The organism is Streptomyces sp. NPDC096152 (assembly GCF_044763235.1).
Taxonomy (GTDB): domain Bacteria; phylum Actinomycetota; class Actinomycetes; order Streptomycetales; family Streptomycetaceae; genus Streptomyces.
In genome coordinates, this window is record NZ_JBIWFW010000010.1 from 228,056 (window position 1) to 278,244 (window position 50,189).

Sequence of the window (50,189 nt, forward strand, 5' to 3'; positions counted from 1 at the left end):
CAACGTCATCTGCGGCGACCGCGACACCGGCCGTCTGATGGTCGAGCACCCGACCCCGGCGATGGCGTCCATCACCGGCTCCGTGCGCGCAGGCATGTCGGTCGCCGAGTCCGCCTCCAAGGACCTCAAGCGCGTCCACCTGGAGCTGGGCGGCAAGGCCCCGGTCGTGGTGTTCGAGGACACCGACATCCCCAAGGCGGTCGAGGACATCTCGGTCGCGGGCTTCTTCAACGCCGGCCAGGACTGCACGGCGGCCACCCGCGTGCTCGTCCACGAGTCCATCCACGACGAGTTCGTCTCCGCGCTGGCCAAGGCCGCCGCGGAGACCAGGACGGGGCAGCCGGACGACGAGGACGTCCTCTTCGGCCCGCTCAACAACCCCAACCAGCTCAAGCAGGTCGCGGGCTTCATCGAGCGCCTCCCCGCGCACGCCAAGGTCGAGGCCGGCGGCCACCAGGTCGGCGACAAGGGCTACTTCTTCGCCCCGACCGTCGTCTCGGGCCTGAACCAGGACGACGAGATCGTCCAGAAGGAGGTCTTCGGCCCGGTCATCACCGTGCAGTCCTTCACCGACGAGGACCAGGCCGTCGAGTACGCCAACGGCGTCGAGTACGCGCTGGCCTCCTCGGTGTGGACCAAGGACCACGCCCGCGCCATGCGGATGTCCAAGAAGCTCGACTTCGGCTGTGTGTGGATCAACACCCACATCCCGCTTGTCGCCGAGATGCCGCACGGCGGGTTCAAGAAGTCCGGTTACGGCAAGGACCTGTCGGGCTACGGCTTCGAGGACTACACCCGCATCAAGCACGTGATGACGTCACTGGACGCGTGACCGGCCCGGCGGGCACCGCCCGCCGGACGACGTGGCCCCGGACGGAGGACGGACCGTCCGGGGCCGTGTAGTGTCCCGAAAAACATTGCCCACGAGGTAACTAGTAGTGACGTGGGAGGCAGTTCCCTGTAACGTGCCTCGCACACTTTCGGCCTGCTGGCCGATATGCGACCAGGGACCGTGATGCAGGAACCTTTCACTCTGCCCGCACATGCCCCGCAGGAGGCGGCGGCCGTCGATGCTCCGGCATGGCATGTCCCGGACATGAACGCGGCCGGGTACGGCAGGGCGTTCGCACGCCATCTGGTGCTGCTGGCGATGCTGCCCGCCGGGCTGGTCACCGCCACCGGAGCCGTGGCCGCCGCTCTCCTGTACACCGCGGGCGTGGGCCACGTCGACCGGGCCGCCTTCTGGGGGCTGGTCACGGGCACGCTGGTGATCGTGTGCGCGATCCTCCTCGGCGCCGGGCTCTCCGCCGCCGCGAAGGCCCGCACCCTGGAACGCCGTTACACCGAGGTGAGCGGCTTCGCGGCCCGCGGCCAGGCCGAGCTGGCGCGGTTGCGCACGGAACTCCGGCGCGGCCAGGAGCTGCTGGAGCGGCGGCGGCTCCAGGGCGCCCCGGTGCCGGACCGGGCGGCGGACGCGCTGGACCGGGCCGGCGAGGCGCTGGACCGGCTCGGCGGAGAGGCCGCGTCCGGACGGGTGCTGGACCGGCTCGGCGAAGGGGCCGCGTCCGGCCCGCGCGCCGCGGAGACGGCCGCGCGGGAGGCGGCACAACGGCCGGACGGCGGCGAGCACTTCGAGGTCTTCGCCAACATGGCCCGCCGGCTCGAGTCGCTGGTGCACCGCGAGATCGGGCTGCTGGACGACCTGGAGAACGAGGTCGAGGACCCGGCCCTGCTGAAGGGCCTGTTCCGGGTGGACCACCTGGCCACCCGCATCCGCCGCTACGCCGAGAACCTGGCCGTGCTCGGCGGGGCCGTCTCCCACCGCCTGTGGACCCAGCCGGTCGGCATGGCCGACGTGATGCGCTCCGCGGCCGCCGAGATCGAGCAGTACGCGCGGGTCAAGATGGTCCCCCCGGTGGAGGGGACGGTGCGCGGGCACGCCGTGGTGGACGTGGTCCACCTGCTGGCCGAACTGGTCGAGAACGCCACGGTGTTCTCCCCTCCCCACACCCAGGTGCTGCTGCGCGCCGAGCACGTCACCGCCGGGCTCGCGATCGAGGTCGAGGACCGCGGCCTGGGCATGGACTCCGCCGAGCGCAATCGCATGAACTCCCTGCTCGGCTCGCCCGACGCGGTCACGCTCGGCGAACTGCTCACCGACGGCCGGATCGGCCTCTACGTGGTCTCCGCGCTCGCCCGGCGGCACGGCATCGCCGTACGGCTGCAGAACAACGTCTACGGCGGTACTCAGGCGGTCGTCGTGCTGCCGCACGAGCTGCTGGGCGGACCGGAGGAGACGCCGGAACCGGAGCGGCAGCCGTCGGAGGCCGGCACCCCGGACCCGCACGGCCGGACGCCCCCACCCGCCCACGGCCGCGCGGCGGACGCGGCGGGTGCGGCGGAGCGGGTACGGGAGACCGTCGCGCTCGCCGCACGGACCTCGTCCTCCGCACCGCGGGCGGGATCCCCGCAGTCCGCCGCCGATCCCGCCGTTACCGACGGCCATGAGGCCCCCGACTCCGAGATGCCCGCGCCGGAGGCCGCACGTCCGTCGCTGCCCAGGCGCCGCCGTCAGGAGCACCTCGCCCCCGAACTGCGGCACGCCCCGCCCACGGACGCGGCGGCCGAGGAGGCCGACCACGACCCGGGTCTGATGGCCGCCTTCCGGACCGGCGTCCGCCGGGCCGAGGAAACCGAGCAGGCCGAGGAAGCCGGGCCGGCGAAAGCGCCGGTGGCAGCCCCGGACCCGGCCGGCTAGCAGTTACACGTCACTGAGGAGAAGTACGCGATCGTGGTGAGCGAAGACCTTTCCTGGCTGTTGACCGGCCTTCTGCAGCGTGTCCCGCACACGCGCAGCGCACTGCTGTTGTCCTCGGACGGTCTGGTGATGGCCCAGGACGGACTGGACAAGGACGCGGCGGACCACCTGGCGGCCCTGTCCAGCGGGCTCTACTCGCTGGCCCGCAGCGCCGGCAAACGTTTCGACGACGGCGGCGACGTCCGGCAGATCGTCACCGAACTCAGCAACTCGCTGCTCTTCGTCTCCGCCGCCGGGCAGGGCGCCCTGCTGGCGGTGCTGGCCGGGCACGAGGCGGACGTGGCGGTGCTGGGCTACGAGATGACCATGATGGTCAAGGGTGTCCGCCGCCACCTGGGAGCCTCCCCGCGCCAGTCGGTGGGGCAGTGAGGGATGCCGGACGACCCGGGTGGAGCCCACCGGCCGCTGCTGGACGACGCCGTCGGACGGATGGTCCGGCCGTACACCGTCAGCGAGGGACGCACCCGGCCCACCTGTCACTTCGACCTGATGACCATGGTGGTGGCCACCGGCGCGACGCTCCGCGGCACCCTGGGACTGGATCACGCCCGGGTGCTGGAGCTGTGCCGGGCGCCGGTGGCGGTCGCTGAGATCGCGGGGCGCACCCGGATGCCGGCGACGGTGATCAAAGTGCTGCTGTCCGACCTGGTCGAGCGGGGCGCGGTCGTCGCACGGCCCTTCAACCTGGCAACCGACGGGTCGACTTCGGCCCCCGATCTGGATCTATTGGAGGCCTTGCGGGATGGGCTCCTCAAACTACTCTGAGGCACCCGGCGCCGACTCCCTTCCGACGGGGATCAAAATCCTGGTCGCCGGCGGCTTCGGGGTGGGCAAGACCACGTTCGTGGGAGCGGTGAGCGAGATCGAGCCGCTGAACACGGAGGAGCTGCTGACCGAGATCAGCGCCGCCACGGACCGGCTCGACGGGGTGGAGAGGAAGGCCACCACCACGGTGGCCATGGACTTCGGCCGGATCACCCTCGGCCCCGAGCACGTGCTCTATCTGTTCGGCACGCCCGGTCAGGAGCGCTTCTGGTTCCTGTGGAACGAGCTGTCGGCCGGTGCGCTCGGCGCGGTCGTCCTCGCCGACACCCGCCGTCTGGAGCACTGCTTCCCGGCGGTCGACTTCTTCGAGTCACGGGGTATCCCCTTCGTCGTCGCGGTCAACGAGTTCGACGGGGCGCACCCCTACGAGCCGGAAGAGGTGCGGGCGGCGCTCGACCTCAAGCCCGAGGTGCCGGTGGTGCTGTGCGACGCCCGCCTGTCCAGCTCGGGCGTCCGGGTCCTGCTTTCACTCGTGCAGCATCTGATCACTTCAAGGAGTTCCCATGGCATCGAGGGCGCCCCACACCCCCTTCGGCGCGGAGACCGGGATCGCCGTGCGTCACCTGCTCCTGCCCCCGCAGGATCCTGAGGCGGCGGCCCGGTCCGCCCGGCTTCGGGAACTGGGCATCGGGGACAGACCGGTCCCGGAGTTCGACGAGTTCGCGCGGGAACTGGCCCGGCGCACCGGGGGGTGCTACGCGGGGGTCAACTTCTTCCTCGACGAGAACCGCCAGTACTTCGCGGGCCTGTACAGCGCGGCCTCGGACACCACCGTCGAGCTGGAGTCCCCGCTGCTGGAGGAGCCCGTCCCGGGCCGGGTGATGCCGCGCGACTTCGACATCGGCTTCTGCCCGCACGTGGTCCGGCGGCGCAAGGCCCTGGTGCTGGACGACGTCCGCGACTTCCCGCGCTTCGCCGGGAACCACGTCGTCGACGCCATCGGGATCCACTCCTACCTGGGCGCCCCGCTGATCGACAACACGGGCATGGTGCTGGGCACGGTCTGCGTGGTCGACCAGGACCCGCGTGCCTGGGGGCAGCAGGGCCTGGAGACCATCAAGTCGATGGCGGCCGAACTCGTGGAGCGCATCGAACGGCCGGGGCCGGGCCGCTGACAGCCGCGGGCACCGCCCGGTGCCCGCGGACGCACCGCGCCGGCGTCACCCGCACCCCGAGGCACCCCCACCGTCGGGACGTCCGTGCGGCCAGGCACCTCGCAGAGCGGCTTCGGCGGTGGTGGAGGTCATGGCGACTCCCACTGCTGTCGTGCCCCCTCCACTTGCCCTCTCACCCTCCGGTACGGGCGGCTGCTCCCGCCGGATCGCGCCTGCGGGCACCCGGGCCCCGGCGCGTTCCCGTGGTGGCTGAATTCGGTCTCTCCGGGCCGGCGGCCGTCGCTATCCTCGGCCCGTGTGACACACGCATCGAGTGGTGAACGACCGGGCCCCGCCGTCACGTTGGGGCTGCTGGCGGCCTGGGCCCTGCACGACGCCGAGGAGTTGGCCCTGCTGCCGGGGTGGCTGCGCCGGAACGCGCCCGTGCTGCGGGAGCGGTTCCCGAGAGTGCCGGACGCGGTGTGGCGGCGGGCCGAGTCGCTCGACGCACGCGAATTCACCGTGGCCGTAGGCGTGATGGCCGCGATCGTCGCCGCCGCCTCGGCCGCGGGCCACGCGACCGGCGGACGCTCGGCCGGTTACCAGGCCGCGCTGAACGGCTTCGGACTGCACGGCCTGGTGCACCTGGCCCAGGCGGCCGCCGTACGCGGCTACACCCCGGGGTCGGCGACCTCCTTCGTCCTGGTCGTCCCCTTCACCCTCTGGGCGCGCGGCCGGCTGCGCCGTGCCGGCGTCCTGCGCCCCACCCGCCCGAGGGACCTGGCCGTCGGCCTGGGCCTGGCGGCCGCGGCCACGGTCGCGTCGCACGCGGCGGCGCGCAGGCTTCCGGCCCGTCGGCTCCCGGGTGGGCGGGGCAACTTTTGAACGTGTTCAATCGAGGAGTACGCTCCTGCCATGAGCGACAGAGCCGCCCTCCTCAAGGGCATCCGCGCCTGGCTGGTTGTCTTCGTCGTGTGCCTGGTACTGAGCGGAGCCACCGCCTTCCCGTTGGTCCACGAACTGCGCGGGGTCGAGAGCCTGTTGCGGTCCCTGTCCGTGCCGGAGCACCTGCCGGGGCTCATGGAGTGGATCGAGCGCGTACGGCGCGGACTCGACGCCACCGACGCCGAGTACCCCTTCGTGCTGTACGGCACGGACTGGCTGGCCTTCGCGCACCTCGTCATCGCGGTCGCCTTCTACGGCCCCTACCGTGACCCGGTCCGCAACATCTGGGTCGTCGAGTTCGGGATGATCGCCTGTGCCGGAATCGTCCCGCTCGCGCTGATCTGCGGGCCGATTCGCGGCATCCCCTTCTGGTGGTCGGTCGTCGACATGTCGTTCGGGGTCTTCGGGATCGTCCCGCTGCACGTCGTGCGGAAGAAGATCAAGCGGTTGGAGGCACTGACCGCCCCTCCGGCGACCGCCGCGGTGGCCGTCAGCGGTTGAAGGCCGGGTAGGCGAAGCGCTGGGCGACGGCCAGGCCGTCGCCTTTGGCGTCGGTGGAGTTGACGTCGTAGACCAGCGTGCGGGACAGGTCCCGGGTCGCGGCGATCGCCGTGGCGTACCCGGGGCGCGACCCCGTCTTTCCCCAGATCACGCGGCCGTTCAGCTCGAACCGCTCCAGCGCCGCGGCATAGCGCGCCCCAGGGATGTCGGGGAGGGTGAACATCTCCCGCAGTTGCGGCGCGGGCACCACACGGCCGCGGAACAGGGCCACCAGCAGGCGTTCGAGGTCGGCTGTGGTCGAGATCAGGTCGCCGGCCGCCCACCGGTCCGACATGTTCCAGTCGGTGACGTCGACCAGCCGGCCGTCGATCCAGTCGTACCCCCGGTTGTGCGGACCGTGGACGCGGGGGTCGGTGCCGGCGGGAAACGAGGTGGCGCGCATCCCGAGTGGCCGGAAGATCCGCACCTGGGCCTGGTGCGCGTAGGAGTCGCCGGTCACCTTCTCGATCAGCATCCCGAGGACGGTGTAGTGGATGTTGTCGTACGTCTGCCGCGTTCCGGGCGCGTACGCCGGGCCCTTGGCGACGGCGCCCGCCACGACCTGGCGGGGTGTCAGCGTCTCGAAGCGGTGCGGGTACCCCTCCTCGACCGTCTCGCCGAGGGACGGCCCCGACTGCAGACCGCTGGTGTAGTTCAGCAACTGCCGTACGGTGACGGGCCGGAACTCCTCGGTGAGCAGGCCGGGCAGATACCGCTGCACCGTGCCGTCGAGGTCGACGCGCTTCTCCGCGGCCAGTTGCAGCACGATCGCCGCGGTCACCACCTTCGTCACTGAACCTGCCCGGAACCGCCCGTTCTCGAGGGCGGGCGCGCCGGTGCGCACGTCCCGCACCCCGGCGGTCCCGCGCCAGCGGCCGTCGCCGCCGACGCGGATGAGGGCGGCGGTGGCGTCCTGGTCGGGCAGCCCGGCGATCGCTGCGGAGAGGGCCTCGGTGTCCGGTCCGGTCGCCGTGCCGCTCACGGGAGTCCTGGCCGTCCCGTGCGGGGAGGCCGCCGCACCTGCCTCCGTGGCGGGTGCGGCGAAGGCCGGGGCGGAGGCCAGAGGCCCGGCGGCGGTCAGGGCGAGGACGAGGGCGGCGGCGGTCAGGGCCGTGGTACGGGCGCGCATCGGCTGCTCCTTGGGAGGTCCGAGTGGTCCGAATGGCTGTCGATGATCATCCTCGGCGTCTGCGCGTCCCCGCGGATCGTCGGCGAGGAGGGCGCCGGTCCCCGAGACAGCCCCCATGAACCCCCTTACACGGCATGGGTGTTGTCGGGGGCCGCCCCCTACGGGCCCCCGCCCGTCGCCGTTCCCACGGCCGTCCCCACGGCCGCCGCCGTCGGCGGGCCGCCGGCGGGCGCCCCGCTACTCCCGCTCCCGCCCGGCGTCGCCCTCGCGCAGGGTGCACAGCAGGTCGATGCGGTTCGTCGTGATCGAGTCGACGCCGGCGTCGAGGAGGCGGCGCAGGGAGCGGCGGGTGTCGGGGGTCCAGGCCGACAGCAGGTAGCCGTCGCGGTGGACCCGGGCCGCGAGGGCCCGGGTCACCAGGGCGAAGCGGTAGTTCAGCCAGCGCGGCCGGACCGCGTCCAGCAGCCCGGCCCGCGGCGGGGCGAGGGTCGTCCAGGTGAGGGCGATCTCCGCCGACCGGTCGGCCGCGCGGACCGCGAGCATCGCCTCGGCGCCCGCGCAGTAGTACACCCGGTCCCCCGCTCCGCACGCGTGGACCATGTCGACGATCCGCCGCACCGCCCGCGGGCCCGGCGCGCCGGGCAGGTCGATCATGACGCGGCTGCCGTCCGTCGCGCCGAGCGCGTCCTCCAGCGTCGGCACCCGGGTGGCGGTCAGCCCGCGCACCTCGTCCGCCGACAGCGCCCGCAGCGGCCGGTTGTGCTCCCACAGCCGCTTCAGCGTCTCGTCGTGCAGCAGCACGGGCACGCCGTCCCGGGTGAGCCGTACGTCGATCTCCACCGCGTCCGCACCTTGGTCGAGCGCGGAACGCAGCGAGTCGATCGTGTTCTCACGGAAGCGGTAGGGGTCGCCGCGGTGGCCCACGGCTGTCACGGTCTGCATGACCCCATTGTGGCCGGGGTCAGGTGGCGGCCGGGGTCAGGGCGCGAGCCAGGCCGAGGTGTAGGTGTCGATCTCCTGCTCGATACGGGCCTTGCCGGGCTGGTCGAGGAAGGACGCGCGCACGGCGTTCTTGGCGAGCTCGGCCAGGCCCCGCTCGTCGAGGTCGAGCAGGCGGGCGGCCACCGCGTACTCGTTGTTGAGGTCGGTGCCGAACATCGGCGGGTCGTCGGAGTTGACGGTCACCAGCACCCCGGCGCGCGCGAACTCCTTGATCGGGTGCTCGTCGAGGGTGCGGACCGCGCGGGTGGCGATGTTGGAGGTGGGGCACACCTCCAGCGCGATCCCGTGCTCGGCGAGGTGCGCCAGCAGCTTCGGGTCCCGCGCGGAGCTGGTGCCGTGGCCGATGCGTTCGGCGCGCAGCTCGGTGAGGGCGTCCCACACGGTCTCCGGGCCGGTGGTCTCGCCCGCGTGCGGGACGGACCGCAGCCCGGCGGCGATCGCCCGGTCGAAGTACGGCTTGAACTGCGGCCGCGGTACGCCGATCTCCGGGCCGCCGAGGCCGAAGGAGACCAGTCCCTCGGGGCGCAGCCGGTCGTCGGTGGCGAGCCGGGTGGTCTCCTCGGCCGCCTCCGAGCCGGCCTCGCCCGGGATGTCGAAGCACCAGCGCAGCACGGTCCCCAGCTCGGACTCGGCCGCCTTGCGGGCGTCCTCGATCGCCTCCATGAAGGCCGTCTCGTCGATGCCGCGGCGGGTGGACGAGAACGGCGTGATCGTCAGCTCGGCGTAGCGCACCTGCTGACGGGCCAGCTCGCGGGCCACCTCGTACGTCAGCAGCCGCACGTCCTCCGGGGTGCGGACGAGGTCGACGACGGACAGGTACACCTCGATGAAGTGGGCGAAGTCCGTGAACGTGAAGTAGTCGGCCAGGGCCTCGGGGTCGGTGGGCACCCTGGAGTCGGGGTGGCGGGCGGCCAGCTCGGAGACGATCCGGGGAGAGGCGGAGCCGACGTGGTGCACGTGCAGCTCGGCCTTGGGCAGTCCGGCGATGAAGGCGTGCAGGTCGCGGGGTGTGCGCTGGTCGGTCAAGGGATCCCTCCCCGGGAAGGCGCCGCGGGCCACCGGGGCGCGGCGCGGGTGATCGGCTGATCAAACGGCACCGCACATCGTAGGCGCCCACCGCCGGGGGAGCGGGGGCCGGTCACCGGGCAGGCATGGGGTGAGCGATCGATGAGCGATCGGTGAGCGATCGAGTGCGCCCGCGTGCGGCGGGCAAAGACCTCGTCCGGGGGCCCTCGTCCGGGGGTCTTCGTCCGGGTGCGGGGCCTTCGTCCCGGGGAGACGGAGCCTGCCTCCGGGAGGCGCTGCCCCGTCCCTCCCGGGAGGCGTGGCCCGTCCGTTCTGGGTGTCGTGGCGAGGCCGTAGCATGGCGGGACGATCGAGCGAGGGGGACGGCGGGACATGACGGACGGAACGCGGCCGGGCGGGGGCGCCGGGGCCGACCACAACCCCTGGGCCCCGCCGGAGAACGGACCCTCGCTGGAGAAACGGCCACAGCCGCAGCCGCCCGCGGCCGGGCCGTGGGCCCCGCACCAGCAGGCTTCCGTGCCCGCGCAGGGCCAGCAGCCCCCGGCGCAGGTCGGGACGCCGCCCGCGTGGCCTCCGGCGTCCGGGCAGCCGCCCCAGTCCGGGCAGCCTTCCTACCCGCCGCCGTCCGTGCACGACCAGGCCACGATGGTCTCGATGCCGGCCGCCGGGACCACCCCGCCCGCCCCGTCCGCCTTCGCGGCCCCCGGTGGCGAGTCCCCGATACCGCCGCCGCCCCTCGCGCCCTCCGGCCCCGCCGCCCCCGGCGGCTACGGCTACCCCGCCTATCCCGGCTACGGCTGGCCCGGCGTGCCCATGGCCCCGCAGAACGGGATCGGCACCGCGGCCATGGTGCTCGGCATCCTGTCCTGCTGCCTCTTCTGCCTGTACGGCGTGGTCTCGGTCGTGCTCGGCATCCTCGCCATCGTCTTCGGCGTCAAGGGCCGCCGAAAGGCCGACCGGGGCGAGGCCACCAACCCCGGCCAGGCCCAGGCCGGCCTGATCACGGGCATCATCGGCATCCTGCTCGGCATCGCGATGATCGTCCTCATCGCCGTCGGCATCACCAAGGCCATCAACGAAAGGAACGCGGACTCGGACCCGTCCTACGGCGCGCAGCGCCCGGCCGCCACCGCCTTGGCCGACCGCTGAGCCCAGTACCACGGCTGAGCCCAGTACCACGGCTGAGCCCAGCACCACGGCTGAGCCCGGCGCCCGGGAACCCCGCCGGAACGAGGGGAACCAGGAGTACGGCGCGTCAGCCGACGCAGCCGGGCACAGCGCCGGCCGGGGCGCAGTTGTCGGGAGTGTTGTCGCGCACGACGGACCGCAGCAGGTCCACGCTGCCGTCGGCGAGGTAGATGCCGCCCCCGCTGCCCGGGCCGCCGTTCGCGGTGTTGCGCTCGACCCGCGACCCCTCCAGCGTCACCGTGCCGCTGGAGACGTAGAGGCCACCGCCCTGGACGCCGGCGGTGTTGTCCGCCACCCAGGTGCGGGTGAGACGGGTCGTGCCGTCCGCGTCGTTCCGGATGCCTCCGCCGTAAGGGGCTGCGTTGCCGTACACGGCGGACTCGGAGACGGTCAGGGTGCCGTTGTAGTTCGTGAGGCCGCCGCCCCCGTAGGTCGTGGTCGCCGTGTTGTCGTGAACCGACGAGCGGCTCACCGTCGCGGCGTTGCCCACGTAGTTGAAGATGCCGCCGCCGCTGCTGCCGGAGTTGCCGTACGCCGAGGAGTTGCGGACTGTCACCGTGCCGTTGTTGTTGATGCCGCCGCCGGCGTTCCTCGCCGAGTTGTCGCGCAGCACGGAGGTGCTGATCGTCAGGGTGCCCTGGTTGTGGATGCCGCCGCCGTTGCCGTGGTCGGGTTCCGACGGGTTCTAAGCGGCGCTGAGCCGTTCCCGTGCCTGCATCAGTGCGAAGCCCAGCAGGTTGGGGCCCCGCCACTGCTCCGGATCGGCAGCCCGCTCGTCGTCCGCGGCCAGCCCGATGCCCCACACCCGGTCCACGGGGCTGGCCTCGACGAGCACGCGGTCGCCGGTGTCCAGCAGGAACGCCCGCAGTTCGGGGTGCGCGGCGAACTTGTGCACGCTGCCCTCGGCCACGACCCGGAACCGCTCGCGCTCCCATGTCGACTCGTCGAAGCCGCGCACCAGCCGGCCCGCCCTCTTGGCGAGCGCGGGGTTCGGCGCCCCGAGGGCCTCCCGCTCCGCCTCCGCGTCGCCGAAGAGCCGTGCCTTGGACGCCATCATCCAGTGCTCCGCCGTCGCGTACTCCACGCCGTCCACCGTGAACGGCGCCGGCCACCACTGGCTCAGACAGCTCGCGCCCACCCGGCCGTCGTGCCGCGGCCGGTGTCCCCAGAAGTGCAGGTACCTGACCCTCGTCCCCGCCCGGACCGCCCTGATCAGGGCGTCCCTGGAATCGATCCTCCCCATGCACGGGAGTGTGGCACGCGCCACTGACAGTCCGTCCCGCCTTGTCCGGCTCGACTCGACACCTGGTCGACAGATTCCGTCGCGTAACCAAAAGGCAACAACGGAATCACTTGTTGAGGTCCCATGGCTCTGTCAGGATCGGCACTCAAATCGAGCTGGAGCTACGCCAGCCGCCCCCGTGGACTGCGGGGCGACGGCGGAGGAGAGCGACATGCACAACCCGGGCAACGCCACCCCGGACCGATTCCCGGCACAGGAACGATTCGCGGAGGGCGCGCAGTACATCGCGGGCCGCTTGACCAAGGGCACCTCGGGCCGCACCCACGCGGTGGTCGACCCGGCCACCGGTGCGGAGGTCCTCAGGTACGAGCTGGCCGGGACGGCGGACGTGGACGCCGCCGTCGCCGCCGCCCGCGCGGCGTTCCCCGGCTGGTCGGGCGCCACGCCGGGCGAGCGCTCGGACGCGCTGCACCGCTTCGCCGCCGTGCTCGCCGAGCGCGGGGAGGACCTCGCCCGCGCCGAGTCCCTCCAGTGCGGCAAGCCGCTGAAGCTGACCCGGGAGTTCGACGTCCCGGGCACGGTCGACAACACGGCCTTCTTCGCGGGCGCGGCCCGGCATCTGGCGGGCCAGTCCGCCGGTGAGTACTCCGGCGACCACACCTCCTACGTCCGCCGCGAGCCCGTCGGCGTCGTCGGTTCCATCGCCCCCTGGAACTACCCCCTCCAGATGGCCGCCTGGAAGATCCTCCCGGCGATCGCCGCGGGCAACACCATCGTCCTGAAGCCCGCCGAGCTGACCCCGCTGACCTCGCTGATGTTCGCCCAGGCCGCCACCGAGGCCGGGATCCCGGACGGCGTCGTCAACATCGTCACCGGCACCGGCCTGGAGGCCGGCGAGCGTCTGGTCGCCCACCCCGACGTCGCCATGACCTCGTTCACCGGTTCCACGGCCGTCGGCAGGCGCGTCGCCGAGATCGCCACCGCCTCCGTCAAGCGCCTGCACCTGGAGCTCGGCGGCAAGGCCCCCTTCGTGGTCTTCGACGACGCCGATCTGGAGGCCGCGGTGCACGGCGCGGTCGCGGGCGCGCTCATCAACACCGGGCAGGACTGCACGGCCGCCACGCGCGCGTATGTGCAGCGGCCGCTCTACGAGGAGTTCGTCGCACGGACGGCCGCCCTCATGGAGACCGTCCGGCTCGGCGACCCCTTCGCCCCCGGCACCGATCTCGGCCCGCTGATCTCGCACGTCCAGCGCGACCGGGTCGCCGGCTTCGTCGACCGGGCCCGCGCCTACGCGCGCGTGGTCACCGGCGGCGAGGTCCCGCAGGGGGAGCTGAAGGAGGGCGCGTACTACCGCCCCACCCTGGTCGCGGACGCGGCGCAGGACAGTGAGATCGTCCAGGCCGAGATCTTCGGCCCGGTGCTGGTCGTTCTGCCGTTCGACAGTGATGATGAAGGTATCCGGCTGGCCAACGACACCCCCTACGGTCTGGCCGCCTCCGCGTGGAGCCGTGACGTCTACCGGGCGAACCGCGCGACCCGGGAGATCAAGGCGGGCTGCGTATGGGTCAACGACCACATCCCGATCATCAGTGAGATGCCGCACGGCGGCTACAAGCAGTCCGGCTTCGGTAAGGACATGTCAACGTACTCGTTCGAGGAGTACACCCAGATCAAACACGTGATGTTCGACAACACCGCGGTGGCCAGGAAGGACTGGCACCGCACGATCTTCGGGGACCGGCGGTAGCCGGTTTCCGGCTGCCGCCGGGTGGCACGACCGGCCGCCCGGCGGTAGCCGGTTTCCGGCTGCCGCCGGGTGGCACGACCGGCCGCCGAACTCGAACCACCCTCTCGACTCGATCCACCCTCTCGAAAGGGCACCACGCGCATGGAGCAGTACGAGCCCGACCGCCTCTCACCGGCCCAAGCGGCCGCCATGAGGCGCAGCTTCCGCAACGGCCGGGCCTCCCTCACCCGCCGTTCGCTGCTGCGCGCCTCCGCGGGCGGCGCGCTCACGGTCGGCGGAATCGGGGCGCTGAGCGCCTGCGGCATCCCCGCCGCCGGCAAGACCCAGGGCACCGGCACCAGCCAGGACCACTCGGCCGAGGAGAAGGTCGTCAACTTCTCCAACTGGACCGAGTACATCGACGTCGACGACAGCGGCAAGCACCACCCGACGCTGCAGACGTTCGCCCGGCGGACCGGCATCCAGGTCAAGTACACCGAGGACATCAACGACAACAACGAGTTCTTCGGCAAGATCAAGCCGCAGCTCGCCGCCGGCCAGGACACCGGCCGCGACCTCATCGTCCTCACCGACTGGCTGGCGGCCCGCCTGATCCGCCTGGGCTGGGTCCAGAAACTGGACCCGTCGCACCTGCCCCACGCCTACAGCAACCTGTCGGCCCAGTTCCGCAACCCGGACTGGGACCCGGGCCGCGCCTACTCCTACCCCTGGCAGGGCATCTCCACGGTCATCGCCTACAACAAGAAGGCGCTCGACGGCATCGAGGTCAAGTCCGTCTCCGACCTGCTCGACAACCCCAAGCTCAAGGGGCGCGTCGGCTTCCTGTCCGAGATGCGCGACAGCATCGGCATGACCCTGCTCGACATGGGCAAGGACCCGGCGAAGTTCACCGACGACGACTTCGACGCGGTGATAGCCCGGCTGCAGAAGGCCGTGGACAAGGGCCAGATCCGCCGCTTCACCGGCAACGACTACACGTCCGACCTCACCAAGGGCGACTTCGCCGCCTGCGTCGCCTGGGCCGGTGACGTCGTACAGCTCAAGGCCGACAGCCCGGACGTCGACTTCGTCATCCCCGACAGCGGCTACCTGACGTCGACCGACAACCTGCTGGTCCCCAACAAGGCGCGCCACAAGACGAACGCCGAGCGGCTCATCGACTTCTACTACGAGCCCGAGCAGGCCGCCGCGCTGGCCGCCTACATCAACTACGTGTCTCCCGTCGACGGCGTGAAGCCCTACCTCGCGAAGATCGACAAGGACGCTGCGAACAACCCGCTGATCATTCCCGACAAGGCCATGGCCGCCAAGTCCCACGCCTTCCGCTCACTGACGCAGAAGGAAGAGACGGCCTACGAAGAGAAGTTCGCGAAGCTCACAGGGGCGTGACGACCATGATGACGACAGACACCAGCGGCGACGTCCGCCTCTCCGGGATCAGCAAGACCTACGGCAGCTTCGCCGCCGTACACCCCCTGGAGCTCACCGTGCCGCAGGGCTCCTTCTTCGCCCTGCTCGGCGCCTCCGGCTGCGGCAAGACCACCACCCTGCGCATGATCGCCGGCCTGGAGGAACCTTCCTCCGGCACCGTGCACCTGGGCGATCAGGACGTGACCCACCTGCCGCCGTACAAACGGCCGGTCAACACGGTCTTCCAGTCCTACGCCCTCTTCCCGCACCTCGACATCTTCGAGAACGTCGCCTTCGGCCTGCGCCGCCGCGGCGTCAAGTCGGTGAAGAGGCAGGTCGAGGAGATGCTGGAGCTCGTCCAGCTCGGCGAGCAGGCGCGCAAGAAGCCGCACCAGCTCTCCGGCGGCCAGCAGCAGCGCGTCGCCGTGGCCCGCGCGCTGATCAACCACCCCAAGGTGCTCCTCCTCGACGAGCCGCTCGGCGCCCTGGACCTCAAGCTGCGCCGCCAGATGCAGCTGGAGCTCAAGCGCATCCAGACCGAGGTCGGCATCACCTTCATCCACGTCACGCACGACCAGGAGGAGGCCATGACGATGGCCGACACGGTCGCCGTGATGAACGCGGGCCGCGTCGAGCAGCTCGGCTCGCCCACCGACCTCTACGAGAACCCGCAGACCACGTTCGTCGCCAACTTCCTCGGCACCTCCAACCTCATCGAGGCCGAGGTCGACGCCAAGAGCGGCGACGAGATCGTCCTCAAGGCCGGCGGCGGCAAGCTGACCCTGCCCGAGGCGCGCTGTTCCGCGCCGACGTCCACCGGCGGCAAGGTGCTGGTCGGCGTCCGACCGGAGAAGATCTCCCTGACCCACGCCGACGACGCGGGCGAGATCCCCACCGGCCGCAACCGCATCACCGGCCGGATCGCCGACTCCAGCTTCATCGGCGTCTCCACGCAGTACGTGATCGACAGCCCCGTCTGCCCCGAGTTCGAGGTCTACGCCCAGAACATCGACCGCGACGCCCGGCTGGTCCCCGGCGCCGAGGTCGTCCTGCACTGGAACCCGGCCCACACCTTCGGGCTCGACGCGGCGCAGGACATCGACGCGGGTGTCGAGACGGTCGAGGAGGACGCCGCCTGATGGCCGCCGTCACCGAGGCGCCGCCGCCCCTGGCCCCGGCCGCCCCCGCCAAGAAGCCCCCGCGCAAGAGGGGCCGCCTGACCCCGTACTGGCTGCTGCTGCCCGGCATCCTCTGGCTGCTGGTCTTCTTCGCGCTGCCGATGATCTACCAGGCCTCCACGTCCGTGCAGACGGGCTCCCTGGAACAGGGCTACAAGGTCACCTGGCACTTCGCCACCTACTGGGACGCGCTGTCCCAGTACTGGCCGCAGTTCGTGCGCTCGGTCCTCTACGCGGCCTCCGCCACGATCCTGTGCCTGCTGCTCGGCTACCCGCTCGCCTATCTGATCGCCTTCCGCGCGGGCCGCTGGCGGAACCTGATCATGATCCTGGTGATCGCGCCGTTCTTCACCAGCTTCCTGATCCGCACCCTGGCCTGGAAGACGATCCTCGCGGACGGCGGCCCGGTCGTGGGCGCCCTCAACGCGCTGCACGTCCTGGACGTCACCAACTGGCTCGACTGGACCCAGGGCGACCGCGTGCTGGCCACCCCGCTCGCCGTGGTCTGCGGTCTGACGTACAACTTCCTGCCGTTCATGATCCTGCCGCTGTACACCTCGCTGGAGCGCATCGACCCGCGCCTGCACGAGGCGGCGGGCGACCTGTACGCCAAGCCGTCCACCGTCTTCCGCAGGGTCACCTTCCCGCTGTCGATGCCGGGCGTGGTCTCCGGCACGCTGCTGACCTTCATCCCGGCGGCCGGCGACTACGTCAACGCCGACCTGCTCGGCTCCACCGACACCCGCATGGTCGGCAACGTCATCCAGACGCAGTTCCTGAGGATCCTCGACTATCCGACGGCCGCGGCCCTCTCCTTCATCCTGATGGCCGCGATCCTCCTCATGGTCACCCTCTACATCCGCAAGTCCGGTACGGAGGATCTGGTTTAAATGGCCTTCGTCAACTGGCTCAAGCGCCATCTCGTCGTCATCGCCGGACTTCTGACGCTCGGTTATCTCCTGCTGCCGAACGTCGTCGTCACGGTGTTCTCCTTCAACAAGCCCAAGGGCCGCTTCAACTACGAGTGGCAGCAGTTCTCCACCGCGGCCTGGCGGGACCCGTGCGGCGTCGCCGACCTGTGCGGCTCGCTGGCGATCAGCCTTCAGATCGCCGTGTGGGCGACGATCGGCGCCACCGTCCTCGGCACGATGATCGCCTTCGCGCTGGTCCGCTACCGCTTCCGCGCCCGCGGCGCCGTGAATTCGCTGATCTTCCTGCCGATGGCGATGCCCGAGGTCGTCATGGCCGCCTCGCTGCTCACCCTGTTCCTCAACATGGGCGCCCAGCTGGGCTTCTGGACGATCCTGATCGCCCACATCATGTTCTGCCTCAGCTTCGTCGTCACCGCCGTCAAGGCCCGCGTGATGTCGATGGACCCGAGGCTGGAACAGGCCGCGCAGGACCTGTACGCGGGACCCTTCCAGACCTTCGTCCGGGTCACCCTGCCGATCGCGGCACCGGGTATCGCCGCCGGCGCGCTGCTCGCCTTCGCGCTCTCCTTCGACGACTTCATCATCACCAACTTCAACGCGGGCTCGACCGTCACCTTCCCCATGTTCGTCTGGGGCTCGGCACAGCGCGGCACGCCCGTCCAGATCAATGTCATCGGTACGGCGATGTTCGTCGTCGCCGTCCTGTTCGTCCTGGCCTCGACGGTCATCGGAAACCGCCGCGCCCGGCAGAAGGCGTGAGCGGAAGGAACCCTGTGGGGAGTTGACATCATGGCCCCGAGCGCCATGAGCCGTACCAACGACTGGACCACCTCTCTCTCCGAAGCCCAGCCGGTCCCGTACTGGCTGGACGACCCCGGCCGGCCCCGCCCCGAGCCCGCGCTCACCGCCACCGAGACCTGCGACCTGCTGGTCGTCGGCGGCGGCTACAGCGGACTGTGGACCGCGCTCCTCGCCAAGGAGCGCGACCCCCACACGGACGTGGTGCTGGTGGAGGCCCGCGAGGCGGGCTGGGCCGCCTCGGGCCGCAACGGCGGCTTCTGCGCCGCCTCCCTCACGCACGGCCTGGCCAACGGACTCAGCCGCTGGCCCGACGAGATCCGCACCCTGGAGGAGCTGGGCGCCCGCAACCTCGACGCCATCGAGGAGGCGGTCGCCCGCCACGGCATCGACTGCGACTTCGAGCGCACCGGCGAGATCGACGTGGCGACCGAGCCGTACCAGGCCCGGGAGCTGCGGGACTGGTACGCGGAACTCGAGCGCCGGGGGCTCGACGGGGGCGTCGAGTTCCTCGACCGGGACGCGGTCCGCGCGCAGGTCGCCTCACCGACCTTCGAGGCCGGCCTGTGGGACCGCCGCGGTGTCGCCATGGTCCACCCGGCCAAACTGGCCTGGGGACTCAAACGCGCCTGCGCGCGGCTCGGTGTGCGGATCTACGAGCACACCCCGGCGCTCACCCTGAGGCCCTACGGCGCCGGCATGGCCGTACGCACCCCGTACGGCCGGGTGCGCGCCCGCCGGGTCGCGCTCGGCACCAACGTCTTCCCGAACCTGGTCCGGCGGGTCCGTTCGTACACCGTCCCGGTCTACGACTACGCCCTGATGACCGAGCCGCTCACCGCCGAGCAGAGGGCGTCGATCGGCTGGAGGAACCGCCAGGGGCTCGGCGACAGCGCCAACCAGTTCCACTACTTCCGGCTGTCCGCCGACAACCGGATCCTGTGGGGCGGCTACGACGCCGTCTACCCCTACGGCGGCCGGGTGCGCGCCGAGTACGACGACCGCCCGGAGACCTACGCCAAGCTCGCCGGGCACTTCTTCACCTGCTTCCCGCAGCTGGAGGGGCTGCGCTTCACGCACGGCTGGGGCGGGGCGATCGACACCTGCTCCCGCTTCTCGGCCTTCTACGGCACCGCCCACCGGGGGAAGGTGGCGTACGCGGCCGGATACACGGGCCTGGGCGTCGGCGCCACCCGCTTCGGCGCGGACGTGATGCTCGACCTCCTCGCCGGGGAGCGCACCGAGCGCACCGCGCTGGAGATGGTCCGCAGGAAGCCGCTGCCCTTCCCGCCCGAGCCCTTCGCCTGGACCGGTATCGCGCTCACCAAGTGGTCGCTGGCGCGCGCCGACGCACGCGGCGGGCGGCGCAACCTGTGGCTGAAGGCGATGGACCGGCTGGGCCTCGGCTTCGACAGCTGAGCGCCGGGGGCCCGGAGCCCGGCAGCCGGCTGTGATCCGGTTCACTCCCACGAGCGGCCGGAACCCGCGTAATGCGGGCCGTGGACCTCCCTCTCCCACATGACGCGACCCGCGTCCACGGGAGCAAGGGAGGTCCTCTCATGACTGGGGCGAAGACGGCGGTCCACTGGCTGGCATCGGTCGCGCCGGATCCCCGCGCCTGCCGCCGGCAGTGGGAACGCGACCCCCGCGGGGTCGCGCTGCTGCCCGTCGGCAAGGGCTGGGACGTACTGATCCTGCCCGGCCCGCTCGGTCACGCCACGCTCCACGTCCTCACCGGGGTCCTGGACCGGCTCGGCCCCGTGCTGGCCGGCTTCGGTGACGAGCGGGCGGGGTTCCTGGTGCCGCCGGGCACCGCGGCCCGCTGGCTGGGCACCGGCATCCGCACCGCGGGGCCCGGGACCTGGATCGTGGTGCCGTACCCGGGCAGGACGACCGGCGGCATGCGCTGGCTGGTCCCGCCGGACGGCTCGGGCACCCTGACCGATCCGGCACTGCTGGAACTGGCGATGCACGAGGCGGCGGCCCGACTGGCCGCGGGAGAGGCCCGGTGAGCGCGACGGCCCCTCGCGCTACCGCTCTTCGGGCCGGGTGACGCGGGCGTCGGTCGCGTCCGGCCGGCCCGGACCGGTGCGGGAGGGGAGGGTGCCGCAGGACGGGCGACGGCGGTTCCGGCCGGCGAGCAGCCACAGCGGCGACAGCAGCACCGCGGACAGGCACCAACTCGCGACCACGTCCAGGGGCCAGTGATAGCCGCGCCGGACCAGGCCGTAGGAGACGCCGAGCACGAGGACGGCGCAGACGGCGGCGGCCGTGCGGCGGGCGCGCCGGGTGCGCAGCCGGGGGAGGAGGACCAGGGCCGCGGACCCGTAGGCCACCATGGCGGTGGCCGTGTGCCCGGAGGGGTAGTAGCCGACGCCGGGCGGCATGACCGGGGTGCCGTGGCGGGCCGTGAGGGCCTTGAGGGGGACGACGAGCGCCGGGACCAGGGCCATCGGCACGGCCGCCACGGCGGGCGCCGCCCACCAGCGGTCCGCGCCCGTGGCGCGGCCCCGCAGGGCCGCGTACGCCAGGACGGCCACCAGGACCGGGACCGCCACCTGGGCGCCGCCGAGGTCCGCGAGGAGTTCCGAGAAGCGGTCCGGGTGCAGCAGCGCCCGGCTGACCCGCTCGTCCACGCGCAGCAGCGGGCCGTCGGCGACGACCTGCCAGGTGATCAGCGCGAAGAGGGCGGCCGGGAGACCGAGAAGGAAGAAGAAGAGGGAGAGCGCCCGGAGAAAGGTCGGCCGCCCCGGAACAGGGGGGGTGGTTCCGAGGCGGCCGTTCTGACCGGAACGCCGCGCGCCCCGGGGGGTCTGGGGCGGGCGACTGTCCGATCGGTGAGGAGACCCGGAGCCACGGGCCCCGGTTGTGTGCGCGAGGGCACGACCAGGCTGAAGCTGGGGAGGCCCCGGCCTGAGGCCGCCCACAGTCCCCTGTGAGCGGGGTGTATCTCTCATCTGGGTAGAAGCTACGGCAGCGGATCGCCGGAGGACAGCGGGAATCGCCTCCCGCCATCCACCCCGCACACCTTCTTCACACGCTCTGCCGCTCGCCCCGTCAGACGTGCGACAGGGCAGCTCAGATGCGCGCGAACGCCTGCTCGATGATGTCGAGACCCTCGTTGAGGAGGTCCTCGCCGATCACCAGCGGAGGCAGGAAGCGGAGCACGTTGCCGTAGGTGCCACAGGTCAGGACCAGCAGGCCCTCCTGGTGGCAGGCCTTGGCCAGCGCGCCGGTCGCCTCCGGGTTCGGCTCCTTGGTGTCGCGGTCCTTGACCAGCTCGATGGCGATCATGGCGCCGCGGCCGCGGACCTCGCCGATGATGTCGAACTTCTCGGCCATGGCGCCCAGGCGGGCCTTCATGATCGCCTCGATGTTCTTCGCCCTGGCGTTGAGGTCGAGCTCCTTCATCGTCTCGATCGCGCCGAGCGCGCCGGCGCAGGCGACCGGGTTGCCGCCGTAGGTGCCGCCGAGGCCGCCCGCGTGCGCGGCGTCCATGATCTCGGCGCGGCCGGTGACGGCGGCCAGCGGCAGACCGCCCGCGATGCCCTTGGCGGTGGTGATCAGGTCCGGGACGATGCCCTCGTCCTCGCAGGCGAACCACTGGCCGGTGCGGCAGAAGCCGGACTGGATCTCGTCGGCGACGAAGACGATGCCGTTGTCGGCGGCGAACCGGCGGATCGCGGGCAGGAAGCCCTTGGCCGGCTCGATGAAGCCGCCCTCGCCGAGCACCGGCTCGATGATGATGGCGGCGACGTTGTCCGGGCCGACCTGCTTGGTGATCTGGTCGATGGCCTGCTGGGCGGCCTCGGGGCCCGCATTGTCCGGGCCGGTCGGCCAGCGGTAGCCGTAGGCGACCGGGACGCGGTAGACCTCGGGGGCGAACGGGCCGAAGCCGTGCTTGTACGGCATGTTCTTGGCCGTCAGCGCCATGGTCAGGTTCGTCCGGCCGTGGTAGCCGTGGTCGAACACCACGACAGCCTGGCGCTTGGTGTACGCACGCGCGATCTTGACGGCGTTCTCGACGGCCTCGGCGCCCGAGTTGAACAGCGCGGACTTCTTGGCGTGGTCGCCCGGCGTGAGCTCGGCCAGCGCCTCGGCGACGGCCACGTAGCCCTCGTACGGCGTGACCATGAAACAGGTGTGGGTGAAGTCGGCGAGCTGCGCGGAGGCACGGCGTACGACGGCCTCGGCGGAGGCGCCGACGGAGGTCACCGCGATGCCGGAGCCGAAGTCGATCAGGCTGTTGCCGTCGACGTCCTCGATGACACCGCCGCCCGCGCGGGTGACGAAGACCGGCAGCGTGGAGCCGACGCCCTGCGCGACCGCGGCGAGACGGCGGGCCTGCAGCTCCTGCGACTTCGGGCCGGGGATGGCGGTGACGACGCGGCGCTCCTGCGGAAGTGCGGTCATGGGGACTCCCTGATGATCTTGCGTACCGGACGGTCCGGCGTGCCCGGCACCGGCGGACCGGGACGTTCCGGGCGGGGCGTTTTGCGGACGCATACCTTCTTTTCTCGCAGGCTAGGTGGGTGGGAGAGGGGTGGGCATGCTCCATGTGGGCGTTGTCGGCGGCCGGGGTTGTCCGCCGTGGACATAGAGGTGCGGGGTCCCGGGCGGGACGAATTGTCGCGCGGCTTGCCGCGCAATCGGTGAACTCCCCTTGCCCGGGCGTTAGATTGACTCGCTGATGGTGGACGGAACGGCAGGTCAGGGGGCAAGGGCGATGGACGACGGGACGCAGGAAGCCCGGGGTACGCACGCGAACCCCGTGCCGCGCCCGGCGGTGCCGCGGGACGCTCCCGCGACGCCGCCGCGGCCCGCGCGGCCCCCGGGCGCGCCGGACCCGGCGTACGGCCCGGGGACGGCGGGGCGGGAGCACGCCCCGGGCGCGGCCGGGTCCGCGCGGCACCCGGGCCCGGTGTCGGCCGTGGCGGCCTGGCTGGACGAGTCCCGCCCCGACGCCCCGACCGGCGTCTGGCGCTTCGGCTACCGCCCCCCGAAGGGCGCGCGCAGCCCGGACCGGCTTCCCGCGATCACGGTCGTCGGCCTCCTGGTCCCGCTGGTCGTGGCGCTGTTCGTGTGGTCGCTGTGGCGGCAGGGCGCCCTGCCGTACGAGTGGGCCGTGCTGAAGCTGTTCACGCCGGCCGACTGGTGGTGGGGCGGAACCGTCTCGCCCAAGGGCATGGAGGGCCGCGAGGCCCTGGTCGTCTACGACGGCGTCTTCTTCGGTGTGCTCGTCCTCGCCGTCGGCCGGCTGGGCAGTTGGGCCGACGTCCTGCGGCACTTCGTCGGCCGCCGCCCGCAGCCCGCGCGGGCCCTGTGCGCCGCGGCCGGCGCCCTGGCCGTGCTGAGCCTCGTCTTCCCGGGGGCCTTCCCGGGCGCCGGCTGGGACCCCCTGCCGGTCGTCGACCCGGTCTTCTCCCTCGTGGTCCTGCTCTCGGGCGGCTACGACCTGTTCGCCTCGCAGCTGTTCACCGACGGGCTCTACACGGCCGTCACCCTCCTGGTGGTGTGGCCGTTCGCCCGGCTCGGCGGCTGGTGGGCCTACGCCAAGGAGGCCGCCGCGCGCCGCCGGAGCGCCGCGGACCCGGCGGCGGCGCCGGCCGCGGAGCTGCCCCGCTCCCAGTGGCCGGAACTCAGGCGGGCCGGCCGGGACGAGGCGGCCGACGTGCTGACCGCCGAGGTGGCCGGCGGCCGGATGAACGACGTGGACTGCGCCCGTGTGGAGCGCGCCTGGACCCGGGCCCGGCGCGACGGCGACCTGGCCGCCTTCACGGACACGGTGCTGCGGCAGGGCGCGGCGGCCTGGGTCCACCCCTCGGGAAGCCGGGACCTGCCCGGCCGCACCGCACGGCACGACCTCCTCGGGGAGCAGGTGCGCATCGGACGGTGGGTGCCCGGGGAGCGGGCGCCGCGCGACTACCACGACGCCGGCGCCGCCCTCGGCCCCGACGTCCTCGGCACCTCCCTCCTGCTGGTGGGGCCGCCCGGCTCCGGGAAGACCCGCCAGGTCGTCGAGCCGGTGACCGAAGGGCTCGCGCTGCAGGCCCTCACCGGGCGGTGCGCGGTCGTCGCGGTCTCCGCTGCCGGGGCCCCGCTGGGCCCGGACACGGCGTACGACGTGGTGGTGCGGATCGGTGACCCCGCCTCCGTCCACGACCTCGACCCCTACGCGGAGGCCGACGACCCGGACGAGGCCGCGGACTTCCTCGCCGAGGCTCTGGCGGGCGACCTGGACACGGTGAGCACCCAGGGCGCCGTCACCGCGCTCGCCCAGCTGCTCGGCCCCTACCGGGAGGTGCACGGGCACTTCCCGCCGCTGCCGGTGCTGCGCGAGCTCCTCGAGGGCGAGCCGGGGGCGCTGGCGGCCCTGCGGGCGGCGCTGGCGGACGACGGGCACACCGTGATGCGGCGTGAACTCGACGCCCGGATGCGGCAGGCCGGAACCGCCGCCGACGTGGGCCCGGCGCTGGCCGGCCGGCTGGCGCTGCTGGACCGGCCGGCCTTCGCCGAGTTCTTCGGCGTCGGGGGCGCGGGACGGTCCTTCTCGCTGCGGGCGGTCGCCCACCATCCGCTGCGGGTCCGCATCGACCTGCCCGAGCGCGGGCACGAGGAGGCCTGCCGGCTGATCACCCGGCTCGTCCTCGCGCAGTTCCACGGCGTCGTCCGGGACGCGCGGCGTCCGCACTTCGCCTGCCTGGTCCTCGACGACGCCACCGGGACCGTGACCCCGGAGTCGGTCCGCCGCATCCAGCGCCTGCGCTCCCAGAACGCCGGTGTCGTCCTCGCCCTGCGCACCGTCTCCGACGTCCCCGAGGCACTGCACGGCCCGCTGCTCGGCGCCGTCGGCTGCCGCATGGCGCTGTGCGGCGTCACCACCTGGGACGGCAGCCGGTTCGCGCACGCCTGGGGCACCGCGTGGGTGGAGACGAAGGAGGTCGCCAAGCACACCGTCTTCGCCGACCAGCCCATGACCCGGGCCCTGCACGCGCTGCGCAAGCTGGTCACCGGCAAGGCCGTCACCACCGACGCCGTGACCACCAAGCAGGTCGAGCGGGAGCGCTGGTCCGCGTCCGAGCTGGCCCACGAGGTGCCGCCGGGCCACGCGGTGCTGTCGCTCACCAGCGTGCGGGGCGAGCACGCGCCGCCGCTGCTGGTGGATCTGCGGGGGTGACGATCCGTCGGCGGGTGTACGGCTCCGAGAGGGTCCGGATCTGAAGTCGTGCATTTTTGAACCGGACATCTGTACGTAGGGTCACACGGCGACCGTACGGTGAGGCAGAATCGGCATGGGTCGTTCATACGAGACGGCCAAAAGATCACAATGATCACCCGATCTCCGCAGACCTGAAGGCCTCATGCCCCCGACGCTCGCCTCGCTCGTGCACCACTCGGCGCTGAAACTGACCGTGCGCGCGGGCGAGGACCGCCTGGACGTCCCCGTCCGCTGGGCCCATGTCAGCGAGCTCGCCGACCCGGTGCCGTACATGGAGGGCGGCGAGCTGCTGCTGGTCACCGCGCTGAAGCTGGACGCGGAGGACCCGGAGGCCATGCGCCGCTACGTGAAGCGGCTGGCCGGCGCGGGGGTCGTCGGGCTCGGCTTCGCCGTCGGCGTCAACTACGACGAGATCCCCGAGGCGCTCGTCGCCGCGGCCGAGGAGGAGGGCCTGCCGCTGCTGGAGGTGCCCCGCCGCACCCCCTTCCTCGCGATCAGCAAGGCCGTCTCCGCGGCCATCGCCGCCGACCAGTACCGGTCGGTCACGGCGGGGTTCGCCGCCCAGCGCGAGCTGACCCGGCAGGCGCTGAACGCCGGGCCGGAGGGTCTGCTCGCCGCGCTCGCGGCCCAGGTCGACGGCTGGGCGGCGCTGTACGACGCCTCGGGCGCCGTCGTCGCGACCGCGCCGGAGTGGGCGGTGCGGCGGGCCGCCCGGCTCACGGCGGAGGTCGAGCGGCTGCGGGACCGGCCCGCGCCCGCGAGCGCGGTGGTCGGCGGCCCCGAGACGGAGGACCGCGTCGAGCTGCACTCCATCGGCACCGGGCGCCGCCCGCGCGCCGCGCTCGCCGTCGGCACGGCCGCGACCCTCGGCAACGCCGAGCGCTACGCCGTCCACTCCGCCATCGCGCTGCTGACGCTCACCACCGAGCGGTCGCGCTCCCTGCACGCGGCCGAGCAGCGGATCGGCGCGGCGGTGCTGCGGATGCTGCTCGCCGGGCAGCCGGACCACGCCCGCGCCGTCGCCGGCGACCTCTACGGCGGTCTGCTGGACGCCCCGTTCCGGGTGATCGTCGCCGAGTCCGCCTCGGCGTCGGCCGCGCGGGCGCGCGCCGACGCCCACGCGCGCGTGCCGTCCTCACCGTCCTCCGCCGCTTCCGCCTCGGCGGCGGGGGCCGCCGCCCCCGCGCCGGGCCCCGCCGCGCCCGACGCCTCTGTCGTTTCGGGCTCCTCCACCTCCCGTTCCGCGCGGGCGGGGTCGGCGCCGGTGGCCCCGGCAGGGGTGCTCGCCGTCGCGGTCGGGGCGGGCGACCCGCTCGCGGGACTCGCCGAGGTCGCGGAGGCGGCCGCCGCGCGGTCCGGTGAGACGGTACTGGTGGTGCCCGAGGGGCAACGGCTGGTGGTGCTGGCCGCGGACGGCGGCGCGGCGGTCGCGGCGTGCACGGAGTACGCGGCGGCGCTGGAGGCCGCCCGGGCCGCGGCGGTACGGGAGCAGTCGGGCGGCGGCGACGAGGACGAGCTCGTCGTGGGGCTGTCGGCGCCGGCCGGGCCCATCGCGGCCGCCGGGGCGTACAAGCAGGCCGAGCAGGCGCTGTCGGTGGCGCGGCGGCGCGGCCGGGTGTGCGTGGAGCACGAGCAGGTCGCGTCCGGTTCGGTGCTGCCGCTGCTGGCCGACGACGCGGTGCGCGCGTTCGCGGACGGGCTGCTGCGGGCGCTGTACGAGCACGACGCGACGGGCCGCGGGGACCTGGTGGCCTCCCTTCGGGCGTGGCTCTCCCGGCACGGCCAGTGGGACGCGGCCGCCGCCGACCTCGGCGTCCACCGCCACACCCTGCGGTACCGCATGCGCCGGGTCGAGGAGATCCTCGGCCGCTCCCTGGACGACCCGGACGTCCGGATGGAGCTCTGGCTGGCCCTGAAGGCGACCTCGACGGAGTGAGCCCGGCCGCGCGGAGCGACCGGCGCCCCGGAGGCCGTAGGCCAATTCGTAGCGTCCCCGCCCGCCACTGCTACGGGTCGGACAAACGACCCCCGGCCGGGCCCGCCCTACCGTGGAGCCCGCAAGCCAAGAACACACCTCTCAACGCGGAAGGGCCGGGACTCGTATGACTTCCAACCACGCCTTCTGGCTCGCCGGCCGCCAGGTCACCGGCGAGGACACCTTCGACGTCACCAACCCGTGGGACGGGCGCCTGGTCGGCAAGGTGAGCGTGCCCACCGACGCCCAGGTCGAGGAGGCCGTGGCCGCCGCGTACGCCGTGCGGGACGAGTTCGCCGCCACCCCGGCGCACGTGCGCGCCGCCGCCCTGGCCCACGTCGCCACGCGGCTGGCCGAGCGCACCGAGGAGATCGCGCAGCTGATCTCCGCCGAGAACGGCAAGCCGATCAAGTGGGCCCGGGGCGAGGTCGGCCGCGCCGTCTCCGTGTTCCGGTTCGCCGCCGAGGAGGCCCGGCGGTTCAACGGCGGCGAGGCCCAGCGTCTGGACACCGACGCCGGCGGCCAGGGGCGCCTCGCGCTCACCCGCCGCTTCCCGAAGGGTGTCGTCCTCGGCATCGCGCCGTTCAACTTCCCGCTGAACCTGTGCGCCCACAAGGTCGCCCCGGCCATCGCCGCGGGTGCCCCGATCATCCTCAAGCCGGCCCCGGCCACCCCGCTCTCCGGCCTGATCCTCGGCGAGCTGCTCGCCGAGACCGACCTGCCCGCCGGCTCCTGGAGCATCCTGACGGTCGCCAACGACCGGATGCCCGCGCTGGTGCAGGACGAGCGCCTTCCGGTCATCTCCTTCACCGGCTCGGAGAAGGTCGGCTACGCGATCATGGACTCGGTGCCGCGCAAGCACTGCACCCTGGAGCTGGGCGGCAACGGCGCGGCCGTCGTCCTCGCCGACTGGGCGAGCGACGAGGACCTCGACCGGGCCGCGACCCGCATCGCCACCTTCTCCAACTACCAGGGCGGCCAGTCCTGCATCTCGGTGCAGCGCGTGATCGCCGACGCCGCCGTCTACGACCGGCTGCTGCCGCGCATCGTCGCCGCCGTCGAGGCACAGGTCACCGGCGACCCCGCCGACGACAAGACCGACGTCGGCCCGCTGGTCAGCGAGGACGCCGCCCGGCGCGTGGATTCCTGGGTGACGGAGGCCGTCGAGGCCGGCGCCACCCTGCTCACCGGCGGCGAGCGCGACGGCGCCACCTACGCGCCGACCGTCCTCACCGACGTACCGGCCGAGGTCACGATCTCCTGCGAGGAGGTCTTCGGGCCCGTCCTCACCGTGCAGAAGGTGGACGGCGAGGCCGAGGCGTTCGCCGCGGTCAACGACTCCAAGTACGGCCTGCAGGCGGGCGTGTTCACCCACGACCTGCAGTCCGCCTTCCGCGCCCACCGCGCCCTGGAGGTCGGCGGCGTGGTCGTCGGCGACGTCCCGTCCTACCGCGCCGACCAGATGCCGTACGGCGGGGCCAAGCAGTCCGGCGTGGGCCGCGAGGGCGTGCGGTTCGCGATGGACGACTACACCTACGAGCGGGTCCTCGTCCTGACCGGTCTCGCGCTCTGATCCCGCCTTCCGCCCCCGGCGCCCCGACGCGGATGTCATCATGACGGTCGCGTGGTGCCGGGGGCGGTGCCGCGCCGGGGGTACGGCGGGGACGCTACGGGGAGGCGAGGGGGGCTCGTGGGGACGACGGTGCTGGGGGAGCTGCGCGGGGCGCAGAAGTCGGCGAAGGGCGTGTCGCTGTACTCGCGGTACGTCAACCGGCCCGCGGGCCGGTATCTGGCGGCCGGCGCGTACCGGCTCGGGCTGACGCCCAATCAGGTCACGCTGGTCAGCGGGGCGTTCACCTTCACCGGCATCGCGGCGGTGGCTCTCGCCCGCCCCTCGTGGCCGCTCGCGCTGGCGGTGTACGCCGCCCTGGCCGTCGGTTTCGCCTTCGACTCCGCCGACGGGCAGCTCGCCCGGCTGACCGGGAAGGGCGGCCCGGCCGGGGAGTGGCTGGACCACGTGGTGGACTGCGCGAAGATGGTCGCGCTGCACTCCGCGGTGCTGATCTCCTTCTACCGCTTCTTCGGCCTTCCCGGCGCCGGCTGGCTGCTGCTGCCGCTCGCCTTCCAGCTCGCGGCCGTGCTCACCTTCTGCGCCGGTCTGCTGACCGAGCAGCTCAAGCGGGGCCGGACCCCGGCCGGCACCCCGGCGGCTCCGCCCTCCCGGCTGCGGTCCGTGGCCCTGCTGCCGGTGGACTACGGGGTGTTCTGCCTGGTGTTCCTCACGCTGGGCGAGCCGCGGCTGTTCCGCGGGGCGTACGCCGTCCTCGCCGCCGTGCACGCGCTGTTCCTCGTGGCGTTCCTCGCCAAGTGGTTCAGGGAGCTGTCCGCGCTTCCCCGGAACCCGGCGTGACCAGCGCGTCCAGGGCCCTGGACAGCAGGGTGCTGGAGGTGTGGACGGTGTACGGGAAGTAGACGACCTCCACGCCGACGGCCGCGAAGTCGCGCTCCAGCCGCTCGCCCTTCTCGGTGCCCCGCCAGTCGTCGCCCTTGAAGATGACGTCGAAGCGGACCTGCTGCCAGGTCTCCAGCTTGTCCGGGACGGTCTCGACGAACGCGGCGTCCACGTGCCGGACGCTGCGCACGATCTCCAGGCGCTCCGGCAGCGGGACCACGGGCGCGCGTCCCTTGGCGAGTTCGGCCATCTCGTCCGAGACCACGCCGGCGACCAGGTAGTCGCACTGGCTGCGGGCGTGCCGGAGGATGTTCAAGTGGCCGATGTGGAACAGGTCGTAGACCCCGGGTGCATAACCGACACGATGGACCATGCGTTCTCCCCCCACAGTGAACGTCAATCCGCCAAAGGGCAGTTGATGGTCCACCGACCTTACTGTGAAGCCCACCTGGAGATCCGGTGAACGGTTAAGGTGGGCGAGGATCGCTTCTGGGGGGAAGGGGACCGGCGTTGACCGGATTCGAGCCCGAGCATGCCCGTACCGAGCACGGCGAACACGCGCACCTGACCGGCCGCTGTGTGCTGCTGGTGTCCACCAACTACGCGCCCGAGCACACCGGCATCGGCCCGTACGCCACCCAGCTCGCCGAGCACTGGGCGGCCCGCGGCGCCGACACCCACGTCCTCGCGGGCATGCCGCACTACCCGTCCTGGCGGCTCGACCCCGAGTACGCGGGCTTCTGGCGGACCACGGAGAGACGCGGAGGGGTCACCGTGCACCGGCGCAGACACACCGTGCCCGCCCGCCAGACCGCCGTGCGCCGGGCCCTGTTCGAGGCCTCCCTGCTCGCCCACCAGCTCGCCGCGCCGCCCCGGATGCCCCGCCCGCACGCGGTCGTCGCGCAGATGCCCAGCCTGGCGGGCGCGGTGGCCGCCGCGCGGATCGCGCGCCGCCACGGGGTTCCCTTCGTGCCGGTCGTGCAGGACCTGATGGGCGCCGCGGCCGCGCAGAGCGGCATCAGCGGCGGCGACCGGGCGGCCGCGGTGGCGGCCCGCGCCGAGCGGTACGCGCTGGGCCGGGCCACCCTCGTCGGCGTGATCCACGACAGCTTCCGGCCCCGGGTGGAGGCGATGGGCGTCGACCCGTCCCGCATCCGGCTGGTGCCCAACTGGTCCCACGTGGCCCGTCCTTCGCGCCCGCGCGCCGAGACGCGGGCCCGGCTCGGATGGTCCGGCGACCGGCCGGTGGTGCTGCACTCCGGCAACATGGGCCTGAAGCAGGGCCTGGAGGTCCTCGTCGACGCGGCCCGCCTGGACCCCGGCGTCGACTTCGTGCTCATGGGCGACGGCAACCAGCGCGCGGCCCTCCGTGAGCGGGCCGGCGACCTGCCCAACCTGCGCTTCCTGCCGCCCGCGGAGGAGGCGGACTTCCCCGACGTCCTCGCCGCCGCCGACGTCCTCGCGGTCACCCAGCGGGCCTCCGTGCTCGACATGAGCGTGCCGTCCAAGCTCACCTCCTACTTCGCCGCCGGGCGCCCGGTCCTCGCCTCGGTCGCGGCCGAGGGCGGCACGGCCGACGAGGTGCGCCGCTCGGGCGCCGGCGTGCTGGTCCCGCCGGAGGACCCGGCCGCCCTGCTGAAGGCGGTACGGGACCTCGCGGCGGACGCCGCCGCCGCGGACCGGCTGGGGTCCCGCGGCCCCGCGTACGTGGACGAACGGCTCAGCCGCGCGGCCGGCCTCGGCCGCCTGGACGGCCTGCTCGCCGAGGCACTGGAACAGGGCACCACCGCGCACGAAGGAGCGGCACGCGCATGAACGAAGAGGCACGCGGGCAGCAGGACGAGCCGGAGCTCCTGCGCGACCAGGTGCAGCAGGTCCTGCGGCACCGCGTCCTGGTGGCCGGCGGCCTGATCGCGGGGCTGCTCGCCGGGGGCTGGTTCGCCTTCGGCTCGGCACCGACGTACGAGTCCTCCAGCGAGGTGCTCGTCCGGGCGGCCACCATCAACCCGTACGCGGCGAGCGGGATCTCCGTCGACAAGCAGGTCAACATCGGCAGCGAGCGGCAGACGGCCGCCGGGAACGCGGTGGCCGCGCGCGCCGCGCTGAAGCTCGGCCGGGGCCCGGCGGACGTCGGTGACCTGCAGAGCCATCTTCAGGTCACCAACCCGCCGGACACGCTGGTGCTGAGGTTCAGCTACGTCGCCGGCAGCCCGCGGGCGGCCGCGCGGGGCGCCAACGCCTTCGCCGGGGCCTACCTCGACTACCGCGAGAAGCAGACCGCCGGCACCGTCGCCACGATGGTCAAGGGCTACCAGAACCAGCTGAACCCGCTCGCCAAGCAGCGCGAGGACCTGCTGAAGCAGATCGACCGGCTCCAGGGCGACACCGAGAAGAGCACCGTGCTGGCCGCCCAGGCCAATCTGCTCAGCCAGATCACCCAGCTCACCAACAGCATCAGCGAGCTCAAGGCACTGGACACCACGCCCGGTTACGTCACCGTCACCGCCGAGCCGCCCACCGGCGCGGAGGGCCTCGGCACTCCGCTGCTGATCGCGCTGGGCGGGGTGGTCGGCCTGGCCCTCGGCCTGCTCGGCGCCTGGCTGCGGATGATCTTCGACCCGGCGGCCCGCTCCGCGGAGACCGTGGCCCGCGCGCTGCGCGCCCCCGTGCTGGGCGCCCTGCCGAAGGCGCCCGAGGAGCCGCTTCTCGCCCCGGACGGCGCCCTCGCCGAGCAGTACCGTTCGGTGGCCTTCCGGCTGGCCTACGACCGGCACTTCGCCGACCGCCGGCGGCTGCTGGTGGTCGAGCCGAACGGCGAGGGCACGACCGCCGCCGCCGTCGCGGTCAACCTCACCGCCTGCTTCGCCGAGACCGGCATGTCGGCCCTGCTCGTCGAGGCCGACCTGCGCCGCCCCGGGCTCGACGGGCGGCTGCCCGAGGCGCCCGGCGCACGCGCCGGATGGGCCAACGGGCGCACCGCCGAGGGCAATCCGTGGCCCGCGGGCCGGCACATCACGGTGGACGCCGGGGAGTCCGGCACCTTCGAACTCGTCCCCGGCACCCGGGTGCCGCACGTGGCCCGCACGCTCACCTCCGCGGCCACCACCCGCCTCATCGACCAGGCCGACGCCCCGAACACCACGGTCGTCGTCCTCGCCCCGCCCGTGCTGTCCTACGCCGACGCGCTCGCGCTCGTCGACCGCGTCGACGGTGTCGTCGTCGTGTGCGACCCGCGCACCACCGCGCGGACCGCGCTGGAGCGCGTCCGCGAGCTGATCGACGGGGCCGGCGGCCAGGTGCTCGGCGCCGTGCTGCACCCGGCCGGAAGCGCGCGCAAGGGCCGCCGCCGGGGTGCCGGTGCCACCGCCGCCCCGGCCCGGGCGCGGGCGCTGCCCACCGAGACCGTCACCCGGGACACCCTGACCTCGGGCACCCGGTGAGGACGCGCACGGCCGTCCTGTGCTCGGTCCTCGACCAGGCGGTGAGCGCGCTCACCAACATCGCCGTCCTGGTCCTGGTCGCCCGGCACAGCGAGGCCGGCACCTTCGCCGTGTTCGCCACGGCGTACGTGGTCTTCACCGTGCTGCTCGGCGCCTTCGGGGCGTACGTCGGCCAGGAGCTGGTGCTGCACCGCGGTGAGCCGGAGACCCTGGGGCGGGCCTGCCGCGGCGCGGCCGCGTTCACGGCGAGCGCCTCCGCGGTGCTGGGCGCGCTGCTCGCGGGCGGCTCCGCCCTGCTCTCCCCGGACGCTGCGGTGTACGGGGCGCTCGGTCTCGTGCTGCCGGTGACGCTCACCCAGGACACCCTGCGCTACTGCTTCTCCGTGCTGCGCAGACCGCACCTGGCGCTGGCCACGGACCTGCTGCGGCTGGGCGCCGCGCTGCCGCTGCTGGCGGCGCAGCCGGGCGGCGCCTCCGCCGCCCGCGCCACCCTGGTGTGGGGCCTGTCCGCGCTGCCCGCCCTGCTGCTGGCCCTGGTCCTGCTGCGGCCCTACGTCCGGGGCGCCGGCACCGACCTCCGGCGCTACGTCGGCCGGGGCCATCTCGGCCGCCGCTTCCTGGTCGAGTTCGGCGTCGGCAACGCCACCAGCCAGCTCGCCGTCCTCGCCCTCGGCCTGTTCGCGACCCCGCTCGCGGTCGGCGCGCTGCGCGGCGCGACCACCCTGTTCGGGCCGCTGAACGTGGCCTTCAACGCGGCCACCGGATTCGGCCCGCCGCTGCTCGGCCGGCACCCCGCGCCCCGGCGCGCGGCGCTGGCCGCCGGCGGGGCGCTCACCGCCCTCGCCGCCGCATGGGCGGCCGTGCTGTACGCGCTGCCCACCCGCTACGGCCGTCAACTCCTCGGCGACACCTGGGAGTCGGCGGCCCGGGTCCTGCCGGCCACCGGCGCCCAGTACGCGGCGATGGCGTTCGGCGTGTGCGGGCTACTCGCGCTGCGGGTGCTCGCCCCCCGCACCACCCTGCCCGTGCAGCTGGTGTTCTCGCCGGTGTCCGCCGGGCTGCTGCTCGCCGGGTACGCCTGGGCCGGGGTCGAGGGCGCCGCCTGGGGCCTGTGCGCGGGCTCGGTGCTCAAGGGCGCGGCGGCCTGGCTGCGGGCCGTGCGGGCGCCCGGCCGGCCCGCGGCCGTCAGTGCAGCTGCCGCCACCGCTCCGGACGCAGTGTCGTGATCAGCGCCAGGCACAGCACCCCGATCGCGATCCGCCCGGAGGCCTGCAGCAGCGGGCCGCGCAGCAGGATGAAGGAGTAGCCGGCCACCAGGGGCACGGCGAGGGTGAGGATGCTCGCCGGTCCGGCACGCACCACCCGGTGCGCGTAGCGCCGGTCCACCCGGGCTGCCACCCAGCCGATCAGCCCGAACCCGGCGACCATGCCCACCGCCCCGAAGTCCAGCCACAGTTCGGCCCACAGCGGGGAGGAGCGGTTGGTGTTGGCCGCCGCCATCCACTCGCTCACCATCACCCCGGTGTCCCGCGGCTTCGCCGTCCACACCGACCGGGGCACGAAGAACAGGGCGGAGCCGGTCAGCTGGCGCCCGTAGGTGTGGCCGTTGCCCGCGTCGGCGTACGTGATGGTGTTGGCGAACATCGCCATCTGGTCGTAGTCCTTGAGCACCAGCGGGTCGAGGACCGACGACGTCCGGGCGGCGGCGGGGGTGTTGGCGCTGTCGTAGCGGAACCGGTCGGCGAACGGGAAGATCAGCACGGCGGCGGCGACACCCAGCGACAGGGCCGCCCGGTACATCGCGGGGCTCTGCGGGAAGACGGTGAACAACAGGGCCAGCAGGACGGTCAGGAACCAGTAACGCGGGTTGGAGATCGGGTTGTTGACGATCGCGTTCAGACCGGTCAGGGCGGCCAGCGTGAGCCAGGGCAGCGGGCGCCGGCGGGCCCTCGGCGAGGTGATCAGCCAGCGGGTCACCACCATGAGCGCGAGCAGCGCCGGGACCGTGCCGAAGCCGCGCAGCATCGCCGTGCCCGCCTGCGAACCGCCGTCGCCCACGCCGCTGCTGTCGATCGACTGGGTGATCTCCATCCGGCTGGCGAAGAACACCCCGAGCCCGCCGAGCTTGACCACGAACAGCCCGCTGCCCGCGAACGCCAGCGCCACCAGGACCGCCAGCCGCCGCCGCGCCACCGTGGCGGGCCGGAACACCGTGCGCGCGGTCGGCCGCACCCCCGGCCGCACCAGCAGCGCCCCCGCGTCGAAAGCGGCGCACGCCACCAGCACCAGCCCGACGGCCAGCGCCAGGTCCGACCGCGAACCGGCCACCGGCACCGGGTACTTGCCCATGACGGCCTGGGCGAGCGGGGCGATGCCCATGGCCATGTAGACGAACAGCCAGAAAGTGCCCTGCAGCAGCTTGCGGTGCCGGCCCAGGATCATCGCGGACAGCCGGGCCCCCGCGTAGACGGTGAGGACCAGTTGCAGCCAGTACGCCTGGTCGCGCAGGCCCGCGCCCTGGCGCAGGGTGACGAACGCGGGCAGCAGTACGGTCAGCCCCAGGACCAGCGGCAGGGCCAGCACCCGCCGGAGGGCCCCGCGCCGTGAACCGCGCCGCGCCTCGGCCGGGTCGGTGCGCAACGGCCTTACGCCAGCCGGTGATCCGGCAGCCGGTGTTCCCGCCGCCATAAGCCCCCCTCCGCCCTTCGTTCACAGAGTCTACGGATTCGTGTGCGAGCCGAGGGGGGAATCCCTAGGGTGGAGCGCGGAGGAGGGGGAACTCTTGCGCGATCTGCGAACGTTCACACTGTCCGGCTACGACAAGGGGCGCGGGATCGTCGCCCAGGCACTGTGGTTCTGCGTGCTGAACACGCTCTTCATGGCCTGGTTCTGCCCGGCCCGGCTGCGCGTCGCGCTGCTGCGGGCCTTCGGCGCGAGGATCGGCGAGGGCGTGCTGATCCGGCACCGGGTCCGCGTGCTGTGGCCGTGGAAGCTCACCGTCGGCGACCACACCTGGATCGGGGAGGGCGCCTGGCTGCTCAACCTGGAGCCGGTCACGATCGGCGCCCATGTCTGCGTCTCCCAGGAGGCGCTGCTGTGCACGGGCAGCCACGACCACCGCACCACCGACTTCCGGTACCGCAACGCACCCATCCGCGTCGAGGACGGCGCGTGGATCGCGGCGCGGGCCACGGTGCTCGCGGGCGTGACGGTGGGACGGCACGCGGTGGTGTCCGCGGGCACGGTCCTCGCCCGCGACCTGCCCGACCTGACCCTCCACACGGCGCAGGGCACCCGCCCGCTGAAGGAGCCCGTGCGGGACCCGGACGCGAAGGAGCGCACCCCGTGAGAGCCCTGCACGCCGTCACCCTGCACACGCCCACGCAGGCCTTCGGCGGCCCGGTCCGGGTCGCCGTCAACCTCACCGCGGGCCTCGCCGCCCGCGGCGTCGACAGCCGTATCGTCGCCCTCGGCTCCGGCTTCGACGGGCCGCTCCCGTCCGACGTGGACGGCCGCCCCGCCCGCCTCTACCCGGCCCGCCGCGTCCTGCCCGGCGCCGGCTTCAGCGGGATCACCTCGCCGGCTCTGCTGGCCGGCGCCCGCCGCCTGGTGCGCGCCGCCGACGTCGTCCACGTGCACCTCGCCCGCGACCTGGTCACCCTGCCGGTCGCGCTGGCCGCGCTGAGCGCCGGCCGGCCGCTGGTGGTGCAGACCCACGGCATGGTCGACCCCAGCGACAAGATCCTCGCCAGGCTGCTCGACGCGGTGGCCGTCCGCCGCGTGCTGCGCCGCGCGGACGCGCTCCTGCATCTGACGTCGTACGAACGCAAGGCCCTGGACGCCGTGCTGGGCGGCACCGATCCCGGCAACCACGTACGGCTGGTCAACGGCGTGCCCGCGCAGGAGCGCCGCCCCCGCCCGGACGGGCCGCCCCGGCTGCTCTACCTGGCCCGGATGCAGGCCCGCAAACGTCCCGCGGACTTCGTCGCCGCCGCCCCCGAGGTGCTGCGCCGGCACCCCGGTGCCCGCTTCGTGCTGGCCGGGGCGGACGAGGGCGAGCTGGACACGGCGCTGAAGCTGGCCGCGTCCCTCGGCGTCGCGGGCTCCGTCGACTACCTCGGCACCCTCGCCCCGGGCGCCGTCCTCGGCGAACTGCGCCGCAGCCATGTGCACGTACTGCCCTCGGTGGACGAACCGTTCCCGATGTCGGTCCTGGAGGCGCTGTCGGTGGGCGTGCCCTCGGTGGTCACGCCGACCAACGGGCTCGCCGACGACCTCGCCCGTTCCGGCGCCGGCCGCGTCGCCCGCACCCCGGACCACCTCGCGGGGGAGATCCTCTCCCTCCTGGACCCGGACGCCAACGACCGTGCCTCGCAGGCGGCTTGGCAGCTCTCCCGTACGTCCTTCTCCCTGGACGCGGTGACCGACCGCCTCCACACGCTGTACGGCTCCCTCTCCCGCCCCTGACGCCCGCACCCGCGTGCGGGCACCCGCCGGACACGGTCCGCGCGGGCCCCGAGCGGGTGTGACGGGACGGCCGGGCACCGCCGTACGTCCGTCATGTGGGGGCCGCCGGGCGGCGGCCCCCACGGTGGGACGGGTCAGGCGCGGGCCCAGGCGTAGCACCCGGTGGACGTGAAGGTCCTGGTGCCCTTCCGCACGGTGATCGTGTGCGTGCTGCCGCCGGCGCCGTCGAGGGACCAGGAGCAGTCCTTCGACGGGGTCAGCGCCCGGTAGGTGCCCGGTGCCGGAGCGGTGTGGGTGCCGTCCGGATAGCCGCCCCGGGTGGCCGCGACGAGCGGCTTCAGATCCGGGCAGAGGCCGTCCACGGCGGCCTCGGCCCCCTTGATGTCACCGGCGATGACCGCGCCGACGGCCGCATCCCGGTCGATCTTGGCCGTGTACGCCAGCCGGTCGCAGGTGTCCTGCCCGGCCTGCAGGATCGCCGCCGGATCGGTGCCCTCGGGCACCCGGCCCGCCAGGTACTTCTTCTCCTTCTTCGTGAACGACCCCGTGGCCGGAGTGATCTTCCCGTCGGGCACGGTGTGCCGCGGGCCCCGCGCGGCGCCGCCCGCCGGCGCCTTGCCGGACGGCGTCGCCGCGGGAGCGCCGGCCGCCGGGGCGGACACCGCCGGAGCGGCCGTGAGCGGGGTGCCGCTCCCGGCCGCCGCGGGGCGCGGCCCGCCTCCGCCCGAGCTGCCGCAGGCGGCTAGCAGCGGCAGGAGGGAAAGTACCGCGAGCGCACTTCTCTTCATGAAGCGCCCGTCCCGAGCTTGTAGTGGGCGAGCACCTGACTCGACGACAGGACCTTGCCGTACACAGCCACCTCGTCGATCAGGCCGGTGTAGTACCGGCTCGTCGGCTTGCTCGTCCAGGAGTCGAGGTTGTCACCGCCGACCCGCCAGTAGCCCGAGCCCGGCTCGTTGCCCGTTACGAGGGGGTTGGAGGCGCGCAGCGAGCCGTCGACGTACAGCTTCATGCCGTCGCCGCCCTCGGTGGCGACCACGTGGTGCCACTTGCCGTCGTTGTACGCCTGCAGGGTGCTGATGGTGCGGACCGACCCGGGGTAGACGCCGAAGACGAGCTGCCCGCCGTTGGTCATGTAGACGTGCTTGTCGTAGCGGTTGGAGACCAGCTGCACCTTGTTGGCGAAGCCGATGAGCTTGCCGCCGCTCGTGGACGTGGTCTTGAACCACAGCTCCAGCGAGAACGCCGACGGAGCGCTGTGCAGCTTGTCGCTGTACGTCCACTCGCTCTGCGAGCCCGTGTAGCCGACCGACGAGCCGGACCCGGCCGCCGCGTCGGCGACCGCCTGGCTCGGCGCGTTCCAGTGCACACCGCTGTCGTCGCCGCTGGAGCTGTCGGCCGCGTACGCGCCCGACGTCTCGTTGAAGCGCCAGTACAGCGATGCGCCGTCACCGCGGACGGCCGAGGGGTACGCGGCCGCGGCGGACGCCACCTGCACCGACTGCGCGGCCGACTTGCCGGAGGTGTTGGTGCCGTCGGAGGCGCTGATCCGGTACGAGTGGGTCTCCCCGGCCGCCACGTCCGGGTCCGTCCAGGTCAGCTGCGGGCGCGACCACGGCAGCGAGGACGCCGGGATCTCCTGGACCGGGGTGGTGCCCCCGTCCTTGTAGATCCGGTACGTCAGGTCGCTGTCGTCGGTGTCGTAGCTGGAGCGCCAGTGGACGGCGACCTTGCCGGGATCGAGGCTCTCCACCCGCACCTGCGGCACGGTCGGCGCGCCGGTGTCCGGGCCGGAGGAGACCCGGGCCAGGGACTGCTGGGCGGTGCCGTTGACGGTGGTGAACTCGCCGCCCACCCACAGGTAGTCCGTCCCGCTCTTGGGGGCGAGGGCGAACACGCGCGGGCCGATGCCCTCGCCGATGCCGTCGTTGGTGTCCGGGGCCCAGCCCACCAGGTGCGGGTCGTCCACGCCCTCGGCGAGCAGATGGCGGCGCTGTCCGTCCGGGTACTCGCCCATCGAGGAGCAGTCGTGCGCGTGCGAGGCGCTGTAGACGAGGCCCTTGTAGAGCTGCAGGGCCTGGGTGGCTCCCAGGCAGGTGTCGCGCCAGCGCTGCGCGAAGGTGTCCGGCTCGAACGCCGTCCGCCCGTCGAACACGCCGCCGCCGGTGCCCTCGTTGGCGGTGTAGACGCCGGTGGCGTCGGCGGTGATGTCCTTGACGACGGAGGTGTCCGGGAAGAAGCCCCGCGGGTACGCCCGGGTCACCGCGCCGCTGGTGGCGTCGGTGATGGCCAGGGCGTGCGAGTCGCTGCCGTTGACGGTGAAGAAGTCGCCGCCGACGGCCACGTGCTGCCCGTCCGCGGTGACCTCCACCGCCCGCCCCGGAGCGTCCGCGTTCGCGGTCCAGGAGGTGAGGTCGCCGCCGGTGTCGACGGCGGCGAACCGCTGCCGGGTGCTGCCGTTGACGCTGGTGAAGTCGCCGCCGAAGTACACCGTCGAGCCGGTCACGGCGAGCGCCCGCACGGTCGCGGGGACCGAGGGACGGAAGTCGGAGCGGGGCGTGCAACTGGCGATGTCGATGGCGACGAGGCTGCTCGCGCCGACACCGTTGACGGCGCCGAAGTACCCGCCGGCGTACAGAGTTCTGCCGTCCGGGGACACCGCGAGCGCCCGGACCGTGGCGGTACCGCTGCCGACGGTGAAGGACAGCGAGCAGCCGGTGGGCGCGCCGGTCGCCGCGTCGAACGCGGCGAAGTTCACCGCCGACCGCTCCGCGGCGTCCCCGGCGTCGGTGCCCCCGGGGCGGATCGCCGAGAAGGTGCCCCCGGCGAACACGGTGCCGTCCGCCTGGGCGAGGGCGTACACGACGCCGTTCGTCTGCCAGGTGGAGAGGTCGTCGGCGGTCAGGGACACCGGCGGAGTGAGCGCGCCGGCGTCGGTGGCGGTGAGCGGCAGGCAGAGCAGCGGAGCGGCGCACGCGACGGCGAGCGCGGTGAGGCTCCGGCGGTGTCTGGACCTGCGGCCGGGGAGTCCGGGCTGTTTGGATCTGCGGTGCATTCCTTCTCCTAGCCGTGCGAGTGGGTGGTACGTGGTGCTGCGTGGGGGGCGTCCCTGGGATGTGTGGGGTGGGGTGGGGTGGGGGAAGCGGCGCGCGTGGGGCGGCGGGCAGCCGTGCCTCAGCGGTCCACGCGGACGGCGGTGCCGGCCAACTCGTCCTCCAGTCGGGCCACATCGGCGTCGACCATGATCCGGGCCAGTTCCCGCACCCTCACCGAGGGCTTCCAGCCGAGGAGTTCGCCCGCCTTGGAGGCGTCCCCGATCAGCGCGTCGACCTCACTGGGCCGCTCGTACTTGGGGTCGTAACGGACGAACTCCGTCCAGTCCAGGTCCGCGTGGGAGAAGGCGACCTCCAGGAACTGCCGGACGCTCGCCGCCTCGCCGGTCGCCACCACGTAGTCGTCGGGCCGGTCGCGCTGGAGCATCCGCCACATCGCCTCGACATACTCGGGCGCGTAGCCCCAGTCGCGCACCGCGTCGAGGTTGCCGAGGTAGAGACGGTCCTGCAGACCGGCCTTGATCCGGGCCACCGCACGCGTGATCTTGCGGGTCACGAAGGTCTCGCCGCGGCGCGGGGACTCGTGGTTGAAGAGGATGCCGTTGACCGCGAACATGTCGTACGCCTCGCGGTAGTTGACGGTCGCCCAGTAGCCGAAGACCTTCGCGCAGCCGTACGGGCTGCGCGGGTGGAACGGCGTCCGCTCGTTCTGCGGGGGAGGGGTCGCGCCGAACATCTCCGACGACGAGGCCTGGTAGAGCCGGGTCTCGATGCCGCTGGCCCGTACCGCCTCCAGCAGCCGGATCGTGCTGAGGCCCGTGACGTCCCCCGTGTAGAGCGGAGCGTCGAAGGAGACGCGGACGTGGGACTGCGCGCCCAGGTTGTAGACCTCGTCCGGTCTGAGGTCGCGCAGCAGGTTCACCAGCGCCACCCCGTCCGAGAGGTCGGCGTGGTGCAGGACGAAGGACCGTTCCGGCTCGTCGGGCCCCTGGTAGATGTGGTCGATCCGCTCGGTGTTGAAACTCGACGAACGGCGGATCAGCCCGTGCACGGTGTAGCCCTTGCTCAGCAGCAGCTCCGCGAGATAAGAGCCGTCCTGCCCGGTCACCCCGGTGATGAGTGCCGACTTGCCCATGCAGTACCCCCTCCGACGCGACCAACGGGTCGCGTTTTCCTATGAATTGACCTGACTTCCCGTGGAACGTCCCACGGGCCCGCCGGCCGCTGGCACAATCCGCGCATGACAGCTGACGCTTCGCTCAAGCCCACGACCCCGTTGCTCCCGCGTCCGGCGCGTGTGTTCGTCGCCGGTCACCGCGGCCTGGTCGGGTCCGCGGTGGCCCGCCGGCTCCAGACCGACGGGCACGAGGTGGTCACCCGCGGCCGGGAGCAGCTCGATCTGCGCGACGCGGCGCGCACCGAGGCCTTCCTGCGTGACGTCCGTCCGGACGCCGTCGTGCTGGCCGCCGCCAAGGTGGGCGGCATCATGGCCAACAGCACCTCTCCGGTGCAGTTCCTGGAGGACAACCTGCGCATACAGCTGAGCGTCGTCGCCGGCGCGCACGCCGCCGGGGTGCCGCGGCTGCTGTTCCTCGGCTCGTCCTGCATCTACCCGAAGCTCGCCGAGCAGCCGATCCGTGAGGAGTCGCTGCTCACCGGCCCGCTGGAGCCGACCAACGAGGCCTACGCCATCGCCAAGATCGCCGGCATCACCCAGGTCCAGTCCTACCGCCGCCAGTACGGCGCCTCGTACGTCAGTGCCATGCCGACCAACCTCTACGGCCCCGGCGACAACTTCGACCTGGCCACCTCGCACGTGCTGCCGGCCCTCGTCCGCCGCTTCCACGAGGCCCGCGAGACCGGTGCCCCCGAGGTCGTGCTGTGGGGCACCGGAACCCCGCGCCGCGAGTTCCTGCACGTCGACGACGTCGCCGCGGCCTGCGCGCTGCTGCTGGAGCGCTACGACGCCGACACCCCGGTCAACATCGGCTGCGGCGAGGACCTGCCGATCAGCGAACTGGCCTCGATCGTGCGGGAGGTGACGGAGTACCAGGGCGAGATCGTCTGGGACACCGGCAAGCCCGACGGCACACCGCGCAAGCTCCTGGACGTCTCCCGCCTGACCGCCCTCGGCTTCAAGCCCGCCGTCTCCCTGCGCGACGGCATCGCCTCGACCTACGCGTGGTGGCTGGAGCACCGGCACGGAACCTGACCGCCCCGCTCCGGGGCCCCGTCCGGCGGCCGGGGCCCCGGAGCGGCTGCGAGGAGCCGTGACCGGGGGGTGGACGCGGTGCGCGGCCACGGCCCCGGCAGGACTTCGACGCGCGGCCGCGCCTCCGGTTCGGGTGCGGCTCGTGGCCGCGCCTCCGGTTCGGGTGCGGTTCGTGGCCGTGATTCCGGAGCGGGTGTGGCGTGCGGCCGCGATCTCGGGGCCGGCCGGGTACGCGGCCGCGGCTCCGGATCGGGAGTGGCCTACGGCCGTGACGTCAGCGCCGGTTGGGCGCGCGGCCCTCCCCCCGGGCCGGGTCGGGCGCGTGCCCGGGGACCCGGCGCCGGCGCGCGGGGCGTGCGGCGGCCCGGAAAGGGTGCGGGGCACCGGCCGCCCCCTCAGTACGCCCCGCGGCCGTCGACGACGGCGCGCAGGGTACGGGTCATGATCTCCACGTCGGTGGCGACCGACCAGTTGTCGACGTACCAGAGGTCGAGCGCGACCGTCTCGTCCCAGGACAGGTCCGACCGCCCGCTGACCTGCCACAGCCCGGTCATGCCCGGCTTGACGGCCAGCCGCCGCAGCTCCGTCGGGCTGTAGTGGGCCACCTCGTCGGGCAGCGGCGGACGCGGCCCAATCAGGGACATGTCACCCCGAAGCACGTTGAGCAGTTGCGGCAGCTCGTCCAGGGACAGCCGGCGCAGCACGGCGCCGAGCGGTGTGACCCGGGGATCGCGGCGCATCTTGAACATGTGCCCGTCGTGCTGGTTGGCCCCGGAGCGCGTGAGTTCGGCCCGGTGGGCCTCCGCGTCGGCGACCATGGTGCGGAACTTCCACATGGTGAACGGCCGACCGCCGGCCCCGCAGCGCGTCTGCCGGTGGAAGGCAGGCCCCGGCGACGAGCCGCGCACCGCCAGCGCCAGCGCCCCGAACACCGGGGACAGCACCAGCAGCCCGAGCGCGGCCCCGAGCCGGTCGAGCAGCGACTTCAGCCACGGCTGCCCGAACTGCTGGGCGGGCGGGGTGACCTGAAGAACCGTCAGTCCGGCCGCCGTGGTGGGCCGCACCCGTGCCTCGGCGACCTCCGTGAGACCCGGCACCACCGCGAGCTGGAGCCCGGCGCCGTGCAGCGCCCAGCCCACGTGCCGCAGCCGCTCGCCGGTCATCCGCAGGCCCGGCGCGACCAGGGCCACGTCCGCGCCGGAGTCCGCCACGGCCCGCAGCACCTCGTCCGCGTCCTGCACCTCGTCCGCGGCGGTGTCCGCCAGCCGGCCCGCCACCGGCATCCCGCACCGCACGGCCCGGTCGCCGACCGGCACCACGCCCACCACCACGTACGCGTGGTCGGTGCGCGAGGCGAGCCGTCCGACCACATGGTCCACCGCGGCCGGCTCGCCCACCACCAGCGCCCGGCGCACCGCGCGTGCCTCGCGCCGCTGCCGGTTCAGATGGAGCTTCGTCATCGGCGCCACCGCCGCCGCGGTCAGCAGCCCCGGCACCAGCGCGGCCAGCGTCAGGCTCGGCCGCGGCCCGTTCTCCACACCGGAGAGGATCAGCGCCAGCGCCAGGACCCCGGCCAGCAGCACCCAGTCGCGTAAGGCGGCCAGCACGCCCCACGACTCCCCGAGGCGCTGGACGGCGTAGCGGCGCCGCATCGCCCGGATGGCCGTCCACACGGCCGCGCCCAGCAGCCCGCCGACGAGCGGCAGGTCCCGGCCGTCGGCTTCCAGAGCCACGGCCAGCGGGCCCCCGATCCCGCAGGTGTCGGTGAGCACGGCGAGCGGCCGGTACCAGCGGGCCTTGCCGTCCCCCGGCCGGTGCCCGCCGGCCGGGCCGTCACCCATTCGGTCCCAGTCGGACGTACCGCCGTCCGTCCGGTGCCGGTGGGCCGTGCCATCACCCGTTCGGCCTCTTCGCCGAATCGTTTCCCCGTCGAGTCCGTTCGTTCCGGTCGTTCTGGCCGTCCGCGTCGTCCCGGTCCCGTTCCCGGACGCCTGAGCCCCCGGTTCCCCGGCAGACTCCGACACGCCGACATCCCGCATGTGCCCCCCAGCCATACGTCGCCGTCACGGGCCCGTCCGTCTCCTGCCGTTCCCCACCGAACGGACGTGCCCAAGTGATCGAGGACCCTATGGCACAACTGCGCACGCTCACTGGCGTTTTCGAGAAATTCATAGGAATCCGGTGAAGAAGTTCACAACTGGCCTTCACGCCACGGTCACGTGATGCTGGGTGAAACCACCCCGAAACAGACGGCCGACCGCGAGCGTCCCGCCCGAGGGGTGGTGGGTCCACCCGGTATCGGGTACATACGATCCAGTAGGACCGGTCAGTAACGTACAGCCCCCAGATCCCTATTCGCGGCGAGGTGAGCCTCATGCCCGCACCAACGAGCAACCGGCCCAGCGTCACCGAGCGTGAGGCCCGCCAGGTGGCGGAGGCCGCCCGGGAGCAGGACTGGCGCAAGCCCAGCTTCGCCAAGGAACTGTTCCTCGGCCGCCTGCGGCTGGACCTCGTCCACCCGCACCCGCTGCCCGCCGACGAGGACGCCCAGCGTGGCGAGGAGTTCCTCGCGAAGCTGCGCGACTTCTGCGAGACGAAGATCGACTCGGCCCGCATCGAACGCGACGCGCGGATCCCGGACGAGGTCATCACCGGGCTCAAGGAGCTCGGCGCCCTCGGCATGAAGATCGACACCAAGTACGGCGGCCTCGGCCTGACCCAGGTCTACTACAACAAGGCCCTGGCCCTGGCCGGCTCGGCGAGCCCCGCGATCGGCGCCCTGCTCTCCGCGCATCAGTCGATCGGCGTACCGCAGCCGCTGAAGATGTTCGGCACCCAGGAGCAGAAGGACACCTTCCTGCCGCGCTGCGCCCGCACCGACATCTCGGCCTTCCTCCTCACCGAGCCCGACGTGGGCTCCGACCCGGCACGCCTGGCCACCTCGGCGGTCCCGGACGGGGACGACTACGTCCTCGACGGGGTCAAGCTGTGGACGACCAACGGGGTGGTTGCCGACCTCCTCGTCGTCATGGCGCGGGTGCCTAAGTCCGAGGGGCACCGAGGCGGCATCACCGCCTTCGTCGTCGAGGCCGCCTCCGAGGGCGTCACGGTCGAGAATCGCAACGCCTTCATGGGCCTGCGCGGCATCGAGAACGGCGTCACCCGCTTCCACCAGGTCCGCGTCCCGGCCGCGCACCGCATCGGCGAGGAGGGACAGGGCCTGAAGATCGCCCTGACCACCCTGAACACCGGCCGGCTCTCGCTGCCCGCGATGTGCGCCGGGGCCGGCAAGTGGTGCCTGAAGATCGCCCGCGAGTGGTCGGCGGCCCGGGAGCAGTGGGGCAAGCCGGTCGCCCTGCACGAGGCGGTCGGCTCGAAGATCTCCTTCATCGCGGCCACCACCTTCGCGCTGGAGGCCGTGCTCGACCTCTCCTCGCAGATGGCCGACGAGAACCGCAACGACATCCGCATCGAGGCCGCCCTCGCCAAGCTCTACGGCTCCGAGATGGCCTGGAAGATGGCCGACGAGCTGGTCCAGATCCGCGGCGGCCGCGGCTTCGAGACCGCCGAGTCCCTCGCGGCCCGCGGCGAACGCGCGGTCCCCGCCGAGCAGATGCTGCGCGACCTGCGCATCAACCGCATCTTCGAGGGCTCCACCGAGATCATGCACCTGCTGATCGCGCGCGAGGCGGTCGACGCGCACCTGTCGGTCGCCGGCGACCTCATCGACCCCGGCAAGTCCCTGTCGGACAAGGCGCGGGCCGGCGCCAACGCCGGTGTCTTCTACGCCAAGTGGCTGCCGAAGCTGGTCGCGGGCCCGGGCCAGCTCCCGCGCTCGTACGCCGAGTTCCACCCGGCGGGCCACGTCGACCTCTCCACGCACCTGCGGTACGTCGAGCGTCACGCCCGCAAACTCGCCCGCTCCACCTTCTACGCCATGTCCCGCTGGCAGGGCCGGATGGAGACCAAGCAGGGCTTCCTGGGCCGGGTCGTCGACATCGGCGCCGAGCTGTTCGCGATGAGCGCCGCCTGCGTCCGCGCCGAACTCCTGCGCGGCCAGGGCGACCACGGACGCGAGGCCTACCAGCTCGCCGACGCCTTCTGCCGCCAGGCCCGCATCCGCGTCGCGGAACTCTTCGACCGGCTGTGGACCAACACCGACGACGTCGACCGCAAGGTCGTCAAGGGAGTCCTCGGCGGCGCCTACGAGTGGCTGGAGCAGGGCGTCATCGACCCCTCCGGCGACGGCCCCTGGATCGCGGACGCCGCCCCCGGCGCGAGCCGGCACGAGAACCTGCACCGCCCCATCCCGTAGCAGCCCCCGCACCCCGCCCCCTCGCGGTCACCACCGCCCCCGCCCCCGGGCCGCCCCGCCACGGGCGCCGGGGGCGGCCCGGTGCCGGCGGCGCCCGCCACCCTCCCGGGGGACGCGCTGTCCTCCCGGGCCGCGGATGCGGCCACAATGGGGGGATGAGCGACAGCCCATCCCCTCTCGCCGACCCGCACCTCGTCTTCGACCCCGTCGCCGGAGACGGCCCCAAGGACGTGGTGATCCTCGGTTCCACCGGGTCCATCGGCACCCAGGCCACCGACCTCGTGCTGCGCAACCCGGACCGTTTCCGGGTCACCGGACTCTCCGCCAACGGCGGACGGGTCGGCCTCCTCGCCGAGCAGGCGTACCGGCTCCGCGTGCGGACCGTCGCCGTCGCCCGCGAGGACGTCGTACCGGCGCTGCGCGAGGCGCTCGGCGCGCAGTACGGGACGACGGAGCCGCTCCCCGAGATCCTCGCCGGACCGGACGCCGCGACCCTGCTCGCCGCCTCCGACTGCCACACGGTCCTCAACGGCATCACCGGCTCCATCGGTCTCGCCCCGACCCTCGCCGCCCTGGAGGCGGGCCGCACCCTCGCGCTCGCCAACAAGGAGTCGCTCATCGTCGGCGGCCCGCTGGTCAAGGCCGTGGCCAAGCCCGGCCAGATCATCCCGGTCGACTCCGAGCACGCCGCCCTCTTCCAGGCCCTCGCCGCCGGAACCCGCGCCGACGTGCGCAAACTCGTCGTCACCGCCTCCGGCGGCCCCTTCCGCGGCCGGACCAGGGAGGAGCTGGCGGACGTCACCGTCGAGGACGCCCTCGCCCACCCCACCTGGGCCATGGGCCCGGTGATCACGATCAACTCCGCCACCCTCGTCAACAAGGGGCTGGAGGTCATCGAGGCGCACCTGCTGTACGACATTCCCTTCGACCGCATTGAGGTCGTCGTGCACCCGCAGTCGTATGTCCACTCGATGGTTGAATTCACGGACGGATCGACACTCGCCCAGGCGACGCCCCCCGACATGCGCGGGCCCATCGCCATCGGCCTCGGCTGGCCCGAACGCGTCCCCGACGCCGCGCCCGCCTTCGACTGGAGCACCGCCTCGACCTGGGAGTTCTTCCCTCTCGACACCGAGGCCTTCCCCTCGGTCGGCCTCGCCCGGCACGTGGGCGGGCTCGGGGGCACCGCCCCGGCCGTGTTCAACGCGGCGAACGAGGAATGCGTCGACGCGTTCCTGCGCGGAGCGCTGCCCTTCAACGGGATCATGGACACCGTGACACGAGTGGTCGAGGAGCACGGCACACCCAATACGGGAACTTCCCTGACCGTGCCGGACGTCCTCGAAGCGGAGACCTGGGCCCGGGCCCGGGCCCGCGAACTGACAGCGCAGACGGCGACCGCGGAGGCGCGTGCATGACGTCCCTGATGATGATCCTCGGCATAGTCGTCTTCGTGATCGGCCTGCTGGTCTCCATCGCGTGGCACGAGCTGGGGCATCTGTCCACCGCCAAGCTCTTCGGCATCCGCGTGCCCCAGTACATGGTCGGCTTCGGCCCGACCGTCTGGTCGCGGAAGAAGGGCGACACGGAGTACGGCGTCAAGGCCGTTCCGCTCGGCGGCTACATCCGCATGATCGGCATGTTCCCGCCGGGTGAGGACGGCCGGATCAGCGCACGCTCCACCTCGCCCTGGCGCGGCATGATCGAGGACGCCCGGTCGGCGGCCTTCGAGGAGCTCCAGCCCGGCGACGAGTCCCGCCTGTTCTACACACGCGCTCCGTGGAAGCGGATCATCGTGATGTTCGCGGGCCCCTTCATGAACCTGATCCTCGCCGTCGCGCTGTTCCTCACCGTCCTCATGGGCTTCGGCCTCCAGCAGCAGACCACCACGGTCAGCTCCATCTCCCCGTGCGTCATCGCGCAGAGCCAGAACCGCGACACCTGCAAGAAGTCCGACCCCGCCTCCCCGGCGGAGGCCGCCGGCATGAAGCCGGGGGACAGGATCCTCTCCTTCGACGGGGTGCGCACCGAGGACTGGAACACGCTCTCCGACCGCATCCGCGTCAGCGCGGGCAAGGACGTCCCGATCGTCGTCGACCGCCATGGCCGCGAGCTGACCCTGCACGCCAGGATCGCCACCAACCAGGTGGCGAAGAAGGACTCCAGCGGCGCCTACGTCCAGGGCCAGTACGTCAAGGCGGGCTTCCTCGGCTTCAGCGCGGCCACCGGCGTGGTCAAGCAGGACTTCGGGCAGTCCGTGACGTGGATGACCGACCGGGTGGGCGACGCCGTCGACTCCCTCGCGGCACTGCCGTCCAAGATCCCCGCCCTGTGGAACGCGGCCTTCGACGGCGCCCCCCGGGCGCCCGACTCCCCGATGGGCGTGGTCGGCGCGGCCCGCGTCGGCGGTGAGATCTTCACCCTGGACATCCCGCCCAGCCAGCAGCTCGCGATGGCCGTGATGCTGGTCGCCGGCTTCAACCTCTCCCTGTTCCTCTTCAACATGCTCCCGCTCCTCCCGCTCGACGGCGGGCACATCGCGGGCGCCGTGTGGGAGGCCCTGCGCCGGCAGGTGGCCAGGGTCCTGCGGCGCCCGGACCCGGGCCCGTTCGACGTGGCCAAGCTGATGCCGGTGGCCTACGTGGTGGCCGGGATCTTCGTCTGCTTCACCCTCCTCGTCCTGATCGCGGACGTGGTGAACCCCGTGCGCATCTCGTAGTCACGCGGCGTTCGTGGCGGCCGGGCAGGGTTCCTGCCCGGCCGTCTTCCATTGAGTGGGTTTGCCGGGCGGGATGTGCTCGGGCGACCCGCCGTGCCGTAATCTCGAAGCCTGGAGCCCGCTGCTGACGGGGCCGGATCCTGATCCACGACTTGGGGTTGCACAGCAGATGACTGCGATTTCTCTCGGCATGCCGTCCGTTCCGACCAAGCTCGCCGAGCGCCGCAAGAGCCGGCAGATCCAGGTCGGATCCGTGGCGGTCGGCGGGGACGCGCCGGTGTCGGTGCAGTCGATGACGACGACGCGTACGTCGGACATCGGTGCGACGTTGCAGCAGATCGCGGAGCTGACGGCGTCGGGGTGTCAGATCGTGCGGGTGGCGTGTCCGACGCAGGACGACGCGGACGCGCTGGCGACGATCGCGCGGAAGTCGCAGATCCCGGTGATCGCGGACATTCA

The 50,189-nt window shown here is 72.9% G+C and carries 43 protein-coding genes (1 of these 43 cut by a window edge); 30 read left to right on the plus strand and 13 right to left on the minus strand.

Going from position 1 to position 50,189, the window contains the following annotated elements; translation table 11 throughout:
• The 8 genes from ACIQ9G_RS31480 to ACIQ9G_RS31515 form a co-directional block, all read left to right on the plus strand.
• On the plus strand, positions 1-832 hold the 3' portion of the coding sequence (locus ACIQ9G_RS31480) for a gamma-aminobutyraldehyde dehydrogenase (RefSeq protein ID WP_403616347.1). It extends 608 nt beyond the left edge of the window; the window shows 832 of its 1,440 coding nt (coding positions 609-1,440); the start codon falls outside the window, past its left edge; its stop codon occupies positions 830-832.
• A gap of 264 nt (positions 833-1,096) precedes the next feature.
• The gene (locus tag ACIQ9G_RS31485; protein ID WP_403616349.1) at positions 1,097-2,758 is read left to right on the plus strand and encodes an ATP-binding protein; all 1,662 of its coding nucleotides are present in this window, start codon (positions 1,097-1,099) and stop codon (positions 2,756-2,758) included.
• 33 nt (positions 2,759-2,791) lie between these two features.
• Positions 2,792-3,187, plus strand: a complete 396-nt coding sequence (locus ACIQ9G_RS31490) for a roadblock/LC7 domain-containing protein (RefSeq protein WP_356191224.1) — start codon at positions 2,792-2,794, stop codon at positions 3,185-3,187.
• Between the two features lie 3 nt (positions 3,188-3,190).
• The gene (locus ACIQ9G_RS31495; protein ID WP_403616352.1) at positions 3,191-3,583 is read left to right on the plus strand and encodes a DUF742 domain-containing protein; all 393 of its coding nucleotides are present in this window, start codon (positions 3,191-3,193) and stop codon (positions 3,581-3,583) included.
• Entirely contained in the window at positions 3,561-4,232 is a 672-nt protein-coding gene (locus tag ACIQ9G_RS31500; RefSeq protein WP_403616354.1) for a GTP-binding protein, read from the plus strand. The genes ACIQ9G_RS31495 and ACIQ9G_RS31500 overlap by 23 nt, the downstream gene beginning before the upstream one ends.
• Complete coding sequence (locus tag ACIQ9G_RS31505; protein ID WP_403616356.1) at positions 4,147-4,758, plus strand: GAF domain-containing protein; 612 nt, start codon at positions 4,147-4,149, stop codon at positions 4,756-4,758. Before ACIQ9G_RS31500 ends, ACIQ9G_RS31505 begins: the two co-directional genes overlap by 86 nt.
• Before the next feature lie 297 nt (positions 4,759-5,055).
• The gene (locus ACIQ9G_RS31510; protein ID WP_403616357.1) at positions 5,056-5,622 is read left to right on the plus strand and encodes an HXXEE domain-containing protein; all 567 of its coding nucleotides are present in this window, start codon (positions 5,056-5,058) and stop codon (positions 5,620-5,622) included.
• Between the two features lie 30 nt (positions 5,623-5,652).
• Positions 5,653-6,183 carry a hypothetical protein gene (locus ACIQ9G_RS31515; protein WP_403616359.1) on the plus strand — a complete coding sequence of 177 codons (531 nt, stop codon included), beginning with the start codon at positions 5,653-5,655 and terminating at the stop codon, positions 6,181-6,183.
• On the opposite strand, the gene ACIQ9G_RS31520 is transcribed toward ACIQ9G_RS31515, so the two are convergent.
• The 3 genes from ACIQ9G_RS31520 to ACIQ9G_RS31530 all read right to left on the minus strand — a co-directional run bounded on the left by ACIQ9G_RS31520 (position 6,173) and on the right by ACIQ9G_RS31530 (position 9,379).
• Positions 6,173-7,351 (minus strand): serine hydrolase domain-containing protein, encoded by a 1,179-nt coding sequence (locus tag ACIQ9G_RS31520; RefSeq protein WP_403616361.1) that lies wholly within the window; start codon positions 7,349-7,351, stop codon positions 6,173-6,175. The two genes, ACIQ9G_RS31515 and ACIQ9G_RS31520, sit on opposite strands and share 11 nt — an antisense overlap.
• A gap of 237 nt (positions 7,352-7,588) precedes the next feature.
• Positions 7,589-8,293 carry a glycerophosphodiester phosphodiesterase gene (locus ACIQ9G_RS31525; RefSeq protein WP_403616364.1) on the minus strand — a complete coding sequence of 235 codons (705 nt, stop codon included), beginning with the start codon at positions 8,291-8,293 and terminating at the stop codon, positions 7,589-7,591.
• 36 nt (positions 8,294-8,329) lie between these two features.
• A complete protein-coding gene (locus tag ACIQ9G_RS31530; RefSeq protein ID WP_403616367.1) occupies positions 8,330-9,379 on the minus strand; it encodes an adenosine deaminase in 1,050 nt (349 codons plus the stop codon).
• A 372-nt stretch (positions 9,380-9,751) separates the two neighbouring features.
• Between ACIQ9G_RS31530 and ACIQ9G_RS31535 the strand changes: the two genes are divergently transcribed.
• Entirely contained in the window at positions 9,752-10,528 is a 777-nt protein-coding gene (locus tag ACIQ9G_RS31535; RefSeq protein ID WP_403616370.1) for a DUF4190 domain-containing protein, read from the plus strand.
• A 106-nt stretch (positions 10,529-10,634) separates the two neighbouring features.
• Here ACIQ9G_RS31535 and ACIQ9G_RS31540 read toward each other — a convergent pair whose 3' ends face one another.
• Positions 10,635-11,180, minus strand: coding sequence for a hypothetical protein (locus ACIQ9G_RS31540; RefSeq protein WP_403616373.1), 546 nt, complete (start codon positions 11,178-11,180; stop codon positions 10,635-10,637).
• Between the two features lie 72 nt (positions 11,181-11,252).
• Positions 11,253-11,810: an NADAR family protein gene (locus ACIQ9G_RS31545; protein WP_403616375.1), complete on the minus strand. Its 558-nt coding sequence runs from the start codon at positions 11,808-11,810 to the stop codon at positions 11,253-11,255.
• A 211-nt stretch (positions 11,811-12,021) separates the two neighbouring features.
• On the opposite strand from ACIQ9G_RS31545, the gene ACIQ9G_RS31550 reads away from it, so the two are divergent.
• From ACIQ9G_RS31550 to ACIQ9G_RS31580, 7 genes are all read left to right on the plus strand, one after another.
• Positions 12,022-13,560, plus strand: a complete 1,539-nt coding sequence (locus ACIQ9G_RS31550; RefSeq protein WP_403616378.1) for a gamma-aminobutyraldehyde dehydrogenase — start codon at positions 12,022-12,024, stop codon at positions 13,558-13,560.
• 141 nt (positions 13,561-13,701) lie between these two features.
• Entirely contained in the window at positions 13,702-14,949 is a 1,248-nt protein-coding gene (locus ACIQ9G_RS31555; RefSeq protein WP_403616381.1) for a spermidine/putrescine ABC transporter substrate-binding protein, read from the plus strand.
• On the plus strand, positions 14,946-16,109 hold the full coding sequence (locus ACIQ9G_RS31560; RefSeq protein ID WP_403616383.1) for an ABC transporter ATP-binding protein: 1,164 nt from the start codon (positions 14,946-14,948) through the stop codon (positions 16,107-16,109). The genes ACIQ9G_RS31555 and ACIQ9G_RS31560 overlap by 4 nt, the downstream gene beginning before the upstream one ends.
• Entirely contained in the window at positions 16,109-17,038 is a 930-nt protein-coding gene (locus ACIQ9G_RS31565) for an ABC transporter permease (RefSeq protein ID WP_403616386.1), read from the plus strand. Before ACIQ9G_RS31560 ends, ACIQ9G_RS31565 begins: the two co-directional genes overlap by 1 nt.
• Positions 17,039-17,839: an ABC transporter permease gene (locus ACIQ9G_RS31570; protein ID WP_356191264.1), complete on the plus strand. Its 801-nt coding sequence runs from the start codon at positions 17,039-17,041 to the stop codon at positions 17,837-17,839. It abuts the gene before it with no gap.
• A gap of 30 nt (positions 17,840-17,869) precedes the next feature.
• Positions 17,870-19,297, plus strand: a complete 1,428-nt coding sequence (locus ACIQ9G_RS31575; RefSeq protein WP_403616388.1) for an NAD(P)/FAD-dependent oxidoreductase — start codon at positions 17,870-17,872, stop codon at positions 19,295-19,297.
• Between the two features lie 140 nt (positions 19,298-19,437).
• Positions 19,438-19,890, plus strand: coding sequence for a hypothetical protein (locus tag ACIQ9G_RS31580; RefSeq protein ID WP_403616391.1), 453 nt, complete (start codon positions 19,438-19,440; stop codon positions 19,888-19,890).
• 18 nt (positions 19,891-19,908) lie between these two features.
• Here ACIQ9G_RS31580 and ACIQ9G_RS31585 read toward each other — a convergent pair whose 3' ends face one another.
• Together ACIQ9G_RS31585 and gabT are read right to left on the minus strand one after the other, a co-directional pair.
• On the minus strand, positions 19,909-20,835 hold the full coding sequence (locus ACIQ9G_RS31585) for a phosphatase PAP2 family protein (protein ID WP_403616394.1): 927 nt from the start codon (positions 20,833-20,835) through the stop codon (positions 19,909-19,911).
• Between the two features lie 121 nt (positions 20,836-20,956).
• Positions 20,957-22,291, minus strand: a complete 1,335-nt coding sequence (gene gabT, locus ACIQ9G_RS31590; protein WP_403616397.1) for a 4-aminobutyrate--2-oxoglutarate transaminase — start codon at positions 22,289-22,291, stop codon at positions 20,957-20,959.
• 313 nt (positions 22,292-22,604) lie between these two features.
• Between gabT and ACIQ9G_RS31595 the strand changes: the two genes are divergently transcribed.
• From ACIQ9G_RS31595 to ACIQ9G_RS31610, 4 genes are all read left to right on the plus strand, one after another.
• The gene (locus ACIQ9G_RS31595; RefSeq protein ID WP_403616400.1) at positions 22,605-25,055 is read left to right on the plus strand and encodes an ATP/GTP-binding protein; all 2,451 of its coding nucleotides are present in this window, start codon (positions 22,605-22,607) and stop codon (positions 25,053-25,055) included.
• Positions 25,056-25,239: 184 nt separating this feature from the next.
• The gene (locus ACIQ9G_RS31600) at positions 25,240-27,033 is read left to right on the plus strand and encodes a PucR family transcriptional regulator (protein WP_403616403.1); all 1,794 of its coding nucleotides are present in this window, start codon (positions 25,240-25,242) and stop codon (positions 27,031-27,033) included.
• Positions 27,034-27,199: 166 nt separating this feature from the next.
• Complete coding sequence (locus ACIQ9G_RS31605; protein WP_403616406.1) at positions 27,200-28,645, plus strand: aldehyde dehydrogenase family protein; 1,446 nt, start codon at positions 27,200-27,202, stop codon at positions 28,643-28,645.
• Between the two features lie 117 nt (positions 28,646-28,762).
• On the plus strand, positions 28,763-29,482 hold the full coding sequence (locus ACIQ9G_RS31610; RefSeq protein ID WP_403616409.1) for a CDP-alcohol phosphatidyltransferase family protein: 720 nt from the start codon (positions 28,763-28,765) through the stop codon (positions 29,480-29,482).
• Here ACIQ9G_RS31610 and ACIQ9G_RS31615 read toward each other — a convergent pair.
• Positions 29,445-29,897 carry an adenylyltransferase/cytidyltransferase family protein gene (locus ACIQ9G_RS31615; RefSeq protein WP_403616412.1) on the minus strand — a complete coding sequence of 151 codons (453 nt, stop codon included), beginning with the start codon at positions 29,895-29,897 and terminating at the stop codon, positions 29,445-29,447. The genes ACIQ9G_RS31610 and ACIQ9G_RS31615 overlap by 38 nt on opposite strands.
• Positions 29,898-30,109: 212 nt before the next feature.
• On the opposite strand from ACIQ9G_RS31615, the gene ACIQ9G_RS31620 reads away from it, so the two are divergent.
• From ACIQ9G_RS31620 to ACIQ9G_RS31630, 3 genes are read left to right on the plus strand one after another with little or no spacing between them, the layout of a single operon-like run.
• Positions 30,110-31,339 (plus strand): glycosyltransferase, encoded by a 1,230-nt coding sequence (locus ACIQ9G_RS31620; RefSeq protein ID WP_403616470.1) that lies wholly within the window; start codon positions 30,110-30,112, stop codon positions 31,337-31,339.
• Positions 31,336-32,964, plus strand: coding sequence for a lipopolysaccharide biosynthesis protein (locus ACIQ9G_RS31625; protein WP_403616415.1), 1,629 nt, complete (start codon positions 31,336-31,338; stop codon positions 32,962-32,964). The genes ACIQ9G_RS31620 and ACIQ9G_RS31625 overlap by 4 nt, the downstream gene beginning before the upstream one ends.
• Positions 32,961-34,190: a hypothetical protein gene (locus tag ACIQ9G_RS31630; protein ID WP_403616418.1), complete on the plus strand. Its 1,230-nt coding sequence runs from the start codon at positions 32,961-32,963 to the stop codon at positions 34,188-34,190. Before ACIQ9G_RS31625 ends, ACIQ9G_RS31630 begins: the two co-directional genes overlap by 4 nt.
• Here the strand turns inward: ACIQ9G_RS31630 and ACIQ9G_RS31635 are convergent.
• Positions 34,150-35,652 (minus strand): hypothetical protein, encoded by a 1,503-nt coding sequence (locus tag ACIQ9G_RS31635; protein ID WP_403616421.1) that lies wholly within the window; start codon positions 35,650-35,652, stop codon positions 34,150-34,152. The genes ACIQ9G_RS31630 and ACIQ9G_RS31635 overlap by 41 nt on opposite strands.
• Positions 35,653-35,746: 94 nt before the next feature.
• Between ACIQ9G_RS31635 and ACIQ9G_RS31640 the strand changes: the two genes are divergently transcribed.
• Both ACIQ9G_RS31640 and ACIQ9G_RS31645 read left to right on the plus strand, forming a co-directional pair.
• Positions 35,747-36,313 carry a WcaF family extracellular polysaccharide biosynthesis acetyltransferase gene (locus ACIQ9G_RS31640; RefSeq protein ID WP_403616424.1) on the plus strand — a complete coding sequence of 189 codons (567 nt, stop codon included), beginning with the start codon at positions 35,747-35,749 and terminating at the stop codon, positions 36,311-36,313.
• Positions 36,310-37,431: a glycosyltransferase gene (locus ACIQ9G_RS31645; protein WP_403616427.1), complete on the plus strand. Its 1,122-nt coding sequence runs from the start codon at positions 36,310-36,312 to the stop codon at positions 37,429-37,431. Before ACIQ9G_RS31640 ends, ACIQ9G_RS31645 begins: the two co-directional genes overlap by 4 nt.
• A 134-nt stretch (positions 37,432-37,565) precedes the next feature.
• Here ACIQ9G_RS31645 and ACIQ9G_RS31650 read toward each other — a convergent pair whose 3' ends face one another.
• The 3 genes from ACIQ9G_RS31650 to gmd form a co-directional block, all read right to left on the minus strand.
• Positions 37,566-38,219, minus strand: coding sequence for a hypothetical protein (locus tag ACIQ9G_RS31650; protein ID WP_403616430.1), 654 nt, complete (start codon positions 38,217-38,219; stop codon positions 37,566-37,568).
• Positions 38,216-40,486, minus strand: coding sequence for a LamG-like jellyroll fold domain-containing protein (locus tag ACIQ9G_RS31655; protein ID WP_403616433.1), 2,271 nt, complete (start codon positions 40,484-40,486; stop codon positions 38,216-38,218). The genes ACIQ9G_RS31650 and ACIQ9G_RS31655 overlap by 4 nt, the downstream gene beginning before the upstream one ends.
• 119 nt (positions 40,487-40,605) lie before the next feature.
• Positions 40,606-41,619 carry a GDP-mannose 4,6-dehydratase gene (gene gmd / locus ACIQ9G_RS31660; RefSeq protein ID WP_403616436.1) on the minus strand — a complete coding sequence of 338 codons (1,014 nt, stop codon included), beginning with the start codon at positions 41,617-41,619 and terminating at the stop codon, positions 40,606-40,608.
• A gap of 105 nt (positions 41,620-41,724) precedes the next feature.
• Between gmd and ACIQ9G_RS31665 the strand changes: the two genes are divergently transcribed.
• Complete coding sequence (locus tag ACIQ9G_RS31665) at positions 41,725-42,696, plus strand: GDP-L-fucose synthase family protein (RefSeq protein WP_403616439.1); 972 nt, start codon at positions 41,725-41,727, stop codon at positions 42,694-42,696.
• A 395-nt stretch (positions 42,697-43,091) separates the two neighbouring features.
• Here ACIQ9G_RS31665 and ACIQ9G_RS31670 read toward each other — a convergent pair whose 3' ends face one another.
• Positions 43,092-44,537: a sugar transferase gene (locus tag ACIQ9G_RS31670; protein WP_403616442.1), complete on the minus strand. Its 1,446-nt coding sequence runs from the start codon at positions 44,535-44,537 to the stop codon at positions 43,092-43,094.
• A gap of 533 nt (positions 44,538-45,070) precedes the next feature.
• On the opposite strand from ACIQ9G_RS31670, the gene ACIQ9G_RS31675 reads away from it, so the two are divergent.
• The 4 genes from ACIQ9G_RS31675 to ACIQ9G_RS31690 all read left to right on the plus strand — a co-directional run.
• Positions 45,071-47,011, plus strand: coding sequence for an acyl-CoA dehydrogenase family protein (locus tag ACIQ9G_RS31675; protein WP_403616444.1), 1,941 nt, complete (start codon positions 45,071-45,073; stop codon positions 47,009-47,011).
• Between the two features lie 155 nt (positions 47,012-47,166).
• Complete coding sequence (gene dxr / locus ACIQ9G_RS31680; protein WP_403616445.1) at positions 47,167-48,429, plus strand: 1-deoxy-D-xylulose-5-phosphate reductoisomerase; 1,263 nt, start codon at positions 47,167-47,169, stop codon at positions 48,427-48,429.
• Positions 48,426-49,730 carry a M50 family metallopeptidase gene (locus ACIQ9G_RS31685; RefSeq protein WP_403616447.1) on the plus strand — a complete coding sequence of 435 codons (1,305 nt, stop codon included), beginning with the start codon at positions 48,426-48,428 and terminating at the stop codon, positions 49,728-49,730. Before dxr ends, ACIQ9G_RS31685 begins: the two co-directional genes overlap by 4 nt.
• A gap of 169 nt (positions 49,731-49,899) precedes the next feature.
• The coding region (locus ACIQ9G_RS31690; RefSeq protein ID WP_359471226.1) for a flavodoxin-dependent (E)-4-hydroxy-3-methylbut-2-enyl-diphosphate synthase at positions 49,900-50,189 on the plus strand (290 nt) is incomplete at its 3' end.

Bases quoted from the DNA above. Each gene is read 5' to 3' on its own strand.
- ACIQ9G_RS31500 (WP_403616354.1), top strand. From the start codon at position 3,561: ATGGGCTCCTCAAACTACTCTGAGGCACCCGGCGCCGACTCCCTTCCG.
- ACIQ9G_RS31635 (WP_403616421.1), bottom strand. From the start codon at position 35,652: ATGGCGGCGGGAACACCGGCTGCCGGATCACCGGCTGGCGTAAGGCCG.
- ACIQ9G_RS31615 (WP_403616412.1), bottom strand. From the start codon at position 29,897: ATGGTCCATCGTGTCGGTTATGCACCCGGGGTCTACGACCTGTTCCAC.
- ACIQ9G_RS31625 (WP_403616415.1), top strand. From the start codon at position 31,336: ATGAACGAAGAGGCACGCGGGCAGCAGGACGAGCCGGAGCTCCTGCGC.
- ACIQ9G_RS31600 (WP_403616403.1), top strand. From the start codon at position 25,240: ATGCCCCCGACGCTCGCCTCGCTCGTGCACCACTCGGCGCTGAAACTG.
- ACIQ9G_RS31565 (WP_403616386.1), top strand. From the start codon at position 16,109: ATGGCCGCCGTCACCGAGGCGCCGCCGCCCCTGGCCCCGGCCGCCCCC.
- ACIQ9G_RS31655 (WP_403616433.1), bottom strand. From the start codon at position 40,486: ATGCACCGCAGATCCAAACAGCCCGGACTCCCCGGCCGCAGGTCCAGA.
- ACIQ9G_RS31535 (WP_403616370.1), top strand. From the start codon at position 9,752: ATGACGGACGGAACGCGGCCGGGCGGGGGCGCCGGGGCCGACCACAAC.
- ACIQ9G_RS31665 (WP_403616439.1), top strand. From the start codon at position 41,725: ATGACAGCTGACGCTTCGCTCAAGCCCACGACCCCGTTGCTCCCGCGT.
- ACIQ9G_RS31520 (WP_403616361.1), bottom strand. From the start codon at position 7,351: ATGCGCGCCCGTACCACGGCCCTGACCGCCGCCGCCCTCGTCCTCGCC.
- ACIQ9G_RS31515 (WP_403616359.1), top strand. From the start codon at position 5,653: ATGAGCGACAGAGCCGCCCTCCTCAAGGGCATCCGCGCCTGGCTGGTT.
- ACIQ9G_RS31570 (WP_356191264.1), top strand. From the start codon at position 17,039: ATGGCCTTCGTCAACTGGCTCAAGCGCCATCTCGTCGTCATCGCCGGA.
- gabT (WP_403616397.1), bottom strand. From the start codon at position 22,291: ATGACCGCACTTCCGCAGGAGCGCCGCGTCGTCACCGCCATCCCCGGC.
- ACIQ9G_RS31580 (WP_403616391.1), top strand. From the start codon at position 19,438: ATGACTGGGGCGAAGACGGCGGTCCACTGGCTGGCATCGGTCGCGCCG.
- ACIQ9G_RS31585 (WP_403616394.1), bottom strand. From the start codon at position 20,835: ATGAGAGATACACCCCGCTCACAGGGGACTGTGGGCGGCCTCAGGCCG.
- ACIQ9G_RS31495 (WP_403616352.1), top strand. From the start codon at position 3,191: ATGCCGGACGACCCGGGTGGAGCCCACCGGCCGCTGCTGGACGACGCC.
- dxr (WP_403616445.1), top strand. From the start codon at position 47,167: ATGAGCGACAGCCCATCCCCTCTCGCCGACCCGCACCTCGTCTTCGAC.
- ACIQ9G_RS31575 (WP_403616388.1), top strand. From the start codon at position 17,870: ATGGCCCCGAGCGCCATGAGCCGTACCAACGACTGGACCACCTCTCTC.
- ACIQ9G_RS31670 (WP_403616442.1), bottom strand. From the start codon at position 44,537: ATGGGTGACGGCCCGGCCGGCGGGCACCGGCCGGGGGACGGCAAGGCC.
- ACIQ9G_RS31675 (WP_403616444.1), top strand. From the start codon at position 45,071: ATGCCCGCACCAACGAGCAACCGGCCCAGCGTCACCGAGCGTGAGGCC.
- ACIQ9G_RS31555 (WP_403616381.1), top strand. From the start codon at position 13,702: ATGGAGCAGTACGAGCCCGACCGCCTCTCACCGGCCCAAGCGGCCGCC.
- ACIQ9G_RS31595 (WP_403616400.1), top strand. From the start codon at position 22,605: ATGGACGACGGGACGCAGGAAGCCCGGGGTACGCACGCGAACCCCGTG.
- ACIQ9G_RS31650 (WP_403616430.1), bottom strand. From the start codon at position 38,219: ATGAAGAGAAGTGCGCTCGCGGTACTTTCCCTCCTGCCGCTGCTAGCC.
- ACIQ9G_RS31605 (WP_403616406.1), top strand. From the start codon at position 27,200: ATGACTTCCAACCACGCCTTCTGGCTCGCCGGCCGCCAGGTCACCGGC.
- ACIQ9G_RS31505 (WP_403616356.1), top strand. From the start codon at position 4,147: ATGGCATCGAGGGCGCCCCACACCCCCTTCGGCGCGGAGACCGGGATC.
- ACIQ9G_RS31685 (WP_403616447.1), top strand. From the start codon at position 48,426: ATGACGTCCCTGATGATGATCCTCGGCATAGTCGTCTTCGTGATCGGC.
- ACIQ9G_RS31550 (WP_403616378.1), top strand. From the start codon at position 12,022: ATGCACAACCCGGGCAACGCCACCCCGGACCGATTCCCGGCACAGGAA.
- gmd (WP_403616436.1), bottom strand. From the start codon at position 41,619: ATGGGCAAGTCGGCACTCATCACCGGGGTGACCGGGCAGGACGGCTCT.
- ACIQ9G_RS31545 (WP_403616375.1), bottom strand. From the start codon at position 11,810: ATGGGGAGGATCGATTCCAGGGACGCCCTGATCAGGGCGGTCCGGGCG.
- ACIQ9G_RS31525 (WP_403616364.1), bottom strand. From the start codon at position 8,293: ATGCAGACCGTGACAGCCGTGGGCCACCGCGGCGACCCCTACCGCTTC.
- ACIQ9G_RS31485 (WP_403616349.1), top strand. From the start codon at position 1,097: ATGAACGCGGCCGGGTACGGCAGGGCGTTCGCACGCCATCTGGTGCTG.